This is a genomic window from uncultured Fibrella sp. (genome assembly GCF_964250085.1).
Lineage (GTDB): Bacteria > Bacteroidota > Bacteroidia > Cytophagales > Spirosomataceae > Fibrella.
Genome location: NZ_CAXUEC010000006.1, coordinates 346,029 through 399,831, shown reverse-complemented (window position 1 = coordinate 399,831; position 53,803 = coordinate 346,029). Strand labels below are relative to the sequence as shown.

The following is a 53,803-nucleotide window of genomic DNA, read 5'->3' as shown; positions in this document are numbered from 1 at the left end:
CTGTGTAGCACTACGGCCAGTGCCTCAGGTACGTTCGCCTGCGCTTTGACGAGTCCGCTGCCAGTTGGCCCAACAACGCTGACGGTGACGGCTACCACGCCCGGCGGCTCAACTTCTCAACCGATTACCTTCACTACGGTAGCTCCGCCCACGGTGGCGATTCTCTCACCGGCCGATAACGGCACAGCCACGACTACGCCAACGATTAGTGGTACGGCTACGCCATTGGCCAGTGTGACAGTGCTGGCACCGGGTGGACAATCCTGTGTAACGACAGCCAGTGTGTCGGGTACGTTCGCTTGTTCGAGCTTAACCTTCGCGGCTGGTCCGCAGAGCGTGACGGCTACGGTGAGTAACCCCGGTGGTACGGCTACGGATGTGAACACCTTTACGGTCGTGCAGCCTGCGGTCAACCAGGCTCCGGTGGTGGTGCCCGATTTCAACGATGTGGTGGTGGGCCTGCCCGCCACGGGCAATGTGCTGACCAACGACAGGGACCCCGAAGGCACTCCCCTGACGGCCTCGGTCGTGGGTACCTCACCCGCCGGCTTGACGTTAAGCCCCAATGGATCGTACACCTACACCGCCCCGGCAGGGACCACCGCCCCGGTGACGGTGCCCATCCAGGTGTGTGATGGGGCTACACCACCTTCGTGTGCCACCACCACCCTGACGCTGATTCCGGTGCCGGTGGGTAATCCGGCCACCAACGATGCGCCAATCGCCAACCCTGATTCGCCCAAGACGACCACGGGTGTGCCGGTGCTCGTAGCGGTGCTGGCCAACGACGTGGACCCGGAAGGGCACCCCCTGCTCAACCCGGTGATTGTGACCCAGCCCACGCATGGCACGGCCCTGGTGAATGCTGATGGCACGGTGAGTTACAGCCCGGCTGCGGGTTACACGGGCACGGATGTGCTGACCTACCGTGTGTGTGACGGGGGCACGCCGCCAGCCTGTTCGACAGCCCTGGTAACGTTTAGCATTGAGCCAGCGCCACCGGTAGGTGTGACCAACACGGCTCCGGTCGCTTTGGACGATGCCTTGCTGACTCAGAAAGGGATTTCGGCCACGGCCACCGTAGCAGCCAATGACAGCGACCCGCAGGGGCAACCGCTGGTGTTTGCCAAGTTGACCAGTCCGGCCAACGGTACGGTTGTGTTCTCGCCAACAGGCAGCTACACCTACATACCCGGGCCGACGTTTGTGGGTTCTGACCGATTTACGTACCAGGTGTGTGACAATGCTTCTCCGGCTTTGTGCACTACGGCCACGGCTTACCTCACGGTACAGCCTACCGTTTCTGTGCTTTTACCGCCAGTAGCTACATCTGATATTGCCAATACAAATAGCAACGTGCCGTTGACAGGTAATGTGTTGACCAACGATGTTGATCCGCAGGGCGGGCAGTTGACCGCCGGGCTTATTGGTCTGCCTACGGCAGGTACGGTGTCGATGGGCACTGACGGGACCTACTTCTACACGCCACCTGTTGATTTTACGGGGGTAGCCGGTTTCTGTTATTCGGTTAGTAATACGGCCGGGCTAAGTTCAAGTGCCTGCGTGTCGATTAACGTCAACCCGATTTCGTCGCCAGTTTATAATGACAGACCGATTGCCAATAACGACAATACGCAGACGACGGCAGGTACGTCGGTGACCGTGGCGGTGTTGGCCAACGATACTGACCCTGACGATGCAACAACGCCCAATGGCCAGCTAGGTAATCCAACGATCATCGGTCAGCCCACCGTGGGTACAGCAGTAGTGAACGCGAATGGTACGGTGACGTTTACGCCTCCGGCCAACTTCACGGGTGTTGTAAGCTTCACATACCAGGTGTGCGATAATGCAACGCCTGCTTCCTGCGCTACGGCCGTGGTGACCGTTAATGTGCAGCCAACACCGCCTGTTGGTACAACATTGGCTCCGGTAGCGGTAGATGACGCGTTGCTGGTGCGCTTTAATACGCCAAAGTCGGGCGATGTGTCGATTAATGATGCTGACCCCAACACGCCGCCTTTACCACTGGTCTATTCTAGCGGACAGCCTGCCTCGGGTACCGTGGTGATGACTGCTACCGGTAGTTATACGTATACACCAGCGCCTGGGTTTACGGGTTCAGACAGCTTCCTGTACCTGGTTTGTAACAGTGCGGGTAAGTGCGACGTGGCTACGGTAAGCCTGAATGTACAGCCCGCAGTCAATCTGTTGCCCGTAGTAACGCCCGATTTCAACGATGTGGTGGTGGGCCTGCCCGCCACGGGCAATGTGCTGACCAACGACAGGGACCCCGAAGGCACTCCCCTGACGGCCTCGGTCGTGGGTACCTCACCCGCCGGCTTGACGTTAAGCCCCAATGGATCGTACACCTACACCGCCCCGGCAGGGACCACCGCCCCGGTGACGGTGCCCATCCAGGTGTGTGATGGGGCTACACCACCTTCGTGTGCCACCACCACCCTGACGCTGATTCCGGTGCCGGTGGGTAATCCGGCCACCAACGATGCGCCAATCGCCAACCCTGATTCGCCCAAGACGACCACGGGTGTGCCGGTGCTCGTAGCGGTGCTGGCCAACGACGTGGACCCGGAAGGGCACCCCCTGCTCAACCCGGTGATTGTGACCCAGCCCACGCATGGCACGGCCCTGGTGAATGCTGATGGCACGGTGAGTTACAGCCCGGCTGCGGGTTACACGGGCACGGATGTGCTGACCTACCGTGTGTGTGACGGGGGCACGCCGCCAGCCTGTTCGACAGCCCTGGTAACGTTTAGCATTGAGCCAGCGCCACCGGTAGGTGTGACCAACACGGCTCCGGTCGCTTTGGACGATGCCTTGCTGACTCAGAAAGGGATTTCGGCCACGGCCACCGTAGCAGCCAATGACAGCGATCCGCAGGGGCAACCGCTGGTATTCAGTCTACTATCTATTCCGTCGAGTGGTACATTGGTGTTCTCGCCAACAGGCAGTTACACCTACATACCCGGGCCGACGTTTGTGGGTAGTGATGCGTTCATCTACCAGGTATGCGACAATGCTACGCCTGTTCTGTGTGCCACGGCAACGGCTTACCTCACGGTACAGCCGTCAACGCCGCCCACGATTGCGATTCTCTCACCTGCTGACAACGGTACAGCTACGAGCTCGCCGACAGTATCGGGTACGGCTACGCCGCTGGCCGGTGTGACGGTGCTGGCACCGGGTGGTCAATCCTGCGTAACGACGGCCAGTGCCTCAGGTACGTTCGCCTGTTCGAGCTTAACCTTCGCGGCTGGTCCACAGAGTGTCACGGCTATAGCTGGAAACGTGAATGGGACGGCCACCGACGTGAACGCTTTCACGGCGGTTGGTCCGCCAAGCCTGACGGTAACCTCACCGAACGGAGTGTCGACGACGACCACGCCGACCATTGCGGGTACAGCTACACCGGGTGCTATAATTGCTATCACCGATCCGTTGGGAGCCACGCTGTGTAGCACTACGGCCAGTGCCTCAGGTACGTTCGCCTGCGCTTTGACGAGTCCGCTGCCAGTTGGCCCAACAACGCTGACGGTGACGGCTACCACGCCCGGCGGCTCAACTTCTCAACCGATTACCTTCACTACGGTAGCTCCGCCCACGGTGGCGATTCTCTCACCGGCCGATAACGGCACAGCCACGACTACGCCAACGATTAGTGGTACGGCTACGCCATTGGCCAGTGTGACAGTGCTGGCACCGGGTGGACAATCCTGTGTAACGACAGCCAGTGTGTCGGGTACGTTCGCTTGTTCGAGCTTAACCTTCGCGGCTGGTCCGCAGAGCGTGACGGCTACGGTGAGTAACCCCGGTGGTACGGCTACGGATGTGAACGCCTTCACGGCGCTGGCTCCAAGTAGCCCTGCTAGTCTGACGGTGGCACCAACGGGTCCACAGACGACGACGGCTCCGGTTATTTCGGGTACGGCCACGCCGGGCAGCACCATCGCCATTACTGATCCATCGGGAGCCACACTATGCACCACGACGGCTAGTGCCTCCGGTATGTTTGCCTGTACGGTAACGGTGCCAGCAGGGCCAACTACGCTGACAGTTACGGCCTGTACATCAGGCGGTTGTTCAACAACGACCACCAGCTTTACGGCGGTAGCTCCACCGGTAGTGGCCATTCTGTCTCCGGCCAACAGCAGTACCCAACCGGTTGGTACCAGGGTTATTTCGGGCACCGCCACACCAGGAAGCACGATCATCCTGACCACCAGCACGAGTGAGAGTCTGACCACGACCGCCAGTCCCACTACGGGTGTTTACTCGGTGACTACGGCTGCGCCATTCCCGGCAGGTACAGACAGCGTAACTGCGGTTGCCAGCAACGTGGGTGGTAACAGTAGCCCGGCAACGAGCACCTTTACCATTATTGCCCCACCGAGCCTGACGGCTACGGCCCCGCCCGTTGGCGGACTTACACAGGTGATAAGTGGCACCACCGCACCGAACACGCCGGTGGTGATCACAGGTCCTGGTCCGTTGACCTTGTGCACGACCACGGCTAGTAGTTCAGGTACGTTTGCCTGTTCGGTATCCCTGCCTGTCGGCCCAAATACGTTGACTGTGACGGCCACCGGTCCGGGCGGCTCAACGTCGGTACCGGTGACGGTATCGGCTGTAGCTCCGCCCACGGTGGCGATTCTCTCACCTGCTGACAACGGTACGGCCACGACTACGCCAACGATTAGTGGTACGGCTACACCGCTGGCCAGTGTGACGGTGCTGGCACCGGGTGGACAATCCTGTGTAACGACAGCTTCGGCTTCAGGTACGTTCGCCTGTTCGAGCTTAACCTTCGCGGCAGGTCCGCAGAGCGTGACGGCTACGGTGAGCAACCCCGGTGGTACGGCCACCGACGTGAACGCCTTCACGGCGGTTGGTCCGCCAAGCCTGACGGTGACCTCACCGAACGGAGTGTCGACGACGACCACGCCGACCATTGCGGGTACAGCTACACCGGGTGCTATAATTGCTATCACCGATCCGTTGGGAGCCACGCTGTGTAGCACTACGGCCAGTGCCTCAGGTACGTTCGCCTGCGCTTTGACGAGTCCGCTGCCAGTTGGCCCAACAACGCTGACGGTGACGGCTACCACGCCCGGCGGCTCAACTTCTCAACCGATTACCTTCACTACGGTAGCTCCGCCCACGGTGGCGATTCTCTCACCGGCCGATAACGGCACGGCCACGACTACGCCAACGATTAGTGGTACGGCCACCCCACTGGCTAGTGTGACGGTTCTGGCACCGGGTGGACAATCATGCGTGACGACGGCCAGTGCGTCAGGTACGTTCGCCTGTAGTAGTCTGACGTTTGCAGCAGGTCCGCAAAGCGTGACGGCTGTGGTAAGCACGCCGGGTGGGACAGTTACGGATGTAAATACGTTTACGGCAGTGACTCCAGTGGCAATCAAGAAACCGGTTGTAACACCTGATATTGCTAATACCTCGCCCGGGAAGCCGGTGTCGGGTAACTTACTGACCAACGACAGTGATCCGCAAGGGTTACCGCTGACGGCGAGCCTGATTAGCCAGCCTGTGGCGGGAACGGTAACAATGGCCCCTGACGGAAGCTATACGTATACCGCACCAGTCGGCTTTACGGGAACTGTGAGCTTCTGCTACACGGCTTCGAATACAGCCGGGTTGAGTGCCAGTAGTTGCGTACAGGTTAATGTAATTCCTGATCCGGTGCTGACTACCAACAACAGGCCTATCGCCAATAACGATAATGTCCAGAGTATATCTGGTCAGAGTCTGACGATTGCCATACTGGCCAACGATACCGATCCCGATAGCGCAACAAGCCTCAACGGGCAGCTAGCTATACCGACGATCCTGTCGCCGCCAACTGTTGGTACGGCTGTGATGAATGGAGACGGTACGGTGACCTACACGTCTCCCGCTGGATTTACGGGTGTGGTCAGCTTCCCGTATCAGGTATGCGACAGGGCTACGCCAGCCCTTTGTACCACAGCTACAGTGACCGTTCGCGTTGACCCGACACCACCGGTTGGCACAACGCTGTCACCAGTCGCCGTCGATGATCTGCTACTGGTAACAGCCAATACTACGGCTACGGCAACAGTTGCGGCCAATGACAGCGATCCGCAGGGACTGCCACTACAGTACACAACTGGTCAGCCGGTGAGTGGTACGGTGGTGATGAGTCCGCTAGGTACTTATACGTATACGCCAGCAGCCGGGTATAGTGGCGGTGACAGCTTTACTTATACGGTTTGTAACCCGGCTGGCAAATGTGATGTCGCAACGGTGAGTGTGCTCGTTCAGCAGCCGGTAAACCCTAATGCGGTGGTGCTGAAGCTGAGGGTTATGTTGCAGGGAGCGCTGTTCGGCAGCCCGGATAATCTGATGCGCGATGACCTGCGAAGCCAGAAGTTCTTACCGCTGACTGAGCCTTATTCTGCTCTTGGTGCCGCTCGTTTTACCCACGTCAATGGGGGTGGTGGCGAAACGATGCCCGCCAGCGTGACGGCCCTCAATGCAGGGACCGGTAATGCTGTGGTGGACTGGGTGTTTGTTGAACTGCGTGACCCGAGCAATTTGTCGCTTGTTGTGGCTACCCGATCGGCCATGGTACAGCGTGACGGAGATGTGGTACTGGCCAGTGATGGGGTTTCACCGCTGAGCTTTACCGGACTTTCCGGGAACAGTTTCTACGTGAGCGTTAAACATCGTAACCATTTGGGCGTAATGACGGCCACAGCGGTGCCACTATCTGCAACTGGTACGATTGTTGATTTCCCGTCAAGTACTTCTGCTCAGGTCTGGAATAAAGTTATTGGTGCATTTGACTTTGACGGATGGGAGCAGGTTACGGTCAACGGACAGCAGGCCTTATGGGCAGGTGATGCCAATCATAATGGGAAGGTCAAGTACCAGGGTTCAATCAACGACCTGATCGCTATTTTCTCTGAAGTGGCTGGTGCTCAAAACGTGTCCCCTGGCAGTCCGGTGGTTTACAATTACAACAACGCACTTGGGTATTACTTCGGTGATATAAACATGGACGGGAAGGTCAAGTATCAGGGTACGTCCAACGATACTTCGCTGATTTTCATCAACGTGATTACCAATTTCCGAACAAACACCCAGATGAATTCTTCCCAGCTCTACAACTTCGATTTCATGCTGGAACAGATTCCCTGATAGTAGTTTCCGGCGCAGGGCTACCCGCTCTGCGCCCCCAATTTTGATCACACTTTATTCCGTATTACCATGAAGACCTATTTTTTTGCGTTGTGTTTCCTCTGCCTGAGCATCGCCAGTCTGGCCCAGACGGTCGATTATACGCTCCGCTATAACCTGGCCCTAAGCCGGTATGAGGTGTATGCCAAGCCCAACTTCACCCAGCTACAGTACAACTGGGGGAGTAGTCAGGTTACCATCGTTACGCCGTCGTCGCTAACAAATGTGGCTTTCACAATTACCAGTGTAGCGGCTGGTGGCTGGGGCAACAACTCAAACGCGTATGATGTAGTGGGGTCTGATTTTCACGGCGTAGATTCTAATGGGCAGAAAGTAGATCTCACCGCAGGCGTAGAAACGCTGCTGTTCACGTTTGTGCTGCCGGGCGGTGCCTGTTTGCCGGGCCTGCGGTTATTCGTCAACGGTGCTGATCCTGATTCGAGCGTAGCGGGGATGAATGGCGGTGATTTTGCCAATACCATGTATTCGGCAACCGGCTTGTCTAACCTGTATGTGCAGAACTACGCCAATACGGGAACCACCTGTACCGCCTGCAACTTAACCGCGCCTACTTTAAGCAAATAACCCGCTAACTATGAAAACCAAACTAGGTTTCTCTCTATGTTGGCTGGTAGTGCTTTTGGGGCTAACAAGTAGTGTCGATCTGTTAGCTGGTGGTCTTCCGGTAGTAACTGATGGACCGGCTACTGGTTGGCTGACCGATACGGATGGTGATGGCGTCGATGACCTCGTCGATCTGTGTCCGGGTACACCCGCCGGCACAACCGTGAATGCGTACGGTTGCCCCCTGTCACTGACCACCTGCGATTACACAACATCGACGGTAACACTCACGCCCAGTGGAGGAACCAGCGGGACTGCTGTTACCACACGCTATGTGCTGACCAGCAACACGGGCACCATTCTACAGATTCAGCCAACGGCCAGTTTTACCGGGCTTAGTGGAACGGCCACCTACATGGCCGTGGCGCTTACATACAATGGTCCGGCTAGTAACCTCACAGTAGGAAGCTCGCTAAGTGCGGTGTCTGCGTCGTGTTTCGACTGGTCGGATGCGCTGGTTTTCAGGGCCTGCGTGAAAGCAGATGCCGACGGTGATGGCGTATCAGACGATGTTGATCTATGCCCGGGTACGTTGCCAAACACGGTGGTGAATGCCTACGGCTGCCCGCTTACGCTGGCTGCCTGTGATTATACAACCTCGACGGTAACACTTGCTACCACTGGCGGCACCAGCGGCACAACGGTAACAACGCGTTACGTGCTGGCCAGCAATACAGGTACCATCCTGCAAATCAGTCCGACACCCAGTTTCTCAGGATTGAGCGGCACGGCGACTTACATGGCGGTGGCCCTTACATACGAGGCACCTGTTAGCGGATTAGCCGTTGGTAATGCCCTGAGTGCTGTCGCGGCTACGTGTTTCGACTGGTCGGATGCGTTGGTCTTCAAGGCTTGTGTTGCTGCACCGGCAACCTGTGATTATCAGATTGGCCAGCCTATTACGCTTCAGATGGCCGGTGGTAGCTCGGGTGCAGGCATAAAAACCAGCTATGTGTTGACCGATGCAACCGGTAAACTGGTGCAGGTGTCTTCTGGTGCTTCGTTTGCGTCTATCAGCCTTGTTGCTGGTACGTATTCAGCCTATGCCGTGACATACGCCGATGATAACAGTATGACCAATCTGGTCGCCAATGGCGTTAACAGGTTGAGCCAGATAACAGCCAGTTGCTTTGCCGTTTCACCGGCGTTACCACTTACGCTCTGCGGAAGTTGTATCAGCCAGTGTTTGCCTTTGGTCGTGACTCGTATTCGCTAACCTTTTTCCTCCAGCCATGAAGATTCATCATCGCTTATTGGTAGGCCTCTGTTGCTTTGCAGGATCAAATGCGATGGGCCAGAGTTTACCCCAGATTGGCTTACGCCTTTCGTTCAATGCATCGACAAATCGGTATGAAGTGCTGGCCAGACCTACTTTTTCGGCCCGCAACTTTGCCTGGGGACCTTCGCAGGTGTCGGTTGTGCTGCCTGCCGAAATAGCAGACCAGACCTTGTCGATCCGCAGCGAGAACGCAGGTTCCTGGTCGGATAACTCGGTGGTGTATGGTCCTGCTGCCGCACCAACAGCCGACTTTCATGGTATCACCAGCCAGGGCGAGAAACTGGATCTGGTAGCCGGCCAGGACTACCTACTGTTCGATTTTGGGCTTAAGCCAGGCTATGTCGACAAGGTGCGGCTCTATGATGAAAGCAAGGATCCCGGTTCGGCGCAGGCGGGTATGCAGGGGGGCGATTTCCGAAGCTACATGGCTGACGAGCGGGGGACGGATTACTTAAAAGTAGACAGTCAGGTGGCGAGCCTGATACTGGCCGTTCAGGGGCAGGAAGTTCAGCCACAGGTGTCGGTGCAGGCGATCGCCTATCCCAATCCGGGCGTTGGCGGGAAGTTTCGGTTGTACCTGAAAGGGTTTGCTCAGACGGAACTGGTAACGGTTAATTTGCTGGATAGTCAGGGCAGGTTGTTGCGGCGGTTTGTCGAGGGCGTTTCCACACTAGCAGGCCGGGAGATCGACGCTGGCGAGTCGACAGTAGGTTATGTGATTGTGAACCTCGAACGGCAGGTTAAACAGGAGCGTTACACCCAGAAAATATGGTTCCGATAGGCATTAGCTGACGTACAGGAGATTAGAAGACAACAAGTTGTTATAATTCATATCAGGCCTATACAGGAGGGGGCTAATTCATGACGAATTAGCCCCCTCCTGTATAGGCCTGATATGAATTATGCATACCGATCGATTTTGGCCTTTATCGGGTGCTGGAAATGAATCCGCTTCGCGGGCGTCTTAATCTTTATTCTGCTGGAAGTGAGACTCTGAGAATTTAGCCCGTTATCCAACTTAACAAGTGGTCTTAACCATGAGGCGCACCATACGTATCACCGCACTTCGCCTTACTCTCCTGTTGGTGAATATACAGAATATCGGATTAAACGAATAATAAAGTAACGTAGATCAACATCCAAACAAGAGGAAGTGGAAATGGTATAAAACAACAAAAGCGCTGATATTCAGCGCTTTTGTTAGTCTCTTGATTTCCCTTTTTAGAGGGACTTGTACCAGGAGCGGGAGTCGAACCCGCACGGGCTTGAGGCCCACAGGATTTTAAGTCCTGTACAAGCTGGTTTTATATGGTTCTATATGGTTTGTAAAATTCTGAATATCAATTAATTATACAATAGTCATATTAATTGAAACTAGCTAAAATCAGCGTTTGTTGTCCTGTTGTTGTCCTTATTAACTCAACACTATGGCGACTATCAAGATCGTACTGCGCAAAAATGTCAAAGCTGATGGCACCTATCCATTAGCCATTCGATACACGTATAATCGGAAAACGTTCTATACCTACTTAGAGCATTCTGTACGGTTGATAGATTGGGATGAGAGAACCCAGCGGGTCAAAAAGTCGTATCCCAACGCCACCCGCTTCAATAATTTGTTAGCTAAAGCAGTTGCTGACTTCAATGACAAGTTGCTCGAACGGGAAACCAACAATGCTGATACATCCGTGGATGCCATGCGTTCAGCCATGGTTACTGCTAAAGAAAACACGTTCTTTAGGCAAGCCGCCATTTATTGTGATCAGTTGCGCAAAACAGGAAAATCCAATCAACTCTCGACAGATCAACCTCGCATCAACCGATTCAAGGAGTTCTTGGGCAGCGATCAAATCAGCTTTTCTGAGATCACACCAACGTTACTGAAAAAATTTACGGTTCATCTGAAACACACGCGCAATGTGACAGATCGCACCATCGTCAATCACTTAGTTGTCATTCGGACAATCTACAATCGAGGTATAGCGGCGGGTGTCGTAGACCATAAGTATTACCCTTTTGGTAAAGGTAAAATCACAATCAAATTCCCGGATAGTCTGAAAATTGGTTTGTCAGCCGATGAAGTTAAATTGGTTGAAAACGCTGAACTATCAGCAAACGAGAACCATGCTCGTAACCTCTGGCTTATCTCCTTTTACTTTGCTGGGATGAGGATTTCAGATGTATTTCGCCTCAAATGGTCCGATTTTCAGAATGACCGGCTTTATTACGCCATGGGCAAGAATCAAAAAGCGGGGTCGCTTAAGATACCAGATAAAGCCCTACGGATATTAAATCAGTATCCCAAGAGTAACACTCATGACTTGGTATTTCATGATCTGGCCTCTTTGCTTGATCTATCAAAATCGTATGCTGTACAGATCCGAATTAAGACTCGGACTAAGTCATGTAATGAGTACTTAAAAGAAATTGCCAAGCGAGTTGGTATAAAAAAGCCGCTAACGATGCACATAGCGCGTCACACGTTTGGTAATCTATCAGGAGACAAAATACCTATCCAACTCTTGCAAAAGCTTTACAGACATACCTCAATTACCACAACGATTGGGTATCAGGGCAATTTTATTCACCAGGATGCTGATGAAGCATTGGATGCTGTATTGCGTATGAATTAAAGTTGAAGAAGACTGAAAATCCTTGTGTCGGCGGTTCGATTCCGTCCATCACCACCTTATAATCAGGGAGTTACAACAAAATGTTGTAGCTCCCTTTTTTGTTCCTACAACTATACTACAACTTCTAACTAACTGGCTCTCTGTACGTGGCAAATAATAGCTATTAAAGTTCTTAGGTGCATTGTACCGAGGTGAGTGGAATCGCTCATTTGAAATCGGTGATGAAGCTCTTTTAAAGGTCATATTCAGTAATGGTATGCATGCATACCATTTTATGCGTAGGCAAAGATATAATCCCTTATCATCTGAACAAGCGATAATCATGTTTTAGCTAGAATGAGTAAATTAGGTTGGTCAGTAAAAACCGAATATGGGTAGGCATGATAATTGAGGTGGAAGTCTTAGAAAAGACTCAAGACATCTTGACGTAGTAAACTCTGTGCCACCTGCTAATTTTCGCTTTGCTCAGCCAACACTATGATCGAAGAAAATGCGTTTTCGTTTTGAAATACGGTTTAAACAGTTTTTATCTTTGTAGTATTAATCTTAAAAGGTCATACATGAGTTATGAACGCACGGGTGAGCAGTTGAATGATAAGCTCACGAAAGATGGGTTTTCTCCATATCCATCAATGCCAAACAAATATTGGAACCCCGATGGACGTATCGTTTGGACTGATGGTTATTTCTACCAGGAAAGTAAGGAATCAGGCTGGTCGAAATACGATGAAGAAACTTGGCCTACAGAAAAATAGCTGTTCGAGCACATGGCTTTGTTAGGCAGGCTGGCTGCTATTACTAACTGTCAGCTCTCTATCCATGATGTGTTCAGCGTGTTCGATTAAGCTTTCGCGGTTCTCGATGATCTGGATGATGACGGTCCTAAGTTGTTCTGGCTCATTACTGATAAGTGCTTGCTTGAGTTGATTTAGGATACCTCGAGTAGCCTCTAGATAACCCAAGAACTCGTAGCTCTTATCTTGATGACTGTAGTCAACGTATGACTGCCAATTGGCTTTACTAATGTAATGATTATCACTCATCCACTGAATGAGCTTAGGTGACGTTTCCTCTTGCATAATGAACTCCCCAAGCTGTATGACAATGACATTGTACGTTTGTCATAGTCCAAGTCAAGTGATTCCCTATGGTAGCGTTGTCGTCTGCCACATCTTAATTTCTTGATTGAAAGCAATGGGGTCAGTCTGCCTAAAACGAGATCGTAGATGAGGTATCATTGGTGACACATGACGAATGAGCTCATAACTTTCTGTATTCTCGATTGGCTCTACTATGTCAAAGGTGTAGGGAACGGGATTCACTTCTTTGGCTTGTTCCAAAATCAAGTCCCCGCTGATAATTCTACTGGTGTCGGCTTCATAGTTTGAATATTGTCCAACGAATAAATTACCCCAAGCACCGTCAATCAGCAGCTTGATATTTAACTGCCGTGTAGGCGTTCTTTCCGTAGTGCGCAAATTGATAACAAGTACTTTGTTTGTGGATACTTCTACATCTGTTCTGCCCCGGTAGTGGTAATGCTTTCGGTTTTCCGTGTTAGTGATCGTGACAGATAGATCTTTTTGCCCTATCAAAGTTCTAAACTGAAGTCTTAATCTAACCAATGGCCAGGATTTTTCTCGGTTAACCTGCTCATGTAGCGTTTCATAGCCGTAGAAGTAGAGGTACCAATTTGAGGAAGAATTAGGCACCAATCTTTTTTTGAAATTGGCAGTAATGGCTACTTCATCCCAGTCCACTCCGTCTACTTCCCGTTCAATGTCGGGTTCATACTGCCTTATGATGCCAATCTGGAACGATTTCAGCACCTCAGGTAGATCCAGCTTTTTTACGTAAGGAATAAAACTGGAAACAAAACTATTCCTGTGAACGACGTGTCCCATACGTCTGAAAATGGCGCTGAGCGTTTCGGAATCTTTATGGATGATCCTGAAATCATTGCTTTGATCAGGCGATTTTTCGAAATCACGTTTTAATTTATAGAACCAGTTCCCATTCACACCTAATGCATCAGTACACACCGATTCGTTAGCAGGGCCAACCATATTCCACAAAGCTGTATTCTCTAGGTCTTTTGCCTTTTTACCTTTTGTCGCCAAGTATTCAGCAAAGTGCTCATCGATGTAGTTGATCAGATGATGTTTGGCGTCCGCTATTAATTTATCAGCGACTGCCTCAATCAGGGGAATGTGCATTGTTTTCCAGGAAATTACAATTCGGACCACAATCTAAAAATTTCTGGAATTAATTCATACTTCATAGAAATATGACGTTTCCAGAAAAAGCAGAATAAAGGTTGGTTAACCAGATAAAGTAAAATATTTTATTGGGTAATCAGGCGTGAACTTTACACCATCGATCGATAACGGAGTCGGCAATCGCGCCGAAACGCATGTGTAGAGTTCATCACCTAACGCTTAAATTCTGTCAGCTATGCCTGAACAACCAAGTGAAAAAGTCCGGGAACATCTGGACAATATCGGTGCTACGCCCAGTAGCACTGAAGCCGATAAGAGTATCTACCTCGACGAGCGAGGTACGCCAAAGCCCATCTGGAGTGATGGGGATTACGTTTACGAAAATGGCTCGTGGCGTAAAATCGGCTAAACAAGCATGCTTGTAAAGTTCGGGGATTCGAGGAGCTTGATCACCTACTCGAATCCTCAGGACTTACTGAATCAACTCGATTCCTATAACCCTGATGTAATGCAGAAATTTCACGCGACTCCCATTTTAATGGGCAGGCTCAGCTGCATGTTTCAACAGGTAGGACTGCTATACTCAACAGCCTTCCTTTTTGTGGTGCGGTAAAGCTCAAAATTCCGTTTCTACTAATCACCTGTGTCCGACTTCATGACACAGTATACACTTTTAAGAATATGGCTGAGTTTGATTTAGACACGCCGATTATAGACCTAGCAACACAAACTGGTCGCGACTGTCTCACCATCAGGCATGCGTGTACGGGAATTCAGATTCTCGGTAGTACTGGCTCCGGCAAGTCGTCAGCAAGTGGGAAGTTGATTGCTCAGAAATACCTGCTCAACAAATTTGGGGGCCTCATATTGACGGTCAAAAAAGAAGAGGTTGATCTGTGGCGTACCTATTGCTGGCAAACTAACCGGTCTGATGACTTGATTGTTATTGAGGCGGGCAGTTCGGAATATTTTAACTTCATGGATTTTGAGAGCGGCTACGGTTCGGCTGAGCTAACATCAACCGACACGATCATGGAGATGCTTACAACTGTTATTCAGGCTGGAACCAGTCAGGAAAGCGGCCAGTCGAACGACCCGTTCTGGCGCAATTCAGTAGAGCTTTTATTGTCGAATACGATTGATTTGTGTAAACTGGCTTACGGACGGGTAACCATTCAAAACCTGCACGCTATCGTCAATACGATACCAAAACAGGACCAGCCTGCCCCCTCATCGGACGAGCCGCCCAAAGCCTACTATCAAGCGTTTGCTGCGGCACGTACCAATGTCATGTCGCAGATTGATCAATGGACTGCCACGCTTGATGCCGCAACCATGGAGCGCTTCGCTGACGATACGGTTTATGAAATAGCCCTGTTTGACGCCGTGGCTGATGCCCGACTGCTCAAGTTTGTTGATGGCTTTTTTGTAGACAGCTTCATTCCACTTGCCGAGAAAACACGAAGCATCATCGACGTTTCCTGCGTCGCTTTTCTCTACAGGTTGCTACGTGAACCGTTTTATTCACTGTTTTGCCGCAATGAATCGACCGTAACTCCAACGGATTGTTTCGAGGGTAAGATTGTGCTGGTCAACCTGCCAATCCTTGACTACGGCAAGCCTAGCAGGGATGCTCAGCTCCTCGTAAAATTCTGTTTTCAACGAGCGTGGCAACGGCGGGATGTCAACAAGTATCCAAGACCTGTTTTCCTGTGGATAGACGAAAGCCAGTACTTGCTTCTGGACAAAGATGCCGAGTTCTTAACGACGGCCCGTAGCAGCCGGATTGCGACCGTTTTCCTGACACAGAATCTACCCAATTACCTAGGGATGATGAGTGGTGACCGGGCCGAACACCGCGTGCGAAGCCTGCTCGGCAATTTCGGAACGAAGATCCTGCATGCCTCCTCAGACTCTGAAACCAATGAGTGGTTTAGCAAGCTTATCGGTGATGCCTATTTCGTAGATGAGTCTGAAAGCACAACGGTAGCCCAGAATTTCTCCCAGACCAAAGGCCGCAGCCTCAAGCTCGAACGACTGGTGCGACCTGAACAGTTTTCCCGGCTCCTGACGGGTGGACCCAAAAACGGCTTACGCGTTGAGGCCTATATCCACCGGCAGGGCGACGTATTTCCGAACGGCTATAACCACATGAAACTGACTTTTAAGCAGGACGATCTATCCGCTTAAACATGGTAATGCATGTCATTCACCTTTTACTGCAATTTCATTTATCACTTCTCAAAATTCTATCTGTCATGAAAAAAAGTAACCTCTACTACAAGACCCTGTTCCAGCGTCGCAATGTCATCATGGACACTTTGCTGGACTTTTTTCTGGCTCTCAGCTCGTGGCCGCGTCTGATACTTGAAGTACCCATTCGGCGGAATATGGGTGAGCGGTATTTCCGGTTTTCAATTGCGGTGTGGTTGATCATAATCATGTCCTTCATGCCCCTCTTCATCTACAGCAAGTCTCCATACCAGTACCGCGATGATGCCGTGTTTACGTTTGTCAAGATGTTCTTCACATGGTATGCATACGTTGGATACTTCGCTTACAGTGCATGGCAACGACGCCTAGAGATCAAACGTTTGCCTGGCGCATTTGACTTCCAGCGGTTCAGTCTATCCACGGGTCAAATACATGAGCGTTTTCGTAACTTCGAGTTTAACGGGCAACGCTTGACCACCAGGCAAATCGAAACATTGCTGGAACCCGGTTTCTTTTTCTTTACAGGCATTCTTTTGGGTTTATTGAATCAGCCCATTGGCGGTGTCTTTCATCTTTGTAGCCTGTTCTACGCTTTCAGCTATCAGGCGCAATACCGAAAAGGGGATGATTTCATACTCGACAAGATCGACGAACAGATCGCTAATGAGGAACTTGTCAAGGCGTTTGTCGAGGGCGAAGACGCAACTGACACACGCGGTTTCAACTTCTATGGTCGTCGCCCAGCGGACCCTGATGCGCGGCGTCGTGTCGCTGACCTATTTGCTGACGACGAAGTCGCTGTCGCGTTCTAACACCTCTCCCTGACTATAAGCTGTGCTTAGAGAAGACGTCTGATACAAAACGAACTGTGCATCGGTCAAGAAAAACTCTGGCTAAGGGCACACCATAGCTGTGCGTTAATCACACTGTACAGGGCTTACGAAAGTGCGATTCAGGCCAACGTTTCCAGCAATCTGATTTATCCTGTTCGTCATGATTAGAATGATCCAGAGCCAGTCCGCATCCGGTGCCAAGACCTATTTTTCGCAGGCCTTGGCGAAGGCGGATTATTACCTGAATGATCAGGAGCTACAGGGCATGATGCAAGGGAAACTGGCGGAGCGTCTCGGTCTCACCGGTCCGGTTGATAAGAAGACATTTTTCGCACTCTGCGATAACGTCAATCCCGTGACCGGTGAGGCTTTGACCCCCCGCACCAATGAACAGCGCACAGTCGGCTATGATCTGAATTTTCACTGCCCAAAGTCGGTCAGCATTCTGCACAGCCTCTCAAATGACAGTCACATTCTGGATGCGTTCCAGGACAGTGTTCGGCGAACGATGGCCGATATTGAACGCGACGCCAAAACGCGGGTCCGTAAAAACAAGGAGACCAGCGAACGGGACACCGGGGAACTGCTTCATGCGGAGTTTGTCCATCAAACGTCTCGGCCCGTGGATGGCTATTTACCGGACCCGCATTTGCATGCTCATTGCTTTGTGTTCAATGCGACGTGGGACGAAGCGGAACAACAGGTCAAGGCCGGGCAGTTCCGCGACATCAACCGGGATATGCCCTATTACCAGGCCATTTTCCACAAGCGGCTGTCGGATAAGTTGATCGAACAGGGCTATCAAATCCGGCGCACAGACAAGTCCTTTGAGATCGAGGGGGTCCCGCAAAAGGTGCTTGATCTGTTTTCCAAACGCACTAATGAGATCGGGCGGATCGCCAAAGAAAAAGGTGTTACCGACATTGACGAACTGGGAGCTTTGGGGGCCAGGACCCGTTCCAAAAAGCAGACCGGTTACAGCATGAGTGAATTGAAAGCCGACTGGCGACGACAGATGTTGGAACTGGGCACCGGTGACCAATCGGAAGGCAAAACAATTATCCGGTTTGCACCCGAAAAAGCAAAAGCGGTACTGACGCCCGAACATTGCGTCAATCATGCGCTGGAGCACGGCTTTGAACGGGCTTCAGTGATTCAGGATCGGCGGCTGCTGGCCAGTGCTTACCGGCACAGTCTAGATCATGTAGCGGTCAAGCTGGAGGCCATTACGGACGCGTTTCAAGCCGATCAGCGTGTCATGCAGGTCAACGACAAAAACCGTATTCTGTGTACGACACGGCAGGTACTGGGCGAAGAGCAGCAGATGGTTGAGCTGGCGCGTCGTGGGCAAGGTAAATTCAGGCCGTTATACACAACCGTCCCTGACATCACTCTTGATGGACAACAGGGCGAAGCGATCCGGCATGTGCTGACCTCGACCCATCAGGTCTCGATCATCCGGGGAGCCGCAGGGTCGGGCAAGACAACGCTGATGCGCGAAGCCTCTGAGTGGATGACGAAGGCTGGCAAAACGGTAACCGTTGTGGCTCCCACGTCGGGTGCATCGCGGGGAGTGTTGCGCGAGGAAGGGTTTGGCACGGCTGAGACCGTTGCCAAAATTCTGACGGATCAAAAAATGCAGGATGCCCTGCTCAACCAGGTTCTGTGGGTCGATGAGGCCGGGTTGCTGGGCACTCATGATATGACGGAACTGCTCAAACTGGCACACGATAAAAATGCCCGGCTGATATTGGGGGGCGACACCCGTCAGCACAGTTCGGTCGTACGCGGGGATGCGTTACGGATTCTCAATACGGTCGGGGGTATTCAAGCCGCTGAGGTCAGTAAAATCCGTCGCCAGCGGGATACGCTTTATCGGGCGGCAGTTGAAGACCTGTCGAAAGGCGACGTCAAAGAGGCTTTTGGCAAGCTGAATGAGATGGGTGCTATTCAAACGATTGATCCCCTCAAACCAAACGAGCTGCTGGTCAGGGATTATGTGGACACCATCAAGAAAGGCAAGTCGGCGATTGTGATTTCGCCGACGCATCAAAACAGCGATGCGGTGACACAATCCATTCGCGAACAGATGCAAGCCGATGGGCTGCTTGGCAAAAAAGAAATAACTGCCAGACGTCTCATCAACACCAATTTGACGGAAGCTGAAAAAACAGACTGGCGTAACTTTAAAGTTGGTCAGGTGGTACAGTTCAGCCAGAATTTGCCGGGTATCAAACGAGGCAGTGTGTGGACGATTGAAAGCAGCAGCGATAAGGGGGTGTTCATCGGTAGCGATGATCAACAGGGTGTTCCCCTGCCCGTGCATAAAAGCTGCGACTATGATGTGTACCGCACAGCAGACATCGCTCTTGCCAAAGGGGATAAAATCCGTATCACCCGCAATGGCTTTGATCAGGATAAGAACAGGCTCAATAACGGCCAGATTCTGGACGTGGTCTCGGTTACCAAATCAGGGGATATTCGTCTGCGCAACGACATCAGTAAGGCAACCTATCAGTTAAGTGTGGATTATGGTCACCTCGCCCATGCCTATTGTGTGACCTCTCACGCCTCACAGGGCAAAACAGTTGATGAGGTCTTTATCGCACAGCCTGCCAGCACCTTTGCAGCGACCGACGCCAAACAGTTCTATGTGTCGGTCTCCCGTGGCCGGGACCGGGCACGTATCTACACTGATGACCGGGAACAGTTGCTGGATCACGCCGCACGGCTTGGTGACCGGCAATCGGCGTCCGAGCTGGTCAGTCGTAAACATCAGACACAGGCACTGGTGAACGAGCGCATCCGGGCGGACATTCAACGCCAGCCGGTTGACGTTCACCAAACGAAAACGGTCGCCTCACCGGAAAAAACACCATCTAAAGCCAAAGACCGCGATTATGAACCACGGCTTTAAACTCCGGTTTGATCAGATGCGGGAGAGTGATCCGACTTCAACAAATGAGGTGGGTCAGGATACAGCAAAGCTGTATGAAACGCCTGGTCATGCACGCAATATCTGTTTTGTATGGCCTGACGGGAAAAAGGCTTTTTACAACTACGCCTATCTGATTGCGACAGAGTTTGAGCCCCATGATGACCGCAATATGATCACGCTAAACTTTTCATCCTATCAAATCAGCCTGTCGGGTTATCATCTGGAATCGTTATTCATGGCCCTGCTGGATCATCTGCCGCGTATCGTAACAGCCCTTGATGCACGCTATGCGCTAGCAGAAGAGACCCAAACGCCGATTGTAATTGAGATAAAAGTCACGACCGACAGTTGATGAATTTAATAGGTCCCTATCCGAGTGAAAAGGATAAGAAGCCGGGCAGATTATCTCTGCCCGGCTTTTAGATGTTATTCCTGCGGTTTGTTGCGCCGGACGCTTAATGTGGCTTCCTGGCCTTTGGTTTGCAGGTAGGCGGCACCCAAGGTGTTGATCGATAAATTCAGGCCTTCTTTATCGCTGTGTTCCCAGGCAACGCCGACTTTCAGCCAGTCGGACTTTGCATTGCCCTCTTTGGCTTCGACCACGTAAATCGTGTGGGTTGGTGCTTTGGCATTGGTTTCGGTTTGGTTTGTCATCAGCTAGTCTCCTTTGTTTGCTGTTGATGATGGAAGCGGGCAAAGCCCGACTGTCCGTGACAGCTCCCCGAAGGCACAAATCGATACGCAGTGTCTATTTTTGCCTGAGTCGTCAGATCCTTTTTGACGCGTCAAAAAGGAGGGATAAGCGTCGTCACGGATGGTTGGGCTAAGCTGACATCGTAAATCAACCGACAAACAAAGGAGCGTCGTTGATCGAAACGAAACAACGTCAACAAGCTAACCCATCCGGGTAAGCAGAACACGCACCGCCTAGGGCTAGGTAAGCTCGTGAATGTATAAAACGGCTTTTTGGACATGAGATGAGATGTTAAGGAGTGTCATCGGTCGGTTTGCCAAGCCTTTGTATGCTGAAAAAAGGCTTGACTCCCGAGCTTACTTTTATGACAATACAAAACATCTACAGCACGCTGCCACAAGGTGTTTAACATGTCTTTTAAAAATGAGCCAATTGACAGTACTTCCTCCCATTCAACAAATGGTTTGAAAGCCAGTCAAAAGACCGCATCTCCTGACGAAGCCGCTAAAAAGACCTACGCATTAGGCAGTGAGCATGTCACAGAGTATGGCGGCGTGGTGAACTTCAATGAGGATGGAGTCGTAGAGTTTATCAACAAGCATGATGAAATTATTGGCTTGATGAGTAAGCCTCTTGAGGAAAAGCTATTATCGGAACCTTTTCGTATCTATGTCTCCTCAGAAGGCAATACACATCCATCCATTTTTTTGAAGTACAATTCAGATCATTTGGGCGATCCAGTCATATGTGAGAACATGACCTTACAGACACTCAAAGAAATGGTTGGAGTGGGGGCAGATATGCTCGGTTATGATCGAAATATGCACAAATACAAAGTTGTGTTTGAACGTGACGATTATCCACTTACTGATGTAGTCCTGTTTAGATATGCTGCAAAAGCAGTACTTGGGACACCTTCACGACGTAGCAATCAACTAAATACAGGCGAAACGCCTACCACTTAAGAGAGACTATAGTTTATAGGCCAGATAAATGTCTGGCCAATAATCGGAAATACACTGAAGGCTAAGAGTTAAGTTAGCCCGTGGATGTATTCAACAGCTTTCTGCGCATGGGATGCGGCGGTAAAAATGAGCTTCTTGTCATCCTGCAAGGCCTGTAACCAGGATTGAATGTAAGCGGCATGCTGTTTCTCAGGCATTGGCTCGAAGCCGAGATCAGCCGCCAGAAAACAGGCTCCCAGTTCGGCCACCAGTTCTTCTTTGGCATAGCCTGCATCACCATAGGTTTTTCGACCGAGGTCACGATCCAAACGCGTTGGATGACGTGTCCAGTGCGTCAACTCGTGCGATAATACGGCGTAATAATCGGTAACAGTTTTAAAGCTCTCAAACGGGGGCATCTGCACCCGGTCGGTGGTAATGGAATAGGATGCCTGAGTTCCGGTGTAAATATCAGCTTTGGTCTGCTTGAAGAACGCTTCCAGTTCCGCGTTTCGTTGCTTGGTATCATCAACAGCAGGCGTTATGGATGGATGGAAATTCTCCGGCAAACCGTCGATCTGTGACGCATTGAACACCGTGTAACATTTGAGAAATGGAATCTGGCTGGTCGTCTTCTCGCCCTGGTCGTTCTCACCCTCACGGGTGATTTTATCAGCGTACACAACCTGTGTCGCCTTCTCGCCTTTGCGGACATTGGCCTTCAGTTCGGTGGCCTGTTTATAAGTCATCCAGTACGGTGACGTATAGCCCTGCTCAGCAGCAGTCCCCCACAGCATCAGGGTGTTGATGCCACTGTACGGAATACCGTTCCAGCGTAGAGGACGTTGCACCTGGCCAGCTAAATGCTCGACGTTCCACGGTTTGCGCCAGGTGAGATTGCCCTGCTCCAGATCCATGATGATCTTGTTGGTGATACGGGCATAGACGTCGTTTTGTTGTGGATTGCTTTGGGTCAAGTGCGCCTCCTGTGGTGCGGTGGTGAAACGGGGTTTGGTGGAATTTGTAGTTGTCATCGCGCTGTCCTTTCGTTTGTCAGGATGATGGGGATGAAAACACCCGGCGTTCAGTCGAATGAACCAGCCAGAATATTGGTCGGGCGGGGAAAGCGTGGCACACGCTGGCGAATATTGTGGTTGGTGGAATGAGCGCGTCGGGTACATCACCAGCGTCGATCCTGATAAACAGACAGGCACAGTGCCGTTGACCTAATTGCCTTCACCTCAACACGGTTGCATCAAACCGCTAGCGTGGCATCAGTCCTGCATCCGCAAGCGATGTGTAGTTGTGCGCTGTTATAATCAGATGATCGAGCACATTGATATCAAGCAGCTTGCCACCCTCAACCAGTTTGCGCGTCAATGTGAGATCAGCACCGCTGGCCTGTAAATTGCCGCTGGGATGATTGTGGGCCAGGATGATACCAATGGCTCGGGCTTTGAGGGCCGTTGCAAAGATGACTTTAGGATCGGCCAGACACGCCGCCATGCCTCCCGTTGCAATGTCAGAGATGGCCAGACAGTTGTTTTTCTGATCGAGCATCAGGATCTTGAACTGTTCGACCAGTTCCAGGCGGTTTTCATCCCAGTTGGCTCGTAAAACTTCATAGGCTGTCGCTGATTGTGTGATCTGGATACGGTCCTGATACGGTATTCGGTTGCGATAGATGATCTCGACTTCGTTGACCTTGAAGAGGTCATGCAAATGAAGTTGCGACATGAATTCTCCTTACAAGGTCAGGTTGCGTTGGTGCATGTGCCACGCATTGACATCCTTGTGCGGCGCATAGATTTTGTTCATCGGGGTATGCGTGAGATCGGTCTGCGTTTTGAAGAACTCATCAAGTGCAACGGTTGCCTTTTGACCGGCTGGATCGTTATCGAGCCAGGTATAAGCGGTGCGATAGCCGTAATTCTGAATATAGGGAATGGCCTGTTTGAGACAGGACAGTGAGTTGGTGACTATTGCATCGCCCTTGAACCCTTTGCCGTTCAGTTGTGCTATAGCGGATAGATAATCCATGAAGCCTTCAAAGAGATGGATACTATCTGGCTTGGGTTCTGAGCCTCGGATAAAGCTGATGGACTTCGTACCTAAAGAGCCCTTGAAAAACGGATTGCGCAATTCATAGCCACCCTCTTCATTCGCAAAGCCCAGCGCAAAAAAGCTTTTCTGAGTATTCTGGTTTCGGACGTGGATTTCTTTGAGATGCTTATGCGCTATCTCCAACGGAATACCGCGCTTCTCCAGATAATGGATCAGCCCAAGATGCTGAATGGATTTGCGGGATTTGAGCACAAGACTGGGTGCATCAGGCTGATCGGTCTCATAGACAGGTGGCTTGAACTGGTACGGTGCCACACCCATGTTATTAATCCATCGTAAGGCATCAGAGACGGTATGCGCTTCACGGCAGAACTTGAGATAGGCACAAACGAGATCGACGGGATCACCGCCGCGTCCATCGCCGTAATCATGCCAGCGGTTGGTTTTGAGATAGACCCAGAAGCTAGGCGTTTTTTCCAGACGCACAGGTGAGAGATAAAGCAGTCGGTGTGGCGTGGTTCGTTTGGGATGAATATCGAGCTGGCTTAAAATCTGGGCAATAGGTATCGTATTCGCATGGGCAATATCCATGACGACCTCCGTATGCAGAACTGAGAATGGGAAGTTAGAACGCGGTTGAAGCGGTAAGCAGATTACCGCGATAGACGCTGTTCGATAAAGGCGTCTAGATCAGATTGGCGGTAACGCACAGCACGGCCAATCTTGATAGGCTTGAGATCATAGCGTTTCGTGCAGTCCCAGACAGCGAGTGTGCCGGGTGACACACGGAGATAACGGGCAGCAGTTTTGCGGTCGAGCAGCGGTTCGTTATTGTTATTCTGTGTCATGGGTCCCTCCTCTGACGGATACGCTGAACATACGACTGTATGATAGGAATATATTCAGTGTATGCCCATAACACGGCAAATACAATAGGAATCTGATCCTGTTAATCACCAATAAACATTAGCGCAATCGTTCTTGACTAATCTCATCGACAACTATCTAAACCTTTAGCTGAAGCTGTAGCGCAGCTATATAAACAGAATCGAGATAATCAGCGTAAACCTGCATCATCTCTGTGCGCTGAGGAAGAAATTTAGCTCGATCATAAGCCCTGTCCGTACTGCTTTTGGGAACATGAGCCAATTGACGATCTGCCACCTCATGCGTGTAGTTGAGCTTCTCTTTCAGGATACCCAGTGCCAGAGTCCGAAAACCGTGTCCAGTCATTTGACGGGTATACCCCATTCGTTTGAGGGCCATCAAGATGGTGCCTTTACTCATGGGTTTAAGAGGTCTAGGCAAACTAGGAAAAACGTATTCACGATGACCATTAAGAACTTTCAGCTCAACAATGATTTCAACAGCCTGTCGAGATAACGGAACAAGATGCGGACTCCTCATTTTCATCCGTTCGGCTGGTATGGTCCACATGGCTTTATCAAGATCAATCTCGGTCCATCTGGCTTCTAACAGTTCGGAAGTACGCACGAATGTAAGAAACATCAAACGAATGGCTAGAAAGGTTTGCCTATACAAGCGCGATTTATGATGATGAATAGCGGCCAGCAGCTCCGGTAAGCAATCTATGTCGATCGAGGCAAAATGACTTTTCTTGTACTTTTTTAAAGCCGTCTCAAGGCCTATTGTTGGATCAGATTCCGAACGGCTCGTGACAATGGCATAGCGGCAAACATGACTAATGAGCTGTTTGATACGCCGCGCCATATCAGGAGCTGTGGTTTCGATCCGTTGCAGACAGGACAGTACAATGATCGGCTTTAAAGCATTGATGGGGTATGCACCCAGTTGATGAAACACATATTTTTCCAACCGGTGCAAAATGGTCTGTGCGTAACGAGCATCCCAGTTGTCTAATCCTTTGCTATGCCATTCCCGGGCAACTCTTTCAAAAGTCTGTGTCCCGTTAAATGCCGCTGTTTGCTTTTTCTCCAGCTTTCGCAGAATGGGATCAAATCCGTTCCGCAATTCCTCTTTGATACGTCCCTTCTCCAGTCGGGCATCAATAAGTTTAACTGCTGGGTACGCACCGAGAGCCATCCGTTTCTCTTTGCCATGTAAGCGGTATTTCAGTTTCCAGTAACGCCGACCGGATGGCAGAATCTCAAGGTAAAGCCCTTCACTGTCAGCAAGCTTGTATGGTTTCGCCTTGGGTTTGGCCGTGCGGCATTGCATGTCCGATAGAGTCATTGCAGACGATCCTTTCTCTGGTCAGTGATTGGAAAGTGGGGGACCAAGAATATGTCATACACAAAAAAGTCCCCCTTTAGTCCCCCAAACGTGATGAATGTGGGGTAACCGTGGACTAGCTCGGTATATGTTAGGATACGTCGAAACCCTTGAAAAACAGACGTTTTTGCAAGGTTATTAAGAACAAATAATAGATGATAAAGAGAGTTTTGGCTCCTCGAGCAGGCTTCCATCTGTGGCTCCTAAGCCGTTTATATTAATCGATTGCTGTGTTCATCAGGTTAGCTTTGGTCCCCCAAGTAGTCCCCTGCTTCGCTCGGCAGCATGGCTTTCGCTAATTGCAATCCTATCGCCGTTGGCGATCTAGAGCAAGCCCTTTCTCGGGGGCAGTTGCAACAATAATATGGCAACGCACCTAATGTGTAAAAGACGCAGTAATTTAAAGACAATCTAGAATCTCGTGATGTAATGTGTCTGACCGGAATATGCGCATTCGGCCTTCAGAAGATATTGACGCATTATTAGAAGCTCATAATTTGCTTATTGCCACTATGAATACGTCGAGCGTTTTCAATAGTCAATTGTACATTGACGGAGTAAATAACACGGTTGATGTCGGCACAACCTCACCATCAACAAAACTAGATGTAAACGTAGCCGTTAAAATCGGCACTGATAGTAGCACATGCAACGCTGCTGGCGGCAAAGTCCGCATTCTACATCAAAAGTCATGGGATATTGTAATGAAACGGCGTGGACAGCGATGTAACCAGAGATTAATCAACTACTATTTTAATATACTCAAAGTTCTTTCTCCTGCTCTCAAAATGTGAATTCATCAATTTAAGACCAACAGCCTTGCATTTATCTCTATTTTCATATCTATGAATAATTGTGCCAACAATATCTGCCACTCGAACTTCCCAACTTTTATCTGAATCTACAAAAGATATCTTGTTACGAAAGGCCTCTTTAACCCCGGTCTTTCCGTCTTCCATTTTTTGATGCACTTTCCAAATAGGGTGATCTTCATCCCTCCATAATCCAGTCACTACTGGTATATGATGTTTATTAGCATTACTTTGAAAATACTGCCTAAATAGTTCGTTATGTATCCTGGTTGTATTCGCAGCTTTAATGAAATCTTTATCAACTAAAAATCTTACTTTTTCTATATTTGATATATCCTCATTATCTAACACATATGTTATTTGTCCCCATCCTAAGGACTGTTCAAATGACAAGCTTAAAACTCGTTCAAGCCCAAGCAGTTTAAGGATATTATTATAATTTCTATTTTTATACCAAGATCTAATCTTTTTATAATCTGCTAATATGGGCGTGTCGCCCACCTTGGCAAATTCAATGATTTGGTTATCGATTTCACTAATCATATGATTTCTAATCTTATCTATGTCTTCTTTAGATACTTGATTAGGAATTAACTTTACTATTGCACAAAGTGTGAAAGGTCCTTTTAGTAATACCTCAGAGTAGAAATTTTCTAGCAGCTCTTCATTTAAGAGCTGACCTTTTACTTCGCCACTGCTGGTTTTACATTTTTGTGGTATTGTCTTTTCCCAATCTTCAAATATTTGTTTTTTCAGCGAATATTTATTTGCATTTTGGTCAATTAATACTGCAACAAAATAATTAAAATCAGTAGCCTTAAATGAAAAATCACCAACTTCGTCAATGCCGATTACCATGAATTTTGATATTTAATATTAATTATTCACTTCTCAAGCAAAAATTGGTTTGTCGATCTGCTCTTGCTAAGCATTTAGCCGCGCTGAGACTGTACATAGGGGTACAAACACTTCGATAAATATAAGCATAATTGGCATTCGTAACCCTTTTTGCAGCGGCTCATAGAGATTTATGGCATAATCCACTCGACCTGTGCTAAACGACTTCTAATGTTCCTTAATGTTGCTAAAATATGTTCCTCGTTCGGCAATGCCCCGAAAACCAGATTTTTGAAGCCTCCATTATAAGTGCTTCTCAGTTCTCTCCATACTGGCGCGACATCAGTAAAGATCAGTGCCTCACTTGGATGATATTGAAGCCAGTCATTATTGCTTTTAAAACTCACCTTGTCATCGGCGACCACTTTCCTCAGCATCAAGTCAAAGTCAATGGAGTTAAAGAATGCCGTTAGATCGTCCTGTTGCAGCAACTGATGCAGATCATAAACATGACGTATCTTCTTTTTTAGATCCTCCATTGGCGTTGGCGTATACGAAAACCGCACTAAGCTCATAATCTTTTCGCACAGCGTTCTGGTCGGGTCCAGGACCGCGACATCGAATGGCAACAATCCGTAATCTTCTGCCATGTTCTGTTGGCCACTTGCTAGCATCATATCATATACAAATGAAGTGATCCTGCCGGTTGTACACGGCTCGGCTGAGCCTAGCCAACTGACTTCCAAAATGATTAAATCCCTGACCTGCCCAAACTGGCCGTCGAATTGCCGTGTGTAGGAATGCGCCGTCTTACGGATCATGCCTTTTTTATTGGTCAGCCCGTCCTGCTCTATTTCTGGCATGACGTCAGTGACTGCCTGGGTTACCTGCTTTAAACGCTGCTTGAGCTGGTTGGCGGTATCATGGGGGCCTTGCAATACAACCAGGTCAATATCTTCCGAAAAGCGTTGGATAAACGAAAAACACTTGGCCAAAGCCGTTCCACCTTTAAAGACGGTAAGATTTGCGACAGGGCTTGTAAAGATTCGATGCAGCGCAAAGGTGACCCAATAGTCTTTTTCGACATAGATCTCGGGTAAGTTCAGACGCTGAGCCGTGATACTAATTGCGTCTTTGAACAAGGCTGTGTCTTCGTGCAATCTCATCGAATATTCCAGTTAGCAGCAGTTGGTAAACGGCTTGGGTCTAGACCGAAATCAAAGTGCGTTAATGGATTGAGTGAATCCCGAAGGATCGTCAGGCGATTGGAGTTTTTCAAACTCTCCAAAAGCGCTCCTAATAATGCTCGGACACGTGGAGGATAGCATAGCGCATAATCAATCAGCGACTGCACTTGTTGATTCGTAAGCCTCTCGATCCGCTTCTGAAAAATGGCAATAGCCTGATTAACATCAACGTCCGGAATCCGTTTTAAATCCTTCATGGCATCTAGAAATCCCAGCATCTGGTAGTTTTCCTCAGTGACATCAACATAACTTTTGACTGGCGTCGCTTTTAAGGCTCCGGTATTGATGGAGATGCGTTTGTCCCGACTGGCAATTTGTATAGTAGCTGGCACCTGCGTCGTTAAACCCAATTGGTTGTAAAGCGTACCACCGGTGATATAGGCGATGCGTTTGCCATGTTGATACAAATAAGGCTTCAGGATCTGTTGCTCATCGGGCTTCTTCTCACCAAACGGTGTTTGTTTAGGCTTGTAGAATTTGCCTTTGGAGAGTTTCTGGATTAGCCCCTTTTTTTGCAGCCGTTCCAAAGCTTTGGCGGCAGACAAGAAGTCCTGCCGTGGGATATTTAGGTCGGCGTAGCCGAAACTGATCGCTTCGGGGATTTTTTCTATTTGACGGGTGATGGTTTCAGAAACTGTCATGATCTGTCAAAGCTACAGCAAAACATACTAGATGTCAAGTTTTTTACTCATTAAACTTGACATTTGACACAGTAATCAACAGTGTTTCATACCAAAAACCATTAGAAAGTTATGTGAGCGGGTAATTAAGAAGTGGCTTTGCTTCTTCCCAACTGAGTGATGACCATTCTGGAAGCCAGCCTCGATGATCACCGCCAAGTGACCGAAGTGTGTACATACAAGCAGCTACCATATAGTTGTAATCATCATACCAACATATGACAAAGTAACTACTTCCTTCACAGTACACATCACACATATCAGCTTCATCCAAAGGATTAGTGATTTCTACGTCATTTGGATCTGTTTCTTTAATAATCAATTGGTCAAATCCAACAGCCGTTCTTAGTTTCTCAAGCACTACACCTATGGTAGGCGTTTCTCCAATAAAACGCGTTTCAAGTTTCGTGAACATAGCGAAGAACAAGTTGTCAATAAATCCAGTGCGGTGATCACATATCGGTTGATTACTCTTCTTTGCGTATACGCATAGTCTTCTCAAAGCTACCAGCTAGAATCTCGTTTATACTCTTTCCAGCTTTTTGATGACCATTTGGGCAAATGAAGATCATATTTTCCTCCTAACTTAGTTAGAGTGTATATGGCTGCACATAGTAGATAATTCATGTCGCCATAAAACGCCATGATTATATATTCATTGGTGTATACAGGTGGAAGTATGTTAACAGTATCGGAGTCATCGAAAGGGTTGAAGATTTCTTTTGTTTTGGAATCGATGTTGAGTTCAAGTCCTGTTAGAAGTTGAAGTTCATCAACCACTTTTTCGTAAGAGGGGATGCTCTCTGTGAAAGAAACTTTATATTCAGTGTACATAAGTAAGACGTTGTGGGTCAGCGAGTAATCAACTGTGTTAAAAAATCCTTCATATTTCATCGGATTGGAGGTTGAGGAAATAACGAGGTACACGTTGCCAGTAAATCCGGCACTGTACCCACACATCCTGTATAATGGAGAGTACTTGACCTACTTTTTATCTGTCAGCGTATTCAATGTATATTCCTGTATTTTATACGGCAGACAAAGCGATATGATAATTTCTTTTTGTGTGTGCTCATCATAAGAATGCCAATTATCAATCGTTGCTATGTGTTTAGTGACGGCTTCTAAGTAATGAGGAAAATCTTCAATAGATCCATAATCAGCATTATGCCGAATCCCTTTTTGATCATAGTACTCATGCAAAGCTTCATTAATGTTTTGTAGTAGTTCGCCAGTTATGGGACTGGCTGCTAAATGGCGAGCTTCAACATCGTCAGTAGCAAATTTTACAAACATTAATGCCTTCTGTAAAACTAAAAGCTGGTTCATCTGTGAAATTTTCATTTCTGAGGGATTAGATTCGGGCCACCATAAATAATCTTAGGGAGCTTTAAAGTTCCAAATGAATAAACAAGTTCAAGAGGTTGTGATGGATCATTTCTGAGCCTTGATACTTGGTCAGAACGAAGCTCAAAAACAACCATAAAATTGCCTCGTCCTTTGTGGGTCGGTTGACTCAAAAAGATATTTTGAAATACGTCAACAGGGGCCATCGCTTCCTGAGTGATATAAACATTCCCCTTTCTATCAGGAAGTATTTTACCGCTAGCCATTATACCGGCAAGACCAGCTTCATTCGTATAGTGGTAAAAGGTAAAGGGGTCAGGTTCATCCGGTTTCTGAGTGGTAGATTCATCACCATGCAACACAACACCACTTGCCAAAACAGCAAGCCCTGCACCAATACCTATTGCCGCAAAGCGGCCCAAGGTGGCAATGCCTTCCAGAGTAGCCTCGGTAACCACCTCTACGGCAGTACCTACCTTGCTCAGTGTGCTGGTGCCCACTAAGATAGCACCCGCCCCGGCCTCCGCCTGTTTAGTTTGGGATTGATTCGCCTGTTTTTGTTTTGTTCCATGCTGCTGAGGAATCGCCTTTTTGTTCTTGTCGCCTGGCCCATCTTGGGCTAGTGCCGAATAGGCTCCTACCCCCTGCTGTTCCACCCGCTCGCTCAAGGCGTCGGCTTCCTTAGCCCACTTGCGATACTCCTCATCCGAAAGCATGCCCGTGGGGTCCGTGTTGCGCACCGGATTGCTGCCAACGTACCCGAAGGGCGATTGACTATACGTAGCTTCGGCCATCGGATCGATCACGCCCCATCGCCCTTCGGTGGCCCCATAGAAACGGGCACCGTAATCGTAGAGGCCGGTTTCAGCCTGCTCTTCCTTGCCGTTGTATTTGTATTTATCAGACGTACTACTTGGCAACGTACCCAGCCCCTGCAACTGCCAGCCCCAAGGATCATAATCCTGACTCTGCACCACCTGTGCTTTGCCGTTCGTCCCAGCAATAAAACTCACCCGCAGATTACCCAGGTGGTCTGTCAGGCTCCACTGATATTGATAGTCTGTTCCTTGCGGGATAATCCGCCCTTCGGCGTGGGCAATCTGGTACAGTACCCCATTCTGATAGACGTGGTTGCCAATGTAGTCGGTGGTCGTGGTCGTACCGTTCGCCACGACGGTCTTTTTCAGTTTGCGGCCCGTGGCACTGTACTGGTAGCTGACCACCGTGCCGTTACTGAGCGTAAAGCCAGTAGGCAACTTAAGATAGTTATAGGTAATGGCTGTAATACCTTTGTTGAGGTCTTTGCTCTGGCTACCATCGGCATTATAGGCGTAATCGTCCCCCGTTTTGTTGCCATCCACAAACGCCGCCGTACCCGATACCGCATCGGTGATGCTGAGCAACTTGTTACTGTTGGCCAGATAGCTATAGCTGAGCTGATCGCGGCCCGTCCGGTTCAGCGTCAGCAGGTTGCCGTTGGCATCGTAGCTCATGCCGTCAGTGGTGTAGTTTTCACCCGATGTTCCGCCGCCGTAGATGGCTCCTGTCAGCCGGTCTACACCGTCGTAGCTGTAGGTATAGCTACGCGCCAGGCTGTCGGTGGGCAATTTGGCCCGCCAGCTCTGGCTACGGATATTGCCATTGTAGTAGGTGCCATCGTCTTCGTAGCCCAATTTCATCGCAAAAAGCTTACCCGGCTGAAGGTTCCCAGATTGATCCGTGTTGATACCTCGCAAGCCACCACGAATATGGTAACTATAATCGACCACCTGCAAAACGATACCTGTGCCACTCCCACCGCCTGACTGCCCATTGAGCCGAATGCGGGCGTTGTTATTGATTTTTACTGTCCCCTGCGCAAAGAGCTGCCCTGCCTCCACATTGCCCGGCACGGTCACCATATGACCCGGCGCAATCGTCACGCCTTCCGCCGTGCCAGGGACGTTGCCACTTTGCCAGGTGCTGCCCGTCGACCACGGCCCGCTTTGCTGGCTGGTGGCCGACCCACTGCCGGCCGCGCCGCTCAATCGCTTGCTACGAAGACGTCCAATGGCGTCATACTCATACGAGGAGAGCCGCTGAACGGGTTTACTGTCGATCTGATGGTCGATAGCCGTTTTGCGCCCCATGTGGTCATACTGATGGGTAGTCAGCTCCAGCTTTCCCTGCTGCACACTACGTACCTGCAAAATCTCACCATTGAAGCGGTAGCGGGTCTCCAGCCGGTCAATGGTTCCATTCACATTTTGCCCAAACGTCTGGATAGGGCGGCTTTTGGCGTCGTAATACACCACGTTCTTGTACCACGCTCCCGTGTTCAGGTTGCGCTCGAAACTGCCCGTGACCAATCCGGTGACGTTACCCAGTTGAGGCTGCGAAAAAGCGTTACCAGCCTGAAAGTTGTAGCTGGCATCGGTTTGCCAGCTATAGGTATCGTAAAGCGAAGCAAGCTTTATATCGAGAAGCGGCCGGTAGTCGGCATAAAAGCTTTGGTTAGAGTAATACAGATCCGTCGCGTTAGCTGATTGGTATTCTTCATAAGGCACTGCAACCCCATCGAACTGGGCTTGCAGTGTGGCCCGGTCGGGGTTCCCTTTGCTGGCCAGTGGCAGCAGGCCAGTCCGCACGATGCGTCCCAAGGCATCATACTGGGTGAATCTCCAGGTGGAGCCGTCTTTCTCATCGCGTACTAGTACCGGTCGGTAGCGTTTATCATAGACTGTCTGCTGCCAGCCTGCCCCCGGCACATGCTTCTCGACTTGTTGCCCTTTGTCATCATACCGATAGGCATAGATGCCTTCCAACAAGAGCGCGTCTGTATCATTGATCGTAACCGGAGCGTAGACAGCGTTGGCCCCACTGAGGCCAGCCTGTTGAGCAGCGGCCATTTTCAGCGGCCCCGCCCTACTCTCAAACGTTAATTCCCCTTTGGCATTCAGCGAAGCAGCCAATGTCGAGAGTTGCGCCTTGGCTTTGGGTGGTAACACATAGCGCAATTGCCCTAGCTCATCATAGACGTAGTCAGTGACTAGGAAACTGTTCAGATTACCGGCTTCGGCCTGATCGCCCCGGCTGACCATCCGCCCGGCTTTATCCCGGAAGATGATCCGGTATAGCCCCTGCTCGGTTAGCATTTGTTCAGCAGATAAGGATCCATCCGGGTAGGTATTGGAGGTACTCAATCCACCACTGACCACCGTATACAGGGTCACTTCGTTGCCACCAATGGCATGCCGTGATTCAATAAATTTGTCAGCATTGGCGTTCCGAAACGCCTGGCCAGGGCCATATTGTTTCAGGGGGCGGCCCAGTGGGGTATTCTCAAAAATAGTTTCACCGAAGGGGCGACTGTCGCCGTAAAACGTCGCAGCCTGCATATCGGCATCAGACCGATACAGGCCGCTGGCAACTCCATTACTCCCTGTAGGGAGAATCTGCTTACTGGCCCGGCCGTAGGCATCATATACCGACGTCTCTCCCAGCGCATCGGCCAGATCTGGCGCAGCCTGCCAGCCCACAGTTTGCAGTGGTCGGCCCAGTCCATCGAGATAGCCAATAGCCGTTTGAGTCTGGGTCGGGGCTGTGCCTAGTGTGGTTTGCGCTTCACGGGCAATCTGGCTGACCACATAGGGCAAAGCTGTCGAGGGGCTGGCCCCGATACCAGCGGGTGTGGGCTGGCCAGGAAGGTGATAGGCATACTGTGCCAACACGTTGCCATCCTGATCCCGGCTGCGCAACAGCCGCCCGAACCCATCGTAATCATAACTGGATACGTACCCCGTTAGCGCCGTCGTGCTTGAGAGGCCCAGCAGCGGCGCATAATCGTAACTTACTGAACGAGCTAATACAGTCCCCGTGGTCCCGCCACCCACCGTATACACGCGGGGCTTGTCGGCTTTGCCCCCAGCGGTAAAGTAGCTGATCTGGGTGGTCTGTCCACCGGGGTCACGGTAACTGGTCAGATTCGCTCGGCCATCATAGGTCAACAGTTCGATCCCATTTTGTAACGGCCCAACGCCGATCCGGTAATCAATGCGCGTGGGCAAATAGTAGATCACCGTCGCGGGTCCCGTGAAGGAGCCGTAGCTGGTCTGCTCAAACCGGATGGGCGTTACATTGCTCCCTCCTGACGCAGTCCGTTCTACCAAACTCACCTGTTTCTCAATGACGGGCCGAAGTTGGTTCAGGTTCGTCATCGCCGATAGCGTCGTATTGGCGGGAAAATCGTAAGGGTACTTCAGCGTCGTCTCGATCACTCGGCTGGGTGGTGCGCCTGGCAAACTGGTGAGCGAAACCGCCTTCGACTCCGATTGTGTCATCCGCGTGGGTTGCAGATAGGTGGCGTTGGCATACGTATAGGAGGTGGTATTGCTAAGTGCAGCTCCGCCGTAATAGCGGGTTTCGGTTTCAGCGATCTTTTGCAGCCAGCCTGAATAGGTAAAGTAGCCTTTATTGTTCTGGAAGCCCTGCCCGTTCGCCGTCAGATTCATGAACACCTCCCAGAAGTAGGCTCTCGCCCGGTGCCTCTCCACCAGCGCGTAGGAATAACTGGTTTGGGCCACCAGCGTACCGCCGCTATAATGGCGCACGGACAGAGGCATTGACCGGGCCAATCCTACATCCCCCGTTGGGCCCACGCGCCGATTGAGCAGTCCGTAGGCATAACCCAGACTGTCAGCATAGTCTTTGTGGCCCGTAAAACGGTGCTCACTCACCTGGTCGCTGCCCGTCTGAACCCGCACATTAGTGTAGTAGACCGGGTTACGGGCCATCTGATAAAACGGGTCGGATCTGTAGATCGTGTACGTCGTGTTGCAGTTGCCTTGGCCGAAACCGCAGTTATACTCCAGAGGCAAACTCAGCACGTAAGCGGCCTGATTGCTCAACTCAGCCACCACCCCACTGCTCAGGGTCGGATTATCGAGCTTGGTATAGCTGTATTGCCGGACAATGGGCTGGCCTCCCCAGACGGGTAAATCAGTGGCGGTCTTGAGCCTCAACCCTCCGTGAGGCTGGCGACCGATGAGGCCCCTGGACTCCCCCCGGCTATTGTAGGTTAGTGAATCAGCCCTGAGAAAGCTAAACTCGTTGGGTTCATAGTCGAAGCTTGTACTGCCACCCGTGGGGTAGCGAATGCGTGACAGAGCCCCCAGCCGGGTAGATGTGAGGTCTGGGTTTCGATTGGCTCCCAATTGCGGAATCAGCGTCGTGTTGGTGGTCTGTCCGTTGAAGTAATTCCAGTGGTCAAGGCCAAAGGTGGTGCCATCCACCGAGGCGGGCCGTTTGGCCCAGTAGTCAAAGCGGTAAAGCGAATCGGTCCGACTACCCGCTTGTTGCACTACCGAAGTCAATAAGGCGGTGCGGTCGTAATCACCATAACCAAAGTGAATGGATCGCCGCAAAGTTGAGTCGGTCGAACTGGTTTTAGCCCATACGGATAGCCGCCGCACCAGGCGCATCGAGAGGCTGTCTATCGTGGCGATGGCCAGTGTCCAGTTGATGGCCCGAATGTGAGTCAGGTGGTTTTCGGCATGTTCACCAGTGGTGATTGACTCTTCATACTGCACATCGCCCACGGTGCCGGTAGGGACCAGCCGGGCTGACCGGCGGGACTGAGTAAAGCGCGGGTTAATCACGCCAAACGTGTTCGGAATGCAGTGGTTAGAATAGGTGAAGTTAATTTGCCCTGCCTGCGGGGAGACAATCCGGGTCAAGTGCCAGGCATTGATAAGCCAGTCAGAGCCATTGTAGACTAATTCAATATTGGTCAGTGGCCGCTGGAAGCAGCTGGCCATACCAAAGTAGTACACGGTACCGTCTTCAGCCGTAATCTGAAAACCCATGATATTATCTTCGAGCATTCCATTGATGGGCGAAGACGTGTGGCACAGGGTCCATTCGATCTTCAGTTTGTGGTCCGAAACGATGTGAAACTGGCCGTCTTCACCAATGAAAAATTGCCCGCTGAGCGGACCCGCCTGAAACGAGAACAGATCAGGTTGCCCGTCTAAAGTACCAATGAGAAAGCCTGGGGGACAGCTGGAACAAATGACGCGCCCGTTGTTATTGAGCAGAGCACCGATTTGGGTACGGCTATAATAATAACCCTGCTGGCCGCCCTGCCCCTGGTTTTTTTCGTCTTCAAAACCCCGGATAACCCGCGTGATGGTCCCACCACCGACTAAAGTCCAGCCATGCCCTAAAGGGCCGGCTTCAGCAGAGGGAATAAAACCAGGATAATTATAGGCCATACCGACCGTCCAGTTTATATCCTTGTCAGTATCGGTGAACAGCGTAAGGTTTGGGTTGGGTAAGCCGTTGCTCAGGTTTACGGGTAAGTCACCATACCGACCCATTGTCGCCGCATTAGGTGAAGGCGGAACGATAGACGGAGCATAGGCTCCGGTTACAGCCGCCGTTTTTAACGTATCTTTTTTTTCCTGAGCCCTGCCGGTTAGAAAAAGAACTATACCAAGCGATGTACAAAGTAATCGTTGCGTAAAAGTGCGCATCCAGATAGAGATTGATGTGGCTTAATCTAATGCAGAGCGACGGTTAGCATTGGATTTAGCCGCCATAAAGTAAGTATTTGTACGAAAATCAATACAAATAAATAATGTTACTCGACAAAAAGAATGGCTTACCGAATTATTTTTACTCCGCTAATAATGACCTCCTCACCTAGCTACTTATTCTAGATCTGTTATGCTGATGTAGGGCTAATTAATTGGTATTAGATCTATGGACAGACTAGTTGTTAGTACGGGTAAACTTATCCTTCCAGTAATGGGCCTCCATCTCGGCTTTCTCTTTTTCGGCGGTCAGCTTCGCGATGACCAGTTCCGATTTCTCTAACTGCTGGCGCAGGTCTTTTTCTGAATAAACGATGTTGCCTGATCCCACGACGTGGTTGTTCGTACAGTTATTGAAGATGTTGGCGATCTGCTCGCCGTGCGACAACAGACCAATGAGGTCCATACCAAATACTTTGGCGATCTGCTCCAGCCGCGAATGACTGATATCGGTCTTGCTCCGTTCGATGTTGCTGTAAGCAATCGAGGAGATGCCGATCAGATCGGCCATCGTTTCTTGCGAATACCCCTTGATGTTACGAATACTCCTGATCTTCTCGCCAATAGACATGAAACTTTATATTTTATAAGTCAGACTTAGGATTCTTAAAGTCAAAGTTATAATAATTGGCTATATATCGTACTTATTTCACATACAAAATTCATTAGCTGTAAGCGTGACACCCCAAGCAATGCTAAAGGTCAATGCTCCGTTATACACAGCTCTGATACGAAGCTAAGGAAGTTCAGGCAAATCGACTCGGACATGCTGAAATGGTAGATCTTATATTGGTTAGAGACGGGGAAGCACAGAAATTAACACACAAAAGCAAAGTGTTAATTTACTAATATTAAACCACTATGAATCAGCAAGTTAATTCAAATTTGGTAAGGGTCTGTCAAGCCTTGAGAAAGCCTTTGAAAACAAAGCTCTTTTTTGCTATACTCAAGCCGTCCACAGGGGAGGATATCATGTCACAAACGGCTCAGCCTATCGTAACTGCTTTTAATGCATTTAAAGACACAATTGAAACGCGTACACAGGGTGTAACAAGTGGCTTTAATCGATTGGCGCTAGGAATAAGTGTTTTAGCATTAAGTTTTAGTGGCTGCAAAACGGAGACGCCTGAACCGGTTAATCCGCCTGTTGAGCCTCCAATTACTGTCGTTCAAAATGGTTTCTTAGATCTGCCTGCTTATGCTGGTACAATTAATCTTCAAAAAGTCCATTATAGTGCAACTGAACCAGATGTTTACGCTACTTATATAAACGTAAAAACAGATGCAAGCGATAATAACAAACGTGTCTGGGTAAACGGAGGCAGTTCAAATAACGAGTATGATATCACTAATCGTTTGACAGCTTGTAATATTGATACCAAAAATATGGAACGCAATCCTGAAACAGGTTTTGCGAGTGCTATTGATAAAACTAAGCCAATGCTTGTTGTATTACCTCTTTCAACTGAAATCTTGTTCCCCACTCAAGATACAAAAAAAATGAACGTTTTAGCAATCCGTTTATTTGAAACAGAAGGCAGTAGTGTAACATGTAGCGTGACGGGAAAAGATACTTATGCGATGGCTCGTGAACAAGCTGATAGCTTTGCGCCACAAACTAAACGCATTGTCAATATAAATTTTTTAATTCCTGATAAGCAAATGACACTAGCAAAATAATATAAAAAACTATAATGGATTACCGGCACCACCACATGCATTAGTTGTGGTGCCTGCATTGTTCTGTGCTTGTTGAAGCCATTTAGAAATTGTTTCCGTAAATTGTCCTTGTTTGGCTAAAACTTGAAATGACAATACATAAGCAGAATTTCCCGGATAAAAATAATCTCCATTACCTTTTTGTGTTGAATATAGTTCGAGCTGATTAGTTTTTGATCTATACGTAGCGAAGGCCGCTTCCGCTAATGCGCGCGATTCAGTATAGGTTCCTCTTGTCGCTAAACATTTTTCCGCAGGTGTATAAGATTCGTTTTTCGTATATGCTGCAAATATGGCTCTCTTTTCATTCCTACCACTTAACCCGGCTAAGCCACACAATGTAACTGGTTCATTATAATAAGTTCTGTTATTGGCAGAATAACCAACATTCTCAAAAGAAACTGAGATATTTTTAGGTAGGTTGGGTTTGATTAATTTGTTATAATAATCTACTAAATAGTCCATAAAGAATTTACCCGATACATGAATTTCATCTACTGCAAAGTTTGGAGTGCATGTTGCATCTGGACCAACACAAGAATTCTGTTTTTCACCCATAAGAATGTGGCATTTACCAGTGCCATTTGTACAGATTAGCGGTGTGAAATCAGAACTACCTCCTACAACTTTTGTTGACAATACATCTAAATCGGCAAATGATATAATAATCGGACTGATTGTTGGGGTTCCTGCCCCACACGCACTGCCATCACAATTCGTCGTCTTGGTCACTGACCCTGCAACCGCTGAATTCATGCCATCGGCTAGTTTGATTGACCATTCTGTGTTGTCTGACACATTCAAATCATTGGTACTCAAGTTTGGTATAACAAAACCGTTATCATCCGCTTCTTTTGCTATTTCTGGTCGCAACGTTCTAGTTTGGGTTGTGGCGATGTTGCTGGTGCTCCATTGGGTCGTGCCTCCCACCGGTTCGCTCCACTCCAAGGCGACCGGACGTGTCATTTCCATCCGCACATTGTAACGCAGCTGTTTGGTCTGATCAAAACCCGTCGGACATTGGGCATAAGTTGTGACGTCCGTCGAGCATTTCGCCGCCGCATACGCAATGTGATAGATCGTCTGCTTCTGGCCGATCAGCGTGTCAGTGTTACCAGTTTTCCGATACAGGTTACAGCGTTTGACCATGTAGCGTGCTGTCAAATTACCGCGCCAGCCTCTTCCACAATCCTGCGTACCAGTTTTTGCAGGATCGGCTTGCACCTCACCTACCCCGTTTAATTGTAAGGGGATCGCCGGATTAACCACGAACCGGCCATTTACAGGGTTAGCCTCGCACCGTATCTTTACCTCCGGGGGGGGGGTATAGGGTGTAGCCACACACTTACCTGTGCCGTTCGTGTTGCACAAGAACGTGTAATAGCCATCAATTCCGGTATCCAGCTTTTGTTTAATATTGGATATATCAATTGCTTGGATATTATTGACGGGCTTGGTTATATTGTTATTTGGGTCGCGGCAATAAGCAGTTTGCTCGGCGGTGGTCGTGGCTGGCAAGGGCTGTTTCAAATCGGGCGAACACACCCATTCCTTGTTTACTCGTTGCGCGTTGTTCGTAGCATAATCCGTTTCCGCCGAATATCGATTACCAACCTGTATAGTCGTCAGTTCTTTGGTAGCGTGTGCGCCATCTATCGACTTTAGTGTGCAAAGCTGTTGCCGCTTGACGACACCGGTTAATGGAGTTGGACAAGGGATGGTGATGTCGCGTGTAAAGGTGACATCTGTGGTCAGGTTAGGATCGGGCAACAGACTATCCCGATACGGAAAACCGACCGTGACAATCGGCGAACCAACCGCAATGACACCACTCGCGGGTGTAGGACAACCAAGCTCTGCTGCCTGTTTGGGCATGTCGGCTCCACTAGCTTTTTGTATGCCCACGTGATCAAAACCATATTGTTCAGCAAGACTTGCCGCCATGCTTTCACCCGTCAAGCTGAGATTGGCAACACCTGTTGGCGATGTCATGAAATAAGCAATCGCGCCAAAAGCATTTTGCGCCCCAGTCCCATTGCATACATCGACACGGACTCCTTTCGGCACAACCGGCTTGGGATTGTTTAGAATGCTGGACGTGTTGCTAGTCGTATCGACGTCTTGTGTACCCAATACAGCCGTCGGGCGCATCCGCAATGCTTTTTGATACGCCAGTTCATTATTAGCGGCTTGTCCCAAACTAATCCCGGCATTGTGGATCGCCGCTGTTTTGTTGAGATTGCTGTAGCGTGTGGCAGCATCTTCCTCGCCGGGTAGACAACCACCCAGCATGACCGTGGCAAAGACTACAAAGCAACTGAAGATTAACCGACGAGACAACATGGCCTCTATATTGTCCTAAAAGACAGTGAAGATTGCTTTAACTAAAGACAAGATTTTACATCTAAGCCCAAAGCGGCGATCTATCTGCGGCGGCTTTGCCTTGCCTCAATAAGACTTCTCGGTATTTGATCAGCGTCATGGCTCGAATATCAACCGGATCAATCGTTTCAGGGAGCTGAAACGTATCCTCGGCCATGATGTCACGCATCCACAACTCAGCGATCAGTGAGTGTTCAAGCTGAGGCACGTATCCCAAAAACTGACTGAGACGATCTCTGACCATGTACCCATACGGTAAATAGGTATTCTCATAGTTGCGGTAGATGGCCTCATCATAGGTCAGACACGTGTTGTATTTCATATCCTCGTTGCGGATCAGTTTGATGTGATCTTCAATCTGGTCCAGGAAATCCTCCTGCTCGATTGAGCCTTGCCAGTACTGGTGAACCAAAGCCCGCAAATAGGCCTCAAATGGCATAAGGACGCTTTCAAGGGGCAGGTAGCCCAGATGAATCTTGACCAGGCCGTGGGCTGTCTCTTTAAGCTCTGGGAACGCGGTCGCATGAACAAGCAGATCATTCCATTTGACGCTGCCAACACGACCTTCATCTACGTCGTCATTTAAATGAACATGAGCGTGTTGCACATCGCTATTGTAGCTCACGCCCGTTAGTTTTTGCTGCCAAATCATTTTTACACTCCCTGCATGAAACGCATCAAGCTTATGTCTATATTAGCATAAGCGTACTGAGCATCAACTAAAAACAATCGAGGAGATGAGCCAGAATGATGATACGAAATCAAGTTTCCCTAAAGGCTACGAACATACCGAAGCGCGTTTAGTGGAAACCACAGAGCGCATACAAGCACTGGATGAGCAGATCAAGAATCTGCCCAAAGATCGGGGTCCGGATTTGACCCTGAGCCCACGCGGCTTTCTGAGGTCACGTCAGCCAGGGTCGCGGGATCAGGCTGTGACCTTCGCAAAACAGCAAATAGATGCGCTTAAGACTGATACGCTAGCCAAAATAGAACAGGATACGCGGAATGGGGACAATAAGGATGGTCGTATTGTCCGCGATACAGTGCGCGAGGCACTCTTTCCCAATCCGTTTCGCGGTATGAGCAAAGCTGAGTTGGCTCAGAAACGATCGATTCCCAGAGACGTCGAGAAATCACAGGATTACATGGATGCCAAACTCGTTCAGGCTGCGGCTAACCGAAACGATGTATCCAAAGACACATCACCCACGCCCGACAAAAAAGAGCAGGATGGCATGTCAATGTCAGCCCGTTTCTCAATGTCACTAGGCTATACAAAAGCGACTGAAAAAACAGAGAGGGCAACTGAACGGACGCATAGCCGGGAGGCTCATAAGGAACGTGACTAATGTTTTAGCACATTAATCTTTGTCAGGTTCTTTATCCCGGTCTTTCGTCTTTATCGGGCTTTTCTCAGCTTTTTGCGGGCGATCTCCTGTCAACCAAGCTGGTAGACGCTCACGCGCCATTTCAGTCTGCTGCTGCTCTCGTCCCGCCTTGAAGCCAGCTAGCCGGACAAAATCACTGTCGATGTCAGCTAATCTCTCGGCCAGTTCTGGCATGTGCTTGGCGAGTATATAGCCTTCATTGAAGCCCTTCACATAGTCAGGTTCTACTTTGTCTTGATCGTCCATCGTTAAAATGTGTTCCGGGCGTTTCGTTCTAGATAGGTGTTGATTGAATCGCGGTCGTACAGGATGATCTTCTTCTGCGGCTGTGAAAAACGTATCTTCCCCTCGTCACGTAGCTTTTGCAACGTCGTCTTTGACTTGACGTTCAAGAGTTGCATGGCCTCTTCATCTGATACCCATTTCTCTTTTTCGTTACCCTGCTTTTCTTTCAGCCTAGCAACGACCTCTTCAACCAGAGCATAGAAAGCATCCTCTTGTAGACAAATGACTTGCATAAGATTCAGGAATAAATAAAGTCGGTCAGAGGAGATAGATAGCCTTTTTGCAGATTAGATACCGTGCATTTAATATTAGTTGCATTGTGAATATAAACACCTACGTAGGCCGGAGTGTCTGCCCAAAGTGGAATTTCGTTCACTAAGCGGTCGCATGATTTCGTTTCATACGTGAACTTACCCTCTTTCAAACGGATCAGCGCGATGCCGTGCTTGATAGCAAACTCAATTGCGCCTAGCTGAAATCCGGAAGTTGAAAAGATAATACCCTTATGAGCGCCTATAGATTGTAAACGATTGTAAAGGAGCTCAACTTTCTCGCGCTTAACTGGGGTCTTATACCGTTTGCATTCCGCTAATACAATTATCCTAGCTCCACCAAAAGTGTCAAAAGTGGCCTTAACGTCTATCTGATATGTTCCATCATGGGCGTCTTCCTTGACGTTGTGCTGAACTTCCAACAACGGTAAACCCGTACCTGACTCTATTAAAAATTCGGTTGCAAGTTGTTCAAAATCGAGTGGCGAGAGCGCAGCAACATAACCAGAGGGTAGATTATGCTCCATGATTTTATCGTAATTCATAGCAAGATTGCCCGTAATTAATAACCCGTGCTAGCGCTAATAGATAACGACGAAAATAACAACTTCTTCGCAGTAATGCCCATGCTTGTTCTATCTACGTTATATTGGACAAAAGAAACATTACGATCTTACACCATATATATATCTTAATGGCCTAATTATCAGTGAAGTGGGGGGCAGGATCGAACTGCCAATTCAGAAGTGTAAATCCCAATATAGCAGTGTCTAAATTTGTTGTCCTATTGTTGTCCTTAATAAAAATGGGTTATGTCTTTCTAGAACATAACCCATTGATAATCAGATACCAGGAGCGGGAGTCGAACCCGCACGGGCTTGTGGCCCACAGGATTTTAAGTCCGGCGTGTCTACCGATTCCACCATCCCGGCGTTTACGAAAAAAGCACCGTTGCTCGGTGCTTTATCGTGGAGCGAAAGACGGGGTTCGAACCCGCGACCTCGACCTTGGCAAGGTCGCGCTCTACCAGCTGAGCTACTTTCGCATTGTGGCCTGTTCCGATATGTAGAACAGATTTGATGATGCAAAAGTACGGTATTATACTGCTGCTGTCAAGCTCAATAGCAAAAAAATAGGCCTGAAAATTAGTAATGAGCTAAAATCAATTCATTCTGAATGAGTTATGGCGTAAAAAAATTGCCTGGCTGTGTTTGGTCTGGTTAGCACCTACCGACGTTTTCCTAACCGATATGACAAGCCCACCGACAGGGAGGCCCAGGCATCCCGGCTCTCGTTGCTGGCTGGATTACGGTAGATATCGCCACCAGTTGCCGTACTGATCGTGGTATTGTCATTATCGACACTGGCATCCAGTTTATCCGTATTGACGAAGTTATACCGCAGATCACCATACAGGTTGATTCGTGGACTGAGTTGCCGATTGTAGCGGAGGCCGATGGGTACTACCACTTCGTGCGTCGACGAAACCCCCGCGGGACCTTTTGCCGTTACTCCGTCTTCTTCTGTCCGATGGCTACCCGACCCATTGGTGTACCGCTGCACCTGGTTGGTGGTGAGCGAATAGGCAATGGCATCAAAAGACACCATACCCACAGCTACATAAAAGGAAAAATTGCTCTGGTTTGAAGCCAACTTACGCTTTTGAGTACTCTGAAAGAGGCGAGTTAGGTTTATGGCGCCACCCAGTGCAACCTGAGCGTAGGACGTTTTGGCTATCGAGTTGTAGAACGAAGATTCCTGAGCACTTAACGTACCCAGATCACCCAGCAGATTCAGACTGATTACGTTGCTGAGCGGGTAACTAATCAGAAGCCCGAAACCGGGGCAGATGTTGGGACTTGACAGGTCCCCGTACAACTGATTAACGCCTATGTTAAGGCCGACGGTTAACCCTGCTTTTAGGGAGTCGGTTCGCACAACTGTTGTGTCTGTCGTTTGGGCAGTTGTTGGAGGAGCAAGATACAGGAGTAAGGCAACTGAATAAGCGATCCGGCGGTAGATGGTTTGCATAGTAGGATGGTAGACAAAATCAAAAAAACATAGACAAAGCCTGTAGACGGTGTCCGACTCAAAAAGTAATTGTCCGGATACGGACTAATTGAAAAAATTATTATACTGATTATCAGATGATTATATGTTTGGCATAATAATGTCTTACAAATAGGTACGTCATCAGAGAACCCACTGCAACGTTGGCGACTGAAACTGCATCTTTTAGAAAACTCATATAACCGGTACTTTTTATGAAAACTGCATCTGCTACTTTGCTTGCGTCGGCGCTGGTTGTGACGTCGATGTTGACCACAATGGCTTTCTCTACTGAGGATGCCGACATCCAAATCGGTAGTTTCGATGAAACACCGTACAAGACTCAGACCTTTAAGGGAGTTAGCGCGCTGCGATCGCAAACGTCGGGCGGAAGCCTGCTGGTTGAAGGCGGCAGCGGGTCAGAAGCGCGGGTGGAAATGTATGTCCACTCCAACAACTGGAATGGGACGAATGACCTGAGTAAAGAAGAAATCGAGGAGCGGCTGGAAAACTACGACATCACAATCCGGCAGGAGGGCAACACGCTGGTGGCAACGGCCAAGCAGAAAAATGGCAGCTGGAACTGGAAGAAAGGGCTGAGCATCAGCTTCAAATTCTATACGCCGCGTGCGCTGGCAACCAACATCAGCACCTCGGGTGGCAGTATCAAAATGAGCCATCTGACGGGTCAGCAGCAATTCAGAACGTCGGGTGGCAGCATGCAGTTGTCCGATCTGAAAGGTGATATCGAAGGCAGTACATCGGGCGGAAGCATCAAATTAACCGATTGCCATAATCAGATCGATCTGGAAACATCGGGAGGCAGCATCGAAGCCGCCAACTCCGACGGTACCATCAACCTGAACACGTCGGGCGGCAGTATCCGGCTCACGGGGCTGAATGGTGTAATCAAAGCCAAAACGTCGGGCGGTAGCATTAACGGCGAGGGCATTGACGGTGAGCTGGTAACCAGCACGTCGGGCGGCAGCATTCGCATTCGCAGTATGGCCGGTAGCATTGATGCGGAGACCAGCGCGGGCAGCGTTGAAGTAGCGATGAGCCGGGTCGACAAGTTTGTGAAGCTGGAAACATCGGCTGGTAGTGTACGGGTACAAATGCCCATGAACAAAGGCATGGACCTCGATCTGAGCGGTAACCGGGTGAGCGCACCGTTGACCAACTTCAGCGGGTCGGCCGAAAAAGACCGGATCGTTGGCAAAATGAATGGCGGTGGTATTCCGGTTCGCCTCACGGCCAATTCAGGCAGTGTTTACGTAAACCAGAACTGATACCTGTGTCCGCTAGCTGTCCGAATGCGGACGGTCTACTAATCAAAAAAGCCCTAAATCGAGCGATTTAGGGCTTTTTTGTGCTGTGGCACGGGGATTGACCTTGCCGTTGCAGGTATGCTTTCCCGGATGATAAAGTGGCTTCAAGCCAAAATCAAGTTTCGAACTAATACGCTGATGAATGCAGGGATGATACCGCAGCCAGTCATACATGCCCGGATCATCGTGTAACATCAGCAGGCCGTCGGAAGGGGGATGGTACCTATTTTTAGCGTTAAACCTTGTCTGTCAAATATAACTAATTATGATTCAGCTCTCGAACGTGTCAAAGTACTATCCGGCGGGGTTCGGACGTACCTACGTACTCCGTAGTATCAACCTGTCGATCGAAGCCGGTGAGTTCGTTTCGATCATGGGGCCAAGCGGTTCGGGTAAGAGTACATTGCTCCATATCCTGGGTATGCTGGAAGAGCCATCGGAAGGAGAATATCGCTTTCTGGACGAGCCCGTTCAGAAACTATCGGAGAAACGGCGTACTGAACTGCACCGGAGTCATATCGGCTTTGTCTTTCAGGCCTATCACCTCATCGATGAACTGACTGTTTACGAAAACATTGAAACGCCCTTGTTGTACAAAGGCTTGCCGGGTAACGAACGGAAAAGCCGGGTTGCCGATGTGCTGGACCGGTTCAACATCGTGGCGAAGAAAGACCTCTTTCCCAGTCAACTCTCGGGCGGGCAGCAACAGCTTGTGGGCATTGCGCGGGCTATTGTGGCACAGCCCAAGGTGATTTTTGCCGATGAGCCAACTGGTAATCTGCATTCGGCGCAGGCAACGGAGATTATGACGCTGTTCCGCGAATTGAATCAGAAAGATGGCGTCACGATTGTGCAGGTTACGCACTCCGAAGCCAACGCTGAGTATGGAAACCGGGTTCTGCGCCTGAAAGACGGCTGGCTGGAAGCAGAACCCGCATCGGTTTGAGTGAGATGATAGGTACGCGGATTGGGCAGATCAAAAGGATTTACGCGGATTTTTGAATTTGAACTGATTCGTTAGTCGAAGCAAATCCGCCCAATCCGCGTACCTATTGGCTCCGTACAAATTCGCGCACTATATCCGTCAGGTGTTCGGGCGACGTACCCAGCAGGGTTTGCATACCGCTGACGTTGGCGCAGAAAACAGCGTCGGCCGTTTCCAGCACATCAGGCAGAAACAGGCCTTCCTGAACGGCGTAGGTACGTAGTAGCTGCCGCCGGATGATGCCGTTGATGCAGCCGGAGTCGAGCGAAGGGGTGAATAACTGATGGCCCTTGATCCAGAACAGGTTCGACGCCACACATTCGGCCAGATGCCCGTTGGTATCAAGCAGCAACACCTCATCGAAATTGTGCTGCTGCCGGTAAATCCCCGCCAGCACATACGGTAAGGCGTTGAGTGTTTTGAACGGCGACAGGCGGGAAGGTGATAGCCGAATATCGCGGAAAACGCCGAGGCGCGGCTTATCGGTCAGCGCAAATGGCTGGCCGGTTTTGGTCGTAAGTAACCAGTTGGCGGCATGGGTTGCAGGCGTATAAAAACCACCGGGTTGTCGCCAAACCTGTAGCTTGATCCGCACCGGGCCATCGCCGAATTGGTTCTGCCGAATTAGATCAAGGATTAAATCGTGTAGGTAAGCGGGGGTAAACAGATCAGGTATGTCGAGGTAAAGCGCGGCCATGCCCTGCATAAGCCGGTCGTAGTGATCGGGCCAGAACCAGAGCGTGCCCGCGTCGAACCGAATTGTCTCAAACAGGCCATCGCCGTACTGAAAAGCCCGGTCGGTGGGGGGGAGGCTGAATTCAGCCTCAGGAAGTATATCCGAGTTATAAACCAGATTCATGGCGATTTTCCACCGTTTATCCCAAAACGGTGGTCGTGCCAAAAGTAAGCGTGTAACATTGACCTATCTAACTGCTCATGATTATGTTTCGATTGCCCGTCATACGAATGGGCCTGGCCAGTGGGTTGGCCGCTTTTCTGCTGTCAACACCCGGTTTGGCTCAGACAACTGTAGGTGGACCACCTGCTGCGGTAACACCCGCTCCTGTTCAGTCAACGGCTGCACCGGGCACCGGCCAAACCGTTCCGCAACGGCTGGGGCTACAGCAATGTATTGACATTGCGCTGGCCAATAACCTGACGATTCGCCAGAGCCAGTTGCAACTGCAAAACACAGAGGCGCAGCTTCGGCAGGCTCGACTGAACCGGCTACCCAACGTGGGGGCATTTCTGAGTCAGGGTTACAACTCGGGCCGTAACATCAACCCGGCCACCAACGCATTCGTTGATCAGGGTGTACTCTCCAACAACTTCCAGGCAACGGCTCAGGTAACGGTTTATAATGGCGGCCTGTTGCAAAATACGATTCGCCAGAATGAACTGCTGAAACAGTCGAACGAAGCGTCGGTGAAGGCAACGGAGAACAACGTGAGCCTGACGGTAGTGCAGAACTACCTGAATGTGCTGACGGGGCAGGAACAACTGGTGGTGGCGCAACGGCAGATCGAAGTGTCGCAGGCTCAACTGGACCGTACCCAAAAACTAGTTGGAGCTGGGTCGCTGCCTGAATCGAATCTATTCGATATCCGGGCACAGATCGCCAATGATGAACTGGCCATCGTAAATGCTCAGAACACCATTGATCTGGCCAAACTGGCCCTGTTGCAGGCTATGAACGTACCATCGGGCGGACCGGGTATCGACGGGTTCAACGTTGAGCCCATCAACGTACCTGACCCAACGCTTGACCCCTACACGGCTACAACGCAGCAGGTGTATGATATCGCTCAGCAGTTTGTGCCCGACATTAAAGCGGCCGATCTGCGGGTTCGCAGCGATGCCGTTGGCGTGCAGGTGGCCCGCGCCAACATCCTGCCCAGCCTGACGTTGAATGGTAACCTGAACACCCTCTATTCGAACGTGGGACGGCAAAAACTAATTGCCGATGGCACAACGCAGGTCGATCAGACCGTGCTGTTCAATGGCATTCCGCAAACGGTCACTTTTGTGCAAAATAACTTCCGGGGCGAAAACTATACCTTCACCGAGCAACTGGGCAACAACCTGAACCGGTCGATAAACCTGCAATTGCAGATTCCGATCTTCAACCGTACTCAGGCCCGGACGCGCATCCTGACGGCTTCGTTACAACAGCAGAATTCAGAAATTGCCGCCGCCAACACACGTCTGCAACTTCGGCAAACCATTGAAACAGCTTACACCAACCTGCGGGCCTCGTCGAATCGGTACCGGGCCACATCGGCACAGGTTACGCAACTGGCGCGGGCTTTCCAGGCATCGGAGAGCCGGTTCAACGCCGGGGCATTGAACTCAACAGATTATAACGTCGCCAAAAGCAACCTCGACCGGGCACGTGCCAGCCTTGTACAAGCAAAATACGATTACATTTTCCGCGTCAAGCTCTTAGATTTTTACCAGAACAAGCCACTCTCTTTTGATTAAGAAGTTTTGACACCGAGATGATGGGAACACGGATTTGACGGATTAAACGGTCCGCCGCTTCGGTCGATCCATTTAATCCGTGTTCCTATCATCTCGGTATCAAAACCCTTTTACCTCTTCACATGAAAAAGAAATCGAACCGCCTTTGGTGGATACTGGGCATCGCAGCCGTGTTAGTAATTGGTGGCCTTGTGGCCGCTAAGCAAGCCGGCATTATTGGGAAGCCCCCCACCACCGACGTTGACTTTGCCATCGCGCAACGCACCGACATCATCGAACGAGTAAGTGCTTCGGGACGTGTGCAGCCTGAAATCGAGGTAAAAATCAGCCCGGATGTGTCGGGAGAAATCATTGCCATGTATGTGAAGGAAGGTGATCCGGTGAAGGCAGGGCAGTTGTTATGCCGCATTCGCCCGGATAACTACGAATCGTTTTCGGCCCGCGCCGAGGCAACCGTAAACCAGAGCAAAGCGCAATTGGAACAGTCGAAAGCGGGGGTATTGCAGGCCGAAGCGCGGCTTATTCGCACTAAAGCCGATTATGAGCGGAGCCGCAAGCTGCTGGCCGATAAAGTAATCTCGCAAGCCGATTTCGAAACGGTAGAGGCTAACTATAACGTAGCCAGACAGGATATCGAGGCGCAGAAAGCCAACGTTCGGGCGGCCCAATTCAGCATTCAGAGCGCCCAGGCCAGTTTGCGCGATGCCAAAGAAAACCTGCGTAAAACCACCATCTATTCACCCGTCAACGGTACGGTGTCGAAACTGAATGTGGAGCAGGGCGAGCGCGTGGTGGGTACGTCGCAAATGGCCGGTACGGAAATTATGCGGCTAGCCAACCTCAACAACATGGAGGTTCGGGTCAACGTAAATGAAAACGACATTGTGCGGGTAACGCTGGGCGACACGGCCGATATCGAAGTGGATTCGTACACGACGGCGGGCCGCAAGTTCAAGGGAATCGTTACGGAAGTCGCCAACACAGCTAATGGTCTTGGGGGCAGCAGTGCGGCGTCGGCCCTGTCGACGGATGCTGTAACTGAGTTCGAGGTGAAGGTGAAAATCCTGAATAACTCATACACCGATCTTTCAAAAAAATTGGGTAGTAAGGGCTTTCCCTTCAAACCGGGTATGACCGCCTCTGTCGAGATCATCACCGACCGTAAATCCGGCGTGTTGGCCGTGCCTATTGCCGCCGTAACAACCCGCGCTGACAGCTCAAAAATAGCAGCCGCACCTAAACCCGATGGCAATACCGTTGAGGATAAAACGGTAGCTAAGAAGGCCGCTATAAAAGAGATTGTGTTCATTGCTGAAAACGGCAAAGCGGTGCAGCGTGAAGTAAAAACGGGCATCAGCGATTTTGAAAACATCGAGATCCTTTCCGGCCTGAAACCCGGCGATCAAATCATTTCAGGCCCTTTCCTGGCTGTCTCTAAAAAGCTTAAAGCCGGCGACATAATCGTGAAACGCGACCCGAATAAGCAAAAGGCAAAGAAAGAGGATGAATAAAGAGAGTTTGCTGTTTGCTGTTTACAGTCTTCAGTTGCGTTGCTAAAGCCCAACTTGTTGCCGTTAGCAACGTAACTGAAGACCGTAAACAGTAAACTGTTTTTTTATGCACGGGACCATCATCCATTACGATCCCCTCACACAATGCGGCCTGCTCAGGACCGGGGCAGGACAGGTACACTATTTCCGGCGCGACGAAGTTGTCAGTACAAGCCCTGTTGTAGCTGGTCAGCCGGTGACGTTGCGCAACGGAGTGCTGGTTGACACGGGCGGTAGTCAATTCGATGCCAGTGTACCTATCCGGCCACCGCAACGGCCCGTTACGCAGCCGGTAAACGTACCTGCGGCCACTGGCCAGGTACGTTCTGGCCGGAATATTGGCTGGGTCGGTAGTCTGTTGTCGCTTGTCGCGCTGGTTTTATTGCTCCTGTCGGGGGGCGAGCAGGTTGGTTATGCCAGCCCCAATCCTCGATTGATTGAATCTACTTTCGGCACGGTTGCCGCTGTGTTGCTGGTGCTGGAAGCGATCTTTTTCAGTAGTTCGGCCGGGAGTCGTGGCCGCATTCGCTGGACGTTCTGGCTGCTTGCCTGGGCCTCGCTGTTCGCCTATGTCGGGCGGACGTTCGACGGTTTTGAAGCCGACGAGGCTACCGGTTGGTATGGCTACGCATTACTTACACTCGGTTTTGCCGTTTACATCTTACCTTATCGGTCCAAATAAGTTTACTTTGGCGTACTGCTGACGCGAGTCGGGCAACCACGATGGGTTGCCCCTACAAATGACGGTTCCAGATGTAGGGGCAACCCATCGTGGTTGCCCGACTCGCGTCAGCAGTACGCTAGAGCAGCCCCAATAAATCCATGCACAATCCCACACGAACCCTACTATCCATACTCCTTGCGCTAACCATCGCTTCGTGTGGCGGCGGGAAGAAACGCGAGAAAACCGAGACAACAGCACCGACTAAAGCCGAGACTGTTGGTACGGTTCACTTTTTTCTGGAAACATCGGCCAGTATGGGTGGCTACCTGAAGGGCGGTACGACGTTTAAAGACGTGGTGGCCGATATGGTGACGAAAGCGAATCAACTCAAGCCGGTTACGCTTTATACAATTTCAGGTAAACCGGAGCCGGTAAACGCCGATGTAAATACGTTTGTAGCGCAGATGGCTACTACGCCACTGGCAACCGGAAAAAGCTCGGAGCTGCATCAGATTTTCAGGCAGGTGGGCGAAAAAGCGAAGGGCAACAACGTGGCCATTTTCGTGTCGGATTGCATCCTGTCGTTCCCCGATGCCGACATTAAGCGCAATCCTGAGGTGAACCGGAACGACGCGTCCAGCACACTTAAAAACAGTATCTACGATCAGTTTGCCACCTTCAGCAAGCTGGGAATTGGCGCCACGGTGCTGGCTTATACCTCTCCGTTCAACGGTACGTACTACACTTATCAAAACCAGAAACAGGCGCTGAAAGGCGAATCAAGGCCGTTTTACGTCTGGATAGTAGGCAAGCAAAGCCTGATCGCTCCCTTTACCCAGCAGTTGTTGGAAAGCCTGTCGATGGCACCCGCCAAACGGCTTGACTTTGGCTCGGCAGGTGCGTTGAAGCAGTACGATCTCTTTTTTGGCCTAAACAAAAGTGGCGAGTGGCGGGCCGAGCGTAACAACCTCACCAACATTGAGATGGGGCGCAAAACCAAGCCCATCGAATTTGCCATTGGCCTGAACCTGGCCAACCTGCCCGACTACGCGCAGGCAGAGACGTACCTGCAAAAGAACATGACTGTCTCCGCCGATAACGGCACGGTGAAACTCGTGAAAGTGCAGCGTAAGTCGGCCGTTGAAACGGGCCGTATGAGCGATCGCGAACAAAAACTGTTAAGCCAGAATACGCACGTGCTTACCTTCCACGTTGATAACTTGTTTGCCGACGACGCCACGGTGACCTTAAAGTTACCCGTTCGCTTC

44 protein-coding genes and 3 tRNA genes (1 of these 47 running past the window's edge) are annotated in these 53,803 nt (G+C 50.1%); 22 read left to right on the top strand and 25 right to left on the bottom strand.

Going from position 1 to position 53,803, the window contains the following annotated elements; all coding sequences use genetic code 11:
• Positions 1-45: 45 nt before the first annotated feature.
• The 7 genes from ACFE8Q_RS20100 (at position 46) to ACFE8Q_RS20070 (ending at position 12,530) form a co-directional block, all read left to right on the top strand.
• The gene (locus ACFE8Q_RS20100) at positions 46-7,200 is read left to right on the top strand and encodes an Ig-like domain-containing protein (RefSeq protein WP_375447226.1); all 7,155 of its coding nucleotides are present in this window, start codon (positions 46-48) and stop codon (positions 7,198-7,200) included.
• A gap of 69 nt (positions 7,201-7,269) precedes the next feature.
• Complete coding sequence (locus ACFE8Q_RS20095; RefSeq protein ID WP_375447225.1) at positions 7,270-7,824, top strand: hypothetical protein; 555 nt, start codon at positions 7,270-7,272, stop codon at positions 7,822-7,824.
• 10 nt (positions 7,825-7,834) lie between these two features.
• On the top strand, positions 7,835-9,079 hold the full coding sequence (locus ACFE8Q_RS20090; protein WP_375447224.1) for a thrombospondin type 3 repeat-containing protein: 1,245 nt from the start codon (positions 7,835-7,837) through the stop codon (positions 9,077-9,079).
• A 16-nt stretch (positions 9,080-9,095) separates the two neighbouring features.
• Positions 9,096-9,923: a hypothetical protein gene (locus ACFE8Q_RS20085; RefSeq protein WP_375447223.1), complete on the top strand. Its 828-nt coding sequence runs from the start codon at positions 9,096-9,098 to the stop codon at positions 9,921-9,923.
• A gap of 646 nt (positions 9,924-10,569) precedes the next feature.
• On the top strand, positions 10,570-11,775 hold the full coding sequence (locus tag ACFE8Q_RS20080; RefSeq protein ID WP_375447222.1) for a phage integrase SAM-like domain-containing protein: 1,206 nt from the start codon (positions 10,570-10,572) through the stop codon (positions 11,773-11,775).
• Positions 11,752-11,829 (top strand) — tRNA-Ser (locus ACFE8Q_RS20075). Before ACFE8Q_RS20080 ends, ACFE8Q_RS20075 begins: the two co-directional genes overlap by 24 nt.
• Before the next feature lie 506 nt (positions 11,830-12,335).
• Positions 12,336-12,530 carry a hypothetical protein gene (locus ACFE8Q_RS20070; protein ID WP_375447221.1) on the top strand — a complete coding sequence of 65 codons (195 nt, stop codon included), beginning with the start codon at positions 12,336-12,338 and terminating at the stop codon, positions 12,528-12,530.
• A 21-nt stretch (positions 12,531-12,551) separates the two neighbouring features.
• On the opposite strand, the gene ACFE8Q_RS20065 is transcribed toward ACFE8Q_RS20070, so the two are convergent.
• Together ACFE8Q_RS20065 and ACFE8Q_RS20060 are read right to left on the bottom strand one after the other, a co-directional pair.
• Positions 12,552-12,854: a hypothetical protein gene (locus tag ACFE8Q_RS20065; RefSeq protein ID WP_375447220.1), complete on the bottom strand. Its 303-nt coding sequence runs from the start codon at positions 12,852-12,854 to the stop codon at positions 12,552-12,554.
• 66 nt (positions 12,855-12,920) lie between these two features.
• Positions 12,921-13,991 (bottom strand): hypothetical protein, encoded by a 1,071-nt coding sequence (locus ACFE8Q_RS20060; RefSeq protein ID WP_375447219.1) that lies wholly within the window; start codon positions 13,989-13,991, stop codon positions 12,921-12,923.
• Positions 13,992-14,229: 238 nt separating this feature from the next.
• On the opposite strand from ACFE8Q_RS20060, the gene ACFE8Q_RS20055 reads away from it, so the two are divergent.
• From ACFE8Q_RS20055 to ACFE8Q_RS20035, 5 genes are all read left to right on the top strand, one after another.
• On the top strand, positions 14,230-14,403 hold the full coding sequence (locus ACFE8Q_RS20055) for a hypothetical protein (RefSeq protein ID WP_375447218.1): 174 nt from the start codon (positions 14,230-14,232) through the stop codon (positions 14,401-14,403).
• Positions 14,404-14,816: 413 nt separating this feature from the next.
• Positions 14,817-16,184, top strand: coding sequence for a type IV secretory system conjugative DNA transfer family protein (locus tag ACFE8Q_RS20050; RefSeq protein WP_375447217.1), 1,368 nt, complete (start codon positions 14,817-14,819; stop codon positions 16,182-16,184).
• A 68-nt stretch (positions 16,185-16,252) separates the two neighbouring features.
• Positions 16,253-17,020 carry a hypothetical protein gene (locus ACFE8Q_RS20045; RefSeq protein WP_375447216.1) on the top strand — a complete coding sequence of 256 codons (768 nt, stop codon included), beginning with the start codon at positions 16,253-16,255 and terminating at the stop codon, positions 17,018-17,020.
• Between the two features lie 181 nt (positions 17,021-17,201).
• Positions 17,202-19,958 carry a MobF family relaxase gene (gene mobF, locus ACFE8Q_RS20040; protein WP_375447215.1) on the top strand — a complete coding sequence of 919 codons (2,757 nt, stop codon included), beginning with the start codon at positions 17,202-17,204 and terminating at the stop codon, positions 19,956-19,958.
• Positions 19,942-20,331: a hypothetical protein gene (locus tag ACFE8Q_RS20035; RefSeq protein WP_375447214.1), complete on the top strand. Its 390-nt coding sequence runs from the start codon at positions 19,942-19,944 to the stop codon at positions 20,329-20,331. The genes mobF and ACFE8Q_RS20035 overlap by 17 nt, the downstream gene beginning before the upstream one ends.
• 74 nt (positions 20,332-20,405) lie before the next feature.
• On the opposite strand, the gene ACFE8Q_RS20030 is transcribed toward ACFE8Q_RS20035, so the two are convergent.
• Positions 20,406-20,633 carry a hypothetical protein gene (locus tag ACFE8Q_RS20030; RefSeq protein WP_375447213.1) on the bottom strand — a complete coding sequence of 76 codons (228 nt, stop codon included), beginning with the start codon at positions 20,631-20,633 and terminating at the stop codon, positions 20,406-20,408.
• A 450-nt stretch (positions 20,634-21,083) separates the two neighbouring features.
• Here ACFE8Q_RS20030 and ACFE8Q_RS20025 point away from each other — a divergent pair, with 450 nt between their 5' ends.
• The gene (locus tag ACFE8Q_RS20025; RefSeq protein ID WP_375447212.1) at positions 21,084-21,638 is read left to right on the top strand and encodes a hypothetical protein; all 555 of its coding nucleotides are present in this window, start codon (positions 21,084-21,086) and stop codon (positions 21,636-21,638) included.
• Positions 21,639-21,706: 68 nt separating this feature from the next.
• Here the strand turns inward: ACFE8Q_RS20025 and ACFE8Q_RS20020 are convergent, their stop codons facing one another.
• Positions 21,707-22,651, bottom strand: a complete 945-nt coding sequence (locus ACFE8Q_RS20020) for an ArdC family protein (RefSeq protein ID WP_375447211.1) — start codon at positions 22,649-22,651, stop codon at positions 21,707-21,709.
• Between the two features lie 58 nt (positions 22,652-22,709).
• Here ACFE8Q_RS20020 and ACFE8Q_RS20015 point away from each other — a divergent pair, with 58 nt between their 5' ends.
• Positions 22,710-22,847: a hypothetical protein gene (locus tag ACFE8Q_RS20015; protein ID WP_375447210.1), complete on the top strand. Its 138-nt coding sequence runs from the start codon at positions 22,710-22,712 to the stop codon at positions 22,845-22,847.
• Between the two features lie 33 nt (positions 22,848-22,880).
• On the opposite strand, the gene ACFE8Q_RS20010 is transcribed toward ACFE8Q_RS20015, so the two are convergent.
• The 12 genes from ACFE8Q_RS20010 to ACFE8Q_RS19955 form a co-directional block, all read right to left on the bottom strand.
• Positions 22,881-23,354, bottom strand: coding sequence for a JAB domain-containing protein (locus ACFE8Q_RS20010; protein ID WP_375447209.1), 474 nt, complete (start codon positions 23,352-23,354; stop codon positions 22,881-22,883).
• A gap of 9 nt (positions 23,355-23,363) precedes the next feature.
• Positions 23,364-24,272 (bottom strand): toprim domain-containing protein, encoded by a 909-nt coding sequence (locus ACFE8Q_RS20005; protein WP_375447208.1) that lies wholly within the window; start codon positions 24,270-24,272, stop codon positions 23,364-23,366.
• A gap of 62 nt (positions 24,273-24,334) precedes the next feature.
• Positions 24,335-24,529 carry a helix-turn-helix domain-containing protein gene (locus ACFE8Q_RS20000; protein ID WP_375447207.1) on the bottom strand — a complete coding sequence of 65 codons (195 nt, stop codon included), beginning with the start codon at positions 24,527-24,529 and terminating at the stop codon, positions 24,335-24,337.
• A gap of 157 nt (positions 24,530-24,686) precedes the next feature.
• Entirely contained in the window at positions 24,687-25,895 is a 1,209-nt protein-coding gene (locus ACFE8Q_RS19995; RefSeq protein WP_375447206.1) for a tyrosine-type recombinase/integrase, read from the bottom strand.
• 776 nt (positions 25,896-26,671) lie between these two features.
• Positions 26,672-27,604 carry a DUF3800 domain-containing protein gene (locus ACFE8Q_RS19990; protein WP_375447205.1) on the bottom strand — a complete coding sequence of 311 codons (933 nt, stop codon included), beginning with the start codon at positions 27,602-27,604 and terminating at the stop codon, positions 26,672-26,674.
• 170 nt (positions 27,605-27,774) lie between these two features.
• The gene (locus ACFE8Q_RS19985) at positions 27,775-28,749 is read right to left on the bottom strand and encodes a nucleotidyl transferase AbiEii/AbiGii toxin family protein (protein ID WP_375447204.1); all 975 of its coding nucleotides are present in this window, start codon (positions 28,747-28,749) and stop codon (positions 27,775-27,777) included.
• Positions 28,746-29,471, bottom strand: a complete 726-nt coding sequence (locus ACFE8Q_RS19980; protein ID WP_375447203.1) for a DUF6088 family protein — start codon at positions 29,469-29,471, stop codon at positions 28,746-28,748. Before ACFE8Q_RS19980 ends, ACFE8Q_RS19985 begins: the two co-directional genes overlap by 4 nt.
• Positions 29,472-29,580: 109 nt before the next feature.
• The gene (locus ACFE8Q_RS19975) at positions 29,581-29,925 is read right to left on the bottom strand and encodes a hypothetical protein (RefSeq protein ID WP_375447202.1); all 345 of its coding nucleotides are present in this window, start codon (positions 29,923-29,925) and stop codon (positions 29,581-29,583) included.
• 89 nt (positions 29,926-30,014) lie between these two features.
• Positions 30,015-30,404, bottom strand: a complete 390-nt coding sequence (locus tag ACFE8Q_RS19970) for a hypothetical protein (protein WP_375447201.1) — start codon at positions 30,402-30,404, stop codon at positions 30,015-30,017.
• Positions 30,405-30,494: 90 nt separating this feature from the next.
• On the bottom strand, positions 30,495-30,854 hold the full coding sequence (locus ACFE8Q_RS19965) for a hypothetical protein (RefSeq protein ID WP_375447200.1): 360 nt from the start codon (positions 30,852-30,854) through the stop codon (positions 30,495-30,497).
• Entirely contained in the window at positions 30,851-37,369 is a 6,519-nt protein-coding gene (locus tag ACFE8Q_RS19960) for a DUF6443 domain-containing protein (protein ID WP_375447199.1), read from the bottom strand. Before ACFE8Q_RS19960 ends, ACFE8Q_RS19965 begins: the two co-directional genes overlap by 4 nt.
• Positions 37,370-37,607: 238 nt before the next feature.
• Positions 37,608-38,000: a helix-turn-helix domain-containing protein gene (locus tag ACFE8Q_RS19955; RefSeq protein ID WP_375447198.1), complete on the bottom strand. Its 393-nt coding sequence runs from the start codon at positions 37,998-38,000 to the stop codon at positions 37,608-37,610.
• A 290-nt stretch (positions 38,001-38,290) separates the two neighbouring features.
• Here ACFE8Q_RS19955 and ACFE8Q_RS19950 point away from each other — a divergent pair, with 290 nt between their 5' ends.
• Complete coding sequence (locus ACFE8Q_RS19950; RefSeq protein ID WP_375447197.1) at positions 38,291-39,109, top strand: hypothetical protein; 819 nt, start codon at positions 38,291-38,293, stop codon at positions 39,107-39,109.
• Positions 39,110-39,118: 9 nt separating this feature from the next.
• Here the strand turns inward: ACFE8Q_RS19950 and ACFE8Q_RS19945 are convergent, their stop codons facing one another.
• Together ACFE8Q_RS19945 and ACFE8Q_RS19940 are read right to left on the bottom strand one after the other, a co-directional pair.
• The gene (locus ACFE8Q_RS19945; protein ID WP_375447196.1) at positions 39,119-41,491 is read right to left on the bottom strand and encodes a hypothetical protein; all 2,373 of its coding nucleotides are present in this window, start codon (positions 41,489-41,491) and stop codon (positions 39,119-39,121) included.
• Positions 41,492-41,552: 61 nt separating this feature from the next.
• The gene (locus tag ACFE8Q_RS19940) at positions 41,553-42,182 is read right to left on the bottom strand and encodes a hypothetical protein (protein ID WP_375447195.1); all 630 of its coding nucleotides are present in this window, start codon (positions 42,180-42,182) and stop codon (positions 41,553-41,555) included.
• A gap of 85 nt (positions 42,183-42,267) precedes the next feature.
• Here ACFE8Q_RS19940 and ACFE8Q_RS19935 point away from each other — a divergent pair, with 85 nt between their 5' ends.
• Positions 42,268-42,882 (top strand): hypothetical protein, encoded by a 615-nt coding sequence (locus ACFE8Q_RS19935; protein WP_375447194.1) that lies wholly within the window; start codon positions 42,268-42,270, stop codon positions 42,880-42,882.
• A 12-nt stretch (positions 42,883-42,894) separates the two neighbouring features.
• Here the strand turns inward: ACFE8Q_RS19935 and ACFE8Q_RS19930 are convergent, their stop codons facing one another.
• The 6 genes from ACFE8Q_RS19930 to ACFE8Q_RS19905 all read right to left on the bottom strand — a co-directional run bounded on the left by ACFE8Q_RS19930 (position 42,895) and on the right by ACFE8Q_RS19905 (position 45,509).
• The gene (locus ACFE8Q_RS19930; RefSeq protein WP_375447193.1) at positions 42,895-43,167 is read right to left on the bottom strand and encodes a hypothetical protein; all 273 of its coding nucleotides are present in this window, start codon (positions 43,165-43,167) and stop codon (positions 42,895-42,897) included.
• A gap of 2 nt (positions 43,168-43,169) precedes the next feature.
• Complete coding sequence (locus ACFE8Q_RS19925; protein ID WP_375447192.1) at positions 43,170-43,439, bottom strand: helix-turn-helix domain-containing protein; 270 nt, start codon at positions 43,437-43,439, stop codon at positions 43,170-43,172.
• 5 nt (positions 43,440-43,444) lie between these two features.
• Complete coding sequence (locus tag ACFE8Q_RS19920; protein ID WP_375447191.1) at positions 43,445-44,023, bottom strand: restriction endonuclease; 579 nt, start codon at positions 44,021-44,023, stop codon at positions 43,445-43,447.
• Between the two features lie 302 nt (positions 44,024-44,325).
• Positions 44,326-44,410 (bottom strand) — tRNA-Leu (locus tag ACFE8Q_RS19915).
• Between the two features lie 37 nt (positions 44,411-44,447).
• Positions 44,448-44,523 (bottom strand) — tRNA-Gly (locus tag ACFE8Q_RS19910).
• Between the two features lie 182 nt (positions 44,524-44,705).
• Positions 44,706-45,509 (bottom strand): hypothetical protein, encoded by an 804-nt coding sequence (locus tag ACFE8Q_RS19905; RefSeq protein WP_375447190.1) that lies wholly within the window; start codon positions 45,507-45,509, stop codon positions 44,706-44,708.
• Positions 45,510-45,742: 233 nt separating this feature from the next.
• Here ACFE8Q_RS19905 and ACFE8Q_RS19900 point away from each other — a divergent pair, with 233 nt between their 5' ends.
• A complete protein-coding gene (locus ACFE8Q_RS19900; protein WP_375447189.1) occupies positions 45,743-46,816 on the top strand; it encodes a DUF4097 domain-containing protein in 1,074 nt (357 codons plus the stop codon).
• Positions 46,817-47,120: 304 nt separating this feature from the next.
• Positions 47,121-47,801, top strand: a complete 681-nt coding sequence (locus ACFE8Q_RS19895) for an ABC transporter ATP-binding protein (RefSeq protein ID WP_375447188.1) — start codon at positions 47,121-47,123, stop codon at positions 47,799-47,801.
• A gap of 103 nt (positions 47,802-47,904) precedes the next feature.
• Here the strand turns inward: ACFE8Q_RS19895 and ACFE8Q_RS19890 are convergent, their stop codons facing one another.
• Complete coding sequence (locus tag ACFE8Q_RS19890; RefSeq protein WP_375447187.1) at positions 47,905-48,741, bottom strand: aminotransferase class IV; 837 nt, start codon at positions 48,739-48,741, stop codon at positions 47,905-47,907.
• A 35-nt stretch (positions 48,742-48,776) separates the two neighbouring features.
• Here ACFE8Q_RS19890 and ACFE8Q_RS19885 point away from each other — a divergent pair, with 35 nt between their 5' ends.
• The 4 genes from ACFE8Q_RS19885 to ACFE8Q_RS19870 all read left to right on the top strand — a co-directional run.
• Positions 48,777-50,321, top strand: a complete 1,545-nt coding sequence (locus tag ACFE8Q_RS19885; protein ID WP_375447186.1) for a TolC family protein — start codon at positions 48,777-48,779, stop codon at positions 50,319-50,321.
• A 122-nt stretch (positions 50,322-50,443) separates the two neighbouring features.
• Positions 50,444-51,832, top strand: coding sequence for an efflux RND transporter periplasmic adaptor subunit (locus ACFE8Q_RS19880; protein ID WP_375447185.1), 1,389 nt, complete (start codon positions 50,444-50,446; stop codon positions 51,830-51,832).
• A gap of 106 nt (positions 51,833-51,938) precedes the next feature.
• On the top strand, positions 51,939-52,553 hold the full coding sequence (locus ACFE8Q_RS19875) for a hypothetical protein (RefSeq protein WP_375447184.1): 615 nt from the start codon (positions 51,939-51,941) through the stop codon (positions 52,551-52,553).
• Positions 52,554-52,693: 140 nt separating this feature from the next.
• Positions 52,694-53,803, top strand: the 5' portion of a protein-coding gene (locus tag ACFE8Q_RS19870; RefSeq protein WP_375447183.1) for a hypothetical protein. 159 nt of this gene lie beyond the right edge of the window; 1,110 of the gene's 1,269 nt are visible here — the first part of the coding sequence; the start codon lies at positions 52,694-52,696; the stop codon falls past the right edge of the window.

What these genes read in the sequence shown, in the direction of transcription:
- ACFE8Q_RS19905 (WP_375447190.1), bottom strand. Translation starts at nt 45,509, where the DNA reads ATGCAAACCATCTACCGCCGGATCGCTTATTCAGTTGCCTTACTCCTG.
- ACFE8Q_RS19940 (WP_375447195.1), bottom strand. Translation starts at nt 42,182, where the DNA reads ATGATTTGGCAGCAAAAACTAACGGGCGTGAGCTACAATAGCGATGTG.
- ACFE8Q_RS20000 (WP_375447207.1), bottom strand. Translation starts at nt 24,529, where the DNA reads ATGACACAGAATAACAATAACGAACCGCTGCTCGACCGCAAAACTGCT.
- ACFE8Q_RS19945 (WP_375447196.1), bottom strand. Translation starts at nt 41,491, where the DNA reads ATGTTGTCTCGTCGGTTAATCTTCAGTTGCTTTGTAGTCTTTGCCACG.
- mobF (WP_375447215.1), top strand. Translation starts at nt 17,202, where the DNA reads ATGATTAGAATGATCCAGAGCCAGTCCGCATCCGGTGCCAAGACCTAT.
- ACFE8Q_RS19930 (WP_375447193.1), bottom strand. Translation starts at nt 43,167, where the DNA reads ATGGACGATCAAGACAAAGTAGAACCTGACTATGTGAAGGGCTTCAAT.
- ACFE8Q_RS19980 (WP_375447203.1), bottom strand. Translation starts at nt 29,471, where the DNA reads ATGACAGTTTCTGAAACCATCACCCGTCAAATAGAAAAAATCCCCGAA.
- ACFE8Q_RS20005 (WP_375447208.1), bottom strand. Translation starts at nt 24,272, where the DNA reads ATGGATATTGCCCATGCGAATACGATACCTATTGCCCAGATTTTAAGC.
- ACFE8Q_RS19950 (WP_375447197.1), top strand. Translation starts at nt 38,291, where the DNA reads ATGAATCAGCAAGTTAATTCAAATTTGGTAAGGGTCTGTCAAGCCTTG.
- ACFE8Q_RS20015 (WP_375447210.1), top strand. Translation starts at nt 22,710, where the DNA reads ATGAACCAGCCAGAATATTGGTCGGGCGGGGAAAGCGTGGCACACGCT.
- ACFE8Q_RS20045 (WP_375447216.1), top strand. Translation starts at nt 16,253, where the DNA reads ATGAAAAAAAGTAACCTCTACTACAAGACCCTGTTCCAGCGTCGCAAT.
- ACFE8Q_RS19970 (WP_375447201.1), bottom strand. Translation starts at nt 30,404, where the DNA reads ATGAAATATGAAGGATTTTTTAACACAGTTGATTACTCGCTGACCCAC.
- ACFE8Q_RS20080 (WP_375447222.1), top strand. Translation starts at nt 10,570, where the DNA reads ATGGCGACTATCAAGATCGTACTGCGCAAAAATGTCAAAGCTGATGGC.
- ACFE8Q_RS19875 (WP_375447184.1), top strand. Translation starts at nt 51,939, where the DNA reads ATGCACGGGACCATCATCCATTACGATCCCCTCACACAATGCGGCCTG.
- ACFE8Q_RS19880 (WP_375447185.1), top strand. Translation starts at nt 50,444, where the DNA reads ATGAAAAAGAAATCGAACCGCCTTTGGTGGATACTGGGCATCGCAGCC.
- ACFE8Q_RS19900 (WP_375447189.1), top strand. Translation starts at nt 45,743, where the DNA reads ATGAAAACTGCATCTGCTACTTTGCTTGCGTCGGCGCTGGTTGTGACG.
- ACFE8Q_RS20090 (WP_375447224.1), top strand. Translation starts at nt 7,835, where the DNA reads ATGAAAACCAAACTAGGTTTCTCTCTATGTTGGCTGGTAGTGCTTTTG.
- ACFE8Q_RS20020 (WP_375447211.1), bottom strand. Translation starts at nt 22,651, where the DNA reads ATGACAACTACAAATTCCACCAAACCCCGTTTCACCACCGCACCACAG.
- ACFE8Q_RS19925 (WP_375447192.1), bottom strand. Translation starts at nt 43,439, where the DNA reads ATGCAAGTCATTTGTCTACAAGAGGATGCTTTCTATGCTCTGGTTGAA.
- ACFE8Q_RS19920 (WP_375447191.1), bottom strand. Translation starts at nt 44,023, where the DNA reads ATGAATTACGATAAAATCATGGAGCATAATCTACCCTCTGGTTATGTT.
- ACFE8Q_RS19960 (WP_375447199.1), bottom strand. Translation starts at nt 37,369, where the DNA reads ATGCGCACTTTTACGCAACGATTACTTTGTACATCGCTTGGTATAGTT.
- ACFE8Q_RS19895 (WP_375447188.1), top strand. Translation starts at nt 47,121, where the DNA reads ATGATTCAGCTCTCGAACGTGTCAAAGTACTATCCGGCGGGGTTCGGA.
- ACFE8Q_RS19885 (WP_375447186.1), top strand. Translation starts at nt 48,777, where the DNA reads ATGATTATGTTTCGATTGCCCGTCATACGAATGGGCCTGGCCAGTGGG.
- ACFE8Q_RS20085 (WP_375447223.1), top strand. Translation starts at nt 9,096, where the DNA reads ATGAAGATTCATCATCGCTTATTGGTAGGCCTCTGTTGCTTTGCAGGA.
- ACFE8Q_RS20025 (WP_375447212.1), top strand. Translation starts at nt 21,084, where the DNA reads ATGTCTTTTAAAAATGAGCCAATTGACAGTACTTCCTCCCATTCAACA.
- ACFE8Q_RS19995 (WP_375447206.1), bottom strand. Translation starts at nt 25,895, where the DNA reads ATGACTCTATCGGACATGCAATGCCGCACGGCCAAACCCAAGGCGAAA.
- ACFE8Q_RS20030 (WP_375447213.1), bottom strand. Translation starts at nt 20,633, where the DNA reads ATGACAAACCAAACCGAAACCAATGCCAAAGCACCAACCCACACGATT.
- ACFE8Q_RS19975 (WP_375447202.1), bottom strand. Translation starts at nt 29,925, where the DNA reads ATGTTCACGAAACTTGAAACGCGTTTTATTGGAGAAACGCCTACCATA.
- ACFE8Q_RS19990 (WP_375447205.1), bottom strand. Translation starts at nt 27,604, where the DNA reads ATGGTAATCGGCATTGACGAAGTTGGTGATTTTTCATTTAAGGCTACT.
- ACFE8Q_RS19965 (WP_375447200.1), bottom strand. Translation starts at nt 30,854, where the DNA reads ATGAAAATTTCACAGATGAACCAGCTTTTAGTTTTACAGAAGGCATTA.
- ACFE8Q_RS20035 (WP_375447214.1), top strand. Translation starts at nt 19,942, where the DNA reads ATGAACCACGGCTTTAAACTCCGGTTTGATCAGATGCGGGAGAGTGAT.
- ACFE8Q_RS20095 (WP_375447225.1), top strand. Translation starts at nt 7,270, where the DNA reads ATGAAGACCTATTTTTTTGCGTTGTGTTTCCTCTGCCTGAGCATCGCC.
- ACFE8Q_RS20070 (WP_375447221.1), top strand. Translation starts at nt 12,336, where the DNA reads ATGAGTTATGAACGCACGGGTGAGCAGTTGAATGATAAGCTCACGAAA.
- ACFE8Q_RS20010 (WP_375447209.1), bottom strand. Translation starts at nt 23,354, where the DNA reads ATGTCGCAACTTCATTTGCATGACCTCTTCAAGGTCAACGAAGTCGAG.
- ACFE8Q_RS20055 (WP_375447218.1), top strand. Translation starts at nt 14,230, where the DNA reads ATGCCTGAACAACCAAGTGAAAAAGTCCGGGAACATCTGGACAATATC.
- ACFE8Q_RS19985 (WP_375447204.1), bottom strand. Translation starts at nt 28,749, where the DNA reads ATGAGATTGCACGAAGACACAGCCTTGTTCAAAGACGCAATTAGTATC.
- ACFE8Q_RS20065 (WP_375447220.1), bottom strand. Translation starts at nt 12,854, where the DNA reads ATGCAAGAGGAAACGTCACCTAAGCTCATTCAGTGGATGAGTGATAAT.
- ACFE8Q_RS19935 (WP_375447194.1), top strand. Translation starts at nt 42,268, where the DNA reads ATGAGCCAGAATGATGATACGAAATCAAGTTTCCCTAAAGGCTACGAA.
- ACFE8Q_RS19955 (WP_375447198.1), bottom strand. Translation starts at nt 38,000, where the DNA reads ATGTCTATTGGCGAGAAGATCAGGAGTATTCGTAACATCAAGGGGTAT.
- ACFE8Q_RS20060 (WP_375447219.1), bottom strand. Translation starts at nt 13,991, where the DNA reads ATGCACATTCCCCTGATTGAGGCAGTCGCTGATAAATTAATAGCGGAC.